Genomic DNA, 48,206 nt, shown 5'->3' with positions numbered 1-48,206 from the left:
AGTCCGGTACAATACCGGACTCAGACCTTAAGAGCTGCCTGATGAAATAAAATGTCTAACTTTATGGGGTCACTTCATATCACGGGTGGTTTTTATTTTTCACAGAAGTTTTCGTGTTATAAAAATACAAAAAAGAATACTAAAATACCATATCAATTGAAGAGGTAATGTTACGAAAAATATTATAGTTAAATGTAATCGCTCTGAGTAACTCTGTTAATAATCATTTTTTTAGACATGTGGAGAAAAAGAGAAGCTAGAGATGATGGAAATGATGATGGAGAAATTTATAAGTTATTTTATGATTGGAGCTGCTACAGCCGCACACCAAGTGGAAGGTAATAATGTAAACAGTGATTTTTGGACAATGGAGCATATGGTAGGCACGATGTACAAAGACTTCAAATTGCCTAGGTGGAACCGAAATAATCAGTTGGACGACAAATTTTCCGCTTGGACTTGGTGTATCAAAATTCTCAGAATAGGAAATAAACTTACATCATACTCTTCCAATTTATCTAGTATCGCAAAAGTATCTAACGTATTAGTGTGGTAGACCTGAAATATTTAATTCAACTTCAGAGATAAGTCTTTGCATTGCAGGTCTGCCCTTCTTTAATTGTCATATGATACAAATTTACAATCTGAGAAACAAATATAAAATATTTAAATGAAAACGTATTCTATAATAAAGATATATTAATAGATAAAAAAACCTATCACAAATGATCGCCACTTAAAGGAGGAGCTTATGGAAAGAGATATTAAACATATTATTTCCCAATTGACTTTGGAAGAGAAAGCAAGCCTGTGTTCAGGAGTAAGTGCCTGGAATACAATAGCCATGCCAGATCATGGTATTCCGTCCATAATGTTGACTGATGGACCACATGGTCTCAGAAAACAGACTGGTGCCGAGGATCATATGGGATTGAATGAAAGTGCACCAGCAACCTGTTTCCCTACTGCAGCAGGTCTTGCTAGTTCCTGGAATAAAGAGCTTATTGAAAAGGTAGGGGTTGCACTTGGAGAAGAGTGTCAGGCTGAAGGGGTACAGATTCTCCTTGGACCTGGTACCAATATTAAGAGGTCACCTCTTTGCGGAAGAAACTTTGAATATTTTTCGGAGGATCCCTATTTATCTTCTGAGCTTACAAAAAAGCAAATCAATGGAGTTCAAAGCCAAGGGGTTGGTACTTCTCTTAAACACTTTGCGGCAAATAATCAGGAAACCAATAGATTCAATATAGACGTTGTTATCGATGAGAGGACTTTAAGGGAGATATATCTTGCAAGCTTTGAAGGAGCCATTGTTGAAGCACAACCATGGACTGTCATGGCTGCTTATAACAAGATTAATGGTCAATTTTGTTCAGAAAATAAAAAGCTGTTAACTGAGGTTCTTAGAGATGAATGGGGATTCGAAGGTTTTGTTGTATCTGATTGGGGTGCTGTAAGTGAAAGAGATACTGCGCTGTCCGCGGGTATGGATCTGGAGATGCCTACAAGCAATGGAGTAGGGAGTAAGAAAATCATTAATGCTATAAGAAATGGTTCATTGTCTATAGAAACTTTGGATGCCACGGTTGAAAGAATCTTGAGAATCACTTTTATGGCTTTTGACAACAAGAAAGAGAATGCAACCTATGATAGAAACGTTCACCATGAACTAGCCAGGGAAGTCGCGGTGGAGAGTATGGTACTCTTAAAAAATGAAGATAATGTTCTTCCACTTGAGAAGAAGGGTAAAATTGCCTTGATTGGCGCTTTTGCAAAAAGTCCAAGATATCAAGGAGCCGGAAGCTCTAGGGTTAACCCTACAAAATTTGATATTCCATATGATGAAATAAAAAATGCTGCCAAGGATGCCCAGTTACTGTACGCTGAAGGTTATTCCTTAAACTGTGATGAAATCAACAATGAAATGATAACGGGTGCAAAAAATGCTGCAAGTGAATCAGATGTAGCCATTTTGTTTGTTGGATTGCCTGAAAAATATGATGCTGAAGGAGTCGACAGAAAGCACTTAAGACTTCCTGATAATCAAAATGCTTTAATTGAAGCAATAACAGAAGTTCAAAGTAATACAATTATTGTCCTGTTAAACGGATCTGCAGTTGAAATGCCGTGGGTAAATAAAGTAAAGGGAATACTTGAAGCCTATTTGGGTGGACAAGCTATGGGCAGTGCAGTTACAGATCTTCTGTTTGGTGATAGAAACCCATCAGGGAAGCTGGCAGAAACGTTTCCTGCAAAACTAAGCCATACTCCATCTTTCATCAATTTCCCTGGAGGAAAAGATAAAGTAGAGTACCGAGAAGGCTTATTTGTTGGATACAGATATCATGACAAAGTGGACATAAAACCGCTTTTCCCGTTTGGACATGGGCTTTCCTATACAACCTTCGAGTATTCGGATATTCATCTGGATAAAAAGGAAATAATGGATACAGACCAAGTGACAGTAACTGTAAAAGTAAAAAATACAGGCAACCGATTTGGAAAAGAAATCGTGCAACTATATGTAAAAGATGTAGATAGTAGTGTCGTTAGACCTGTTAAGGAATTAAAAGGTTTTGAAAAAATTGCCCTCGAACCTGGTGAAGAAAAACGAGTAACTTTTACATTAGGAAAAAGAGCATTCGCTTTTTATCAGGTTGAATTAAAGGATTGGTATGTAGAAAGTGGCGATTTTGAAATTCTTGTAGGGAAGTCGTCTCAAGAAATTGTATTAACCGATACGATACGGGTAAAATCAACAGTTCCTTTAAAGAAAAAATACACATTGGACTCGACACTTGGTGACATTAGGGAAGAGCCGGCTGGTGCTCACTTAGTTTCACAGCTTATAACAGGAATGGGATTCGGAGAGTCAGGTTCCGATGCACCATTTGGAATGGATATGGATTCACTTTTACACAGCATTAAACTTAGAATTGTTGAAGCTCATGGAGGATTTCCAAAAGAGAAGTTGGAAGAGCTACTAGAAACTTTGAATGCAGGCTAGGATTTAAGATAGATAGTTATCCCGGCAAATCTATCGTTTTGTCGGGATTGTATATCGGGAATTTTATATTTTATCGTTAAATAGTAAAATTTTATAGTAGTAGAAAAGAGGAAGATGAAATGAAAAAGTTTAGCGACGATTTTTTGTTTGGTGCTGCTACAGCTGCCCACCAAGTAGAAGGAAATAATACGAATAGTGATTTCTGGGTATTAGAAAATATTCCAGGGTCAACTTTCAAAGAGCCTTCTTTAGATGCGGTTGACCATTATCATAGATTCAGAGAAGATATAAAACTGTTGGTCGATGCAGGTCTGAATACTTATCGATTTACAATTGAATGGGCAAGAATTGAGCCGTCTAAAGGTAACTATAATCAAAAGGAGATAGACCATTATCTAGAAGTTTTGAATTACTGTCATGACCTGGGGGTTACTCCAATTGTAACGTTACATCATTTTTCGTCACCAAAATGGTTAATCTCAGAGGGTGGATGGGAAAGTGAAACAACTGTTGAATATTTTGGAGGATATTGTAAATTCGTAGTTACCGAGCTTGGCCACTTGATTCCATATATTTGCACGATTAATGAAGCTAATATGGGTATTCAGATAAAGAGAGTTATGGAAGATATGATGAGTCAAATGGTGGGTGAGGCCAAGCAAGAAAATGGAGATGTTCAAGTAGGTCTCAATATGGATATGCAAAAGAGGATGGAAGAATATTACCGATCAGCAGGAGGAGCATTCGGAATTGATCCTCGGAATGTACAAACGTTTCTAGCACCACGTACTAAAAATGGTGATAGGATTATTATGAAAAGTCATGAAAAAGCGAGACAGCTAATAAAAGCGGTGAATCCAACTATCAAAGTTGGGATTACGATGTCCCTGTACGACTATCAGACATTACCTGGTGGAGAGGAACATGTAAAAAAGTTGCAAGATGAAGATTTTCTTCACTATCTTCCATATATCGAAGAGGATGATTTCTTTGGGGTACAAAATTATACACGAAAAGTCTATGGACCAAATGGTAAAGTAGACCTTGATGAAAAAACTAGATTAACGAATATGGGTTATGAATATTATCCAGAGGCTTTGGCTGGAGTTTTGCGGTTTGTTTCCAAGTATTGTAACAAACCAATTATTGTCACAGAGAATGGGGTCTCTACTAGTAACGACAAAGAAAGAGTGGAGTTCATCGAAAGGGCTTTAACAGGTGTTCACCAATGTGTGGAAGATGGAATTCCTGTAATTGGATATACACACTGGTCATTATTAGATAACTTTGAATGGCAGTTGGGCTATACGCAAACTTTTGGATTAATCGCTGTTGACCGAACGACACAAACAAGATATCCCAAAGAAAGTCTGAAAACATTAGGGAATATCAAAAGAGATGGAGTTAGTGGATGAAACAAAACCATTGATTATAAAATAATTCAAAATTAAGAAGAAACTTTGCTAAGAAGTAAAAAATAGATGATTTTTAAATGGAGGTTATTATGGGGGAAATGGGGAAAATTGATGGGAAAGTTGTTCTGATTACAGGGGGGGCAAGAGGTATGGGGGCTGCTCATGCCAGAGCTTTTGCTGAAGAAGGGGCAAAAGTTGCAATTACCGATATTTTAGTTGAAGAAGGCGAAAAATTGTCTGCTGAGCTTGGAAAACAAGTGAAGTTTTATAAGCATGATGTTTCTATCAGTGCAGAATGGGAAGCAATAGTAGCTGATATTGAAGCAACATTTGGTCCTATAAATGTTTTAGTTAATAATGCAGGAATTTCTATAATGAAACCGATCTTAGAAATGTCGGAAGAAGAGTACCGAAGAGTAATTGATATTAACCAATTATCAGTATTTTTAGGTATGAAAACAGTGTTACCTTCGATGTTAAAAACGAAGGATGGTTCAATTATTAATATTTCTTCTTTAGCAGGATTTAGGGGCACAAGTCATGGATCAGTTGCTTATTCTGCTTCAAAATTTGCTATTCGTGGTATGACAAAAGCAGTTGCACTTGAAATGGCTTCAGAAGGAATTAGAGTAAATACCATTCATCCAGGACTAATATTAACCCCTATGACAGTGCAAGCAGGTGCAGAAGAGGTTGTTAATCTATTAAGTAAAGACATCCCCATGCAACGTGGAGCACAACCTGAAGAAGTAACAAAGCTGGTATTATTCTTAGCAAGTTCGGATTCTAGTTTCTCAACTGGTTCTGAATTTGTTTTAGATGGTGGACAGCTAGCAAAGCTTTAGTAGTGTAGGACAATAACTTTGCTTGACAGATAAAACACAGCGCCGGTGAACGACGCTGTGTTTTTTTAAAACATTCCATTATATTGGTTGCTAGAAATTCCTGAAATAATTACCACAAAGACTTGCGATAAGCTTGTGGTGTAATGTTGTATTCACTTTTAAAAGATTTTTGAAAGTGACTTTGATCTGCGAAGCAGAGGTAGTTACTAATTTCATTAATACTTTTATTGGAAAATGCTAGTAAATCTTTCGCCTCTTCTAATTTAGATTTCCTAATAAATTTACTTAGTTCAAATCCCAGTTCCTTTTTTACTTTTCGAGACAGGGCAGGGCGGCTATATCCCACATAATCTGCTACATCGGAAACATTAATATTTTTATTTGTATTTTCTCTAACATATTGAATAACGCGATGAAGAATGTTGTCAGCAGTGGCTGGAACAATAGAGTTTGCTACACGGTTAGCAAAGTCGAATTGAACTTGAGCTAATAGAGACTGGATTGCCTCTGTACTAGTTAAACGTTCTACTTGTTGTATATAAATATCTGATAGTTGGTACGCAAGACTTGGAGAAACACCACCTCTCATAGAGGCTCTGCACACTAAGGTAACTGCAACTATGAACATGTTTTTCCACTGCCTTACATTATTATTGGCAATTACACCTACTTTTGTATGCTTCGAACGATCTTTAAATTTCCGTAGTCCTTCTACATTTCCCGTCTCTATAAAACGTGTCAATGCTGCTTCAATCGCGTAATTGTTCAAAAGAGTGCTGTCCTCTTTTGCTTCATAAAAAGTCTCAACGTATTTCTGATTAATTTCCATATCTAACTGATAATCTACTGTAGTTTCTATGTCTTTACGCGAAAGTTTTGAATTGTTTACGGTGTAATTAATGAATAAAAGGATGTTAAAGAAAATATCGAGATTCTGAGTAGGGATTTTGTGGAAAAACTCAGAGAATGCTTCTGTATTGGAATTCTCAATGTTGAATTCTTTCCGCATAGCTAATAAAGAATCTTCCGAATAAGGAAAATCATTGATTGGTCCGATGATGATGTAGGAACCTTGTCTATCTAATTTGATACATCCGTAATAGGAGTGAAAATTTGTCAAAGTGTAAGTTACTTTATTATCCGGTTCTAGTAACCTAGAGAGATATGTGGACAGTGGGAATGTTTCCTTTTCTTGAACGGGATAGCAGTCTGTTATCTCATCATTTTCATACAAGTATATTGGAATATATAAGGAAGGATATAGATATTCCAAAAACTCATTTATGTTTTTCATCATGGTAAGATCCTTTCTTTTGAATATGTTACAATTATACAATTCACAATACGAATATTCAATAATTAAATGAAAGCGATTGCTAAACTAAGGGTGTATCAAAAGTTGATATTCAGTATTTCACACAATAGGGAATATTGGATAGATGGAGGAGCTATATGAAAAGAAATATAAAAGAAATTATTTCTAATATGACTTTAGAAGAAAAAGCGAGTTTATGTTCTGGTTTAGATTTTTGGCATACAAAAGGAATTGAGAGATTGGGGATTCCATCCATCATGGTTACGGATGGACCGCATGGTCTTAGAAAACAAAACGAAGGTGCAGATCATTTGGGGATTTTTGACAGTGTTCCAGCGACTTGTTTCCCGTCTGCGGTAGGGTTAGCAAGTTCATGGAATAAAGAACTAGTTAATAAAGTTGGAGTTGCGTTGGGTGAAGAATGCCAGGCGGAAAATGTTGGAGTGCTTTTAGGACCTGGAGCGAATATTAAACGGTCTCCGCTTTGTGGAAGAAACTTCGAATACTTTTCTGAAGATCCTTATCTTTCTTCCGAAATGGCAGCAAGCCATATTAACGGTGTACAAAGTCAAGGAGTGGGGACATCTCTAAAGCATTTTGCTGCGAATAATCAGGAAACAAGAAGAATGTCTAGTGATTCCATCGTGGATGAACGGACATTGCATGAAATTTATCTAGCAAGCTTTGAAGGTGTTGTTAAGAAAGCGCAACCATGGACAGTGATGTCAGCTTACAACAAAGTGAACGGCGAATATGCTTCAGAAAATGAATATTTACTAAATGATATTTTAAAGGATGAGTGGGGATTCGAAGGCTTTGTAGTATCTGACTGGGGAGCTGTTAATGAGCGAGTAGATAGCCTCTCAGCTGGATTGGAACTTGAAATGCCATCTAGTAATGGAAATGGTGAAAGAAAAATTATCGAAGCCATAAAAAACGGAATGTTATCGGAAGATAAATTGGATAAAGCTGTGGAAAGGTTTTTAAAAGTTATCTTTAAAGTTGTGGATCATAAAAAAGAAAACGCTCACTATGAAAAGGATATTCATCATAATCTAGCAAGAGAAGTCGCAAGAGAAAGCATGGTATTACTAAAGAATGAGGATCAAATACTTCCATTAAAGAAAGAAGGAACTGTTGCTGTTATAGGTGAGTTCGCTCAAAAACCTAGATACCAAGGTGGAGGGAGTTCACATGTTAACCCAACAAAGCTTGAAAATATATTAGAAGAAATAGACACAGTAAGTGGTGACGAGACAAATATAGTGTTTGCTAAGGGTTATAACATTGACAGTGACGACACGAATGAAGTCCTAATAAATGAAGCCAAAGAAGTAGCAAAAGGTGCAGCAAAAGTTGTTCTATTTGTTGGACTTCCGGATCGTTATGAGTCAGAAGGATATGACCGTGAACATTTACAGATACCAGCAAATCAAACACATTTAATTGAAGCTATCTCAGAAGTTAACCCTAATATTGTCGTCGTATTAAGTAATGGTGCACCGGTTGAAATGCCATGGATCAATATAGTAAAAGGGTTATTGGAAGCGTATCTAGGTGGACAGGCACTAGGTGGAGCTATTGCCGATCTCTTATTTGGGAACACGAATCCAAGTGGCAAATTAGCCGAAACTTTCCCCAAACAAGTTAGTGACAATCCATCCTACTTAAACTTTCCTGGTGAAGGAGATAAAGTAGAGTACAAGGAAGGAATTTACGTTGGTTATCGTTACTATGACAAGAAAAATACGGAACCTTTATTTCCGTTTGGATTTGGCTTAAGTTATACAACCTTTGAATATAGCAATCTAACAATAAACAAGAAGGAAATGAAAGATTCTGAAACGGTGACGGTTTCTGTAAATGTCAGAAATACTGGAGAAATGGCAGGAAAAGAAGTTGTACAGCTTTATGTTAGGGATATCCAAAGTAGCGTAACTAGACCTGAAAAAGAGCTGAAAGGTTTTGTTAAAGTCGAATTGCAACCGGGTGAAGCAAAAACGGTCACAATGGAGTTGGACAAACGAGCCTTTGCTTACTATAACGTAGATTTGAAAGATTGGCATGTGGAAACAGGAGACTTTGAAATATTAATTGGTAGTTCATCTAAAGATATTGTTCTTAAGGAAACGATCACTGTATATTCCACTGCTGTAGTTAAGAAAAGGGTTCATCGTAATACAACAATCGGAGATTTGTTATCAGATCCAATTCTTGGCCCCGCAACCGAGCAACTTCTTGCAAAAATGAAAACAGGTAGATCAGGAACGAGTACTAATTTACCCGAAGGCGAACAATCGGAAATGATGGAAGCGATGATGAAATATATGCCGATGAGGGCACTAGTTAATTTTGGCCAAGGTGCATTTACGGAAGAAATGATGATGATGATTATCCAGCAATTAAATGATGTGCTAGATAAAGATGTCGTGGAAATACCTTAATAGCTTAATTACACTTGCCTCGGTTCAGATTTTTGAATCGAAGGGCAATATAAAAAGATAAAATTTAATTATATAAAAGGAGGTTAAAGGTTATGGAAGACAAAATTCTTGTATCTACTAACCAAGAAGGAAAAACCAAAAAGATAGGAATACGAGAAATACCGAGAAAAAGGCTAATAGGTGATGGATTTGGACAGTTTGGTTTGAATTTATTTGGTGGATTAAGTATGGTGCTATTGTATTTTTACACAGATGTAGCAGGGATAGCTGCTGGATTAGCTGGTACTCTCATCATGATATCTCGTGTTTTTGATGGATTTACAGATTTATTTATGGGTAGCCTAGTAGACCGTACACAATCAAAATATGGTAAAGCGCGACCGTGGCTACTATGGTTAGCGATTCCGACCGCAATAGTATCTATATTATTATTTTATACTCCTGATATAGGAACTACAGGGAAAATAATCTATATTCTTATAACTAACATTTTGTTTTTTTCAGTTGGTTTAACTGGGCTTGTGGTTGCCTTTGCTAGTTTAATGGCTTTGACAACAAGAAATCCATATGACCGATCATTAATGGGGATCTTCCGTGGAATATTTGGTTTGCTAGGTGGAATGATAATGTCCATTGGGTTCATTCCAATAGTTAATTCTATGGGGAACGACCAGAGTGCATGGTTAACTTTAGTGATTATTGTTGCATCTGTAGCTGGTTTAGCAGTCTTGATTGGATTCAAATCGTCAAAAGAACAAATCTCCTCTAAGGAAAAAGTTGAAAAAGAGAAACAAGTACCACTTAAACAAAAAATCAAAGCTTTGTTTTCAAATAAATATTTGATGATGTTACTTGGAGTTCAAATTCTAGTATCAACAGCTGGTATACTAAGCGGGGCTGCAGGCATCTATTATGCACAATACATCTGGGGAAATGTTAGTCTAGTTGGTATTATAGGAGCTGCTGGATTTTTACCAATGGTTGTGGGATTTATTATTCTAACTCCTTTAGTAAAACGTTTTGGAAAGAGAAACATGTTTATTGCAGGTTCAATCGTAACAATCATTGGTTGTTTAATCAGATTAATTGATGTTTACAGTCTTCCAATTGGTATTACAGGAATAATTATCGCGGGATTTGGAATGGTTCCTACGTTAACTTTATTAGGGCCGATGGTAAGTGACACAATTGAGTACGGTGAGTGGAAAAAAGGACTAAGAATGGAAGGATTAGTAAACGGTGGTGTTAGCTTTACTAGTAAACTAGGTAGTGGAATAGCAACAGCAGGAGTTGGTTGGTTACTAGCATTAGGAGGTTATGTAGCAGGTGCAGCAACTCAATCAGAGCTTGCCATACAAATGATTTTAGCTACTAATATTTACATCCCTCTTTTAATATCTGTACTGATTGTTGTCTTACTTAAATTTTACAAGCTTGATAAGGAATATGCTCAAATTGTTTCTGATTTAGAGTCAAGTCAAGGTAGATATTAATATTCGTTCAATTTATTCATATAAGCACTGAAACGATTAAGTAGTAAATAAAGATAAACTCAATGCACCTGCATTTTTAGACTCTATAAAAGAGAGTTTCTAATGCAGGTGCTACAGTAGTATTTAGGGAATGGAGTTGTTAACATGGCAATATTTTATTCAAAAATAGATAACACAAACTATACGGTCTATAAAAATCAGAACGGACCGCTGATTAGCACTAAAAGTGTTCCTGTTATTGAAGTAGATGGATATGTTTTTAAAGATTTGGAGGGAATCGGGGAACTTCTTCCTTATGAAGATTGGCGTCTTGATCATAAAACCCGTGCAGAGGATTTGGCAAACCGGATGACAATGGAAGAAAAGATTGGTTTGATGCTGCATACTTCACATCAACAAATTCCAACCTTACCCCGTTCCACAAAGTACCCTCACACATATAATGGACAGCCATTTATGGAAAGTGGATCAGAACCCTGGGAGTTGACGGATCAACAGATCAAGATGTTAGAAAATGAACATGTGAGACACTTACTTGCTGCTAAATATAAAGACGTGGAAACTGCCGTGAAATGGAATAATAGTCTGCAAGAACTTGCTGAGAAACTTCCGCACGGTATACCTGTCAATATTTCTAGTGACCCGCGTCATGGAGTAGGAGAGGGAGATCATGAGTATAAAACGACAGGCTTAAATATCTCACAATGGCCAGAGGGGATTGGCCTGGCTGCAACCTTTTCTCCAGAAATCTGTAAGACTTTTACTACGATCGCATCAAAAGAATATAGAGCCTTAGGAATTTCCACAGCGCTTGGTCCGCAGATTGACTTGGCCACGGATCCAAGATGGATGAGAGGAATGGACACTTTTGGGGGTCATACAGCACTCGCTACAGACCTAGCGAAAGCTTATTGTGATGGAATGCAGACGACAGAAGGTTCCGAAGATGGATGGGGGAAGAACAGCGTAATAGCCATGGCGAAGCACTGGCCAGGTGGTGGTACTGGTGAAGGTGGTCGTGATGCTCATTATGCTTTCGGTAAGTATGCAGTCTATCCTGGAGGGAATTTTAAAGAGCATCTTAAACCATTTTTAGAAGGTGCAATGGACCTAGATGGTAATACCGAGAAATGCGCTGCTATAATGCCGTATTATAGCATTTCGTGGGAACAGGATAAAAAAGTGGGAGAGAATGTTGGGAATGCTTATAGCGAGTATATAATGAAAGATCTGCTTCGAGAGAAGTATGGTTACGAAGGTGTTGTATGTACAGATTGGGGCATAGATCAAGACATGACTCCAGAGATCGGTGCTTTTTTTCCAGGTGGGAAGTCTCATGGTGTAGAGCATCTCAGTATTCCAGAACGGTTTTTAAAACTAATCATGAATGGTGTGAATCAGTTCGGAGACGTAGATACGGCTGAACCCGTATTAGAGGCTTATAAAATAGGGTGTAAAAAGCATGGTCAAGAAGTAATGGATCAATTGCTACGTAATTCGGCAGTAAAGATTCTTACGAATATGTTCCGTGTTGGTCTTTTTGAAAATCCATATTTAGATTTAGATGAGAGTCTATCCGTTTTAGGTAGTGAAGAATACGTTAAAGCAGGCTATGAAGCACAGGTAGCTTCTGTTGTAATGTTGAAGAATAAGAATGAAGTACTTCCATTGAGAAATAAGGTTAAGGTTTATGTACCCGATAGAAAGATTAATGAATTCTACAACTTTAATAGAATCAAGAATACCACCCAAGAAATTCAGCCAATAAAAGAGGAACTTTTGGCTCAATACTTTGAACCTGTTAAAAATCCAGAAGAAGCGGATGTTGCAATCGTTTTTGTAGATAGTCCAATTGGAAATGGCGGCTATAATGGTGGTTATAATCCTGAAAATCATTACAGTTATGAAAATAACGGTGGCTACGAGCCTATTAGTTTACAGTACCGCCCTTATACCGCTGTCAGTGCAAGAACAGAAAGTATAGCTGGAGGAGACCCAAGGGAAGAGACAACTAATAGAAGTTATCTTGGAAGGACTTCTTTAACTGCTAATGAGTCAGATCTTGATAATGTTATCAATACAAAGAAAAAGATGGGCGAGAAGCCAGTAATTGTCTGCATACGTTTAAAACAGCCTGCCGTTCTTTCGGAATTAGAGCCTTTTGCTGACGCTATATTAGTAGATTTTGGGGTGCAAAAAAAGGCAGTCTTGGACATCATTGCTGGGGAATATGAACCTACAGGTTTACTACCTATACTGCTTCCAAAGGATATGGAGACAGTCGAACAACATTGTGAAGATTTACCTTTTGATATGGAAGCTTATAAGGATACGGAAGGAAACACATATAACTTTGGTTTCGGTATGAGCTATTCCGGAAAAATTAGTGATGAGAGAACACAGAAATATAAACTCTAATATTAATAAAAATGTTTATACAATTTTGCCTATGCACCAGCTTTATCCCTAATCGTGTTAGAAGCTTAAAATGTTGGTGCATTATTGTTAAGTGGGGTAACGATTCTGGAATCTAATAATGAAAGTCGGAGGACTTTTTAATGAAAAAGTTTAATAGTAATTTTATGATTGGCGCTGCTACAGCGGCCCACCAAGTAGAAGGAAATAATATAAACAGTGATTGCTGGGTACTGGAAAATATTCCTGGATCCACGTATAAAGAGCCATCTCTTGATGCTGTTGACCACTATAACAATTATAAAGAGGATATAAATTTATTAATAAATGCTGGACTTAATGCGTACAGATTCACAATCGAATGGGCAAGAATTGAGCCTGAAAAAGGTAAGTTTGATAAAAAAGAGATTGAACATTATAGAAATGTCTTAAACTTTTGTCACGAGAACGGTGTGACTCCTATTGTAACCTTACACCATTTCTCCTCTCCCAAATGGTTAATAACAGAGGGCGGCTGGGAAAGTGAATCAACAATTGAATACTTTGGCAATTATAGTATGCATGTTGTTTCTGAGTTGGGTGAATTAATTCCATATATTTGTACGATTAATGAAGCAAATATGGGAGTTCAGATAAAAAGAGTCATGGAAGATATGAAGAGTCAAATGGCGGGTGAGGCCAAGCAGGAAAATGGAGATGTTCAAGTCGGTCTCAATATGGAAATGCAAAAGAGGATGGAAGACTATTACCGAACAGCTGGAGAAACATTTGGGATTGATCCAAGAAATGTTCATACCTTCTTAGCGCCGCGTACAGAACATGGCGATCGAATTATTATGAAATCTCATGAAAAAGCAAGAAAGGTGATTAAGGAGACGAATCCTAAAATCAAAGTCGGAGTTACGATGTCGTTGTATGATTATCAGACATTACCTGGTGGAGAGGAATATGTAAAAGTCTTGCAAAGTGAAGATTTTCTAAACTATTTGCCTTATATCCAAGAGGATGATTTCTTTGGAGTGCAAAATTATACCCGGAAAGTGTATGGACCCAATGGGAAAGTAGAGCAGAATGAAGATACTAGATTAACCGATATGGGTTACGAATTTTATCCAGAGGCATTAGCTGGGGTATTAAGATTTGTGCATGAACATTGGGATAAGCCGATTATTGTTACAGAAAACGGTGTTGCCACAACTAATGATGAGGAAAGAAGAGAGTTTATTCAACGTGCATTAAATGGGGTTTATGAGTGTATACAAGAAGGAATTGAAGTGATTGGTTACACGCACTGGTCATTACTAGATAATTTTGAATGGCAGCTTGGATACGAGAAAAAATTTGGATTAATAGCTGTTGATCGGACCACTCAAACCAGATATCCAAAAGAAAGTTTGACAACTTTAGGGAATATAAAAAAAATCGGATTGACCTAGGAGGTATTCACTTTATGACAAATATGGATTCTAGACACGGAAAAGATGAAAAGCTTTTAGTCTTACCTTATACAAAAGGTTATGACATTAATGAAATCGATGGATTGTTTTATATGTTAAACCGTGACTTTACGGGGTGCGCGATTATTACATTTTCAAAGCCTATAAAGGAAGATGTTCTCGGAAATATAACTGTAGCTGAAGTAAAGATAGAAAAGTATCATACCCTTGATCTTCGTCACTTCGGAGGTGGTCAGTTAATTGGAATTCCAGTACGTGGTATTATGACCGAATATGATAAAAGCTATTCAGTTAAAGTGGAAGGCTTTGTTGATGAAGATGGAAATATGATGGAGTCTCAAGAAATTGAGATAAAAACCTTACCTAAAAAATTTCCAGTTCCAGGTTATGAGGAACATGATAAAGTTGCTTTAGAAGCAGCGAGAGAAGGTATTGTGCTGCTAAAGAATGAAAACCAATTACTTCCGTTACAAAAAGATGAAGTGTTAAATATATTTGGCAAAGGACTTTGGGAATTTCGCATTAGTGCGACTGGTGCAGGGAAAATAAACCCTCGATATAGTGTAGGCTTAATTGAAGCCATTGAAAACTATAGTAATTTCACTCTTAATCCGGATTTGAAATCACTTTATTCTACTTACAAGAATGAAATACCATCAGAAGATACTTTAAAGAATGCTATTAATCACTCAGACACTGCCCTTATAACGATTACTAGGGGTTCTGGAGAAAATTTTGACAATAACCCAGCTAAAGGTGAATTTTATCTGTCAGATGAAGAAGAGGCTCTAATTAAAACGGTGACAGGTACATTTTCAAAAACAATTGCGATTATTAACTCAGGATATCCAATTGATGTTTCTTGGGTAGAAAAGTACAACATTACGGCAGTGCTGAACTGTGGGTTTGTTGGCATGCTGGGGGGGCAAGCTCTAATTGAGATTTTAGATGGGAGAGTTAATCCATCTGCTAAACTTCCAGATACTTGGAGCGTTGATTACCACGATATCCCTACTAGTAAAAACTTTTACCATGCAATAAATGGTAATCCGTTGTTAGGTACGGAATCTTCTAATTTTATTGATACGGTTTATGAGGAAGGCATTTATGTAGGATACCGATATTTTGAAACGTTTGGTAAAGCAGTGGCATATCCTTTTGGATATGGGCTTAGCTATACATCCTTTAATCTACTTGTAACAAACTTTGGACATGTAGAAGGAAAGACAAAACTTTCTGTTGTGGTAAAGAACACAGGTGCAGTTCAAGGTAAGGAAGTAGTACAAGTTTATGCAAGTGAACCAGAGTTAAAGTTAGAGAAGCCTTCTAAGAAACTAGTAGCGTTTGCAAAGACGAACCAATTAAATCCTGGTGAGAGTCAAACGCTCTATTTTGAAATAGAAGAGAAACGTTTAACTTCTTATGACGAAGAGTCGGCTTCATGGATTATGGAAGAGGGTACTTATGAATTTTATGTAGGTAATTCCGTAAGAAGTTTGCAGAAGGTTGGTAGTTTTGAGCTGCAGGAGAGTAAAACGATTGAAAAGGTCGAAAACCGCATGTGTCCACCAGTTGAGATTCGTACCTTGTCTAAAAAGGATCCGAAGGGAACGTATCCTTCAGGTGAATTCTCAGGTATAAAACAAGGTGTGGATCAACTGGAACCAAAAGCGAAACGTACTAGAAATAAGGAAGCTAACCCAATTGGAGCCGAAGTACCTAGTGAACTAATAAAATATTCAGAAGTAGAAAAGAACCCAGAATTGCTAGAAAGTTTTGTAAAACAGCTATCCGTAGAAGAAATGGCTAGATTATCCGTATGCGCTAGCCATGGATGGGGAATGCATCAAAAAGGAGAAGCAGGGCGTGTCTTCCTATTAGATAAATATGGTATGAAAGATTACGTTGTGGCAGATGGTAATAGCGGAGTCAATGTTAACAAGCCTAATATTGGTATGCCATCCAGTGCAGTAGTTTGTGCTTCTTTTAATCAAAACTTAGCCTACGAGGTTGGAAGAGTGATTGCAGAGGAAGCAAAGGAAAATGATATTCATATGATTCTAGCCCCAGGTATGAATATTCATAGAGATCCATTAAATGGAAGGCACCCGGAGTATTTTTCAGAAGATCCATATCTTGCTGGAATTATGGCGGGACACCAAAGTAAAGGGTTAGAGGAAAATGGTGTATCAAGCTGCTTAAAGCACACAGTTGCAAACAATTGTGAATCATCCCGTAAACGAAATCAGAGCTTAATGACTGAACGCACACTACGTGAAATCTATTTAAAGGCTTTTGAAATTGCAATGGAAGTACACAAACCGGATTCGATTATGACTGGCTATAATGCAGTAAATGGTGTATTTACTGCGGAAGATGAAGAAATGATTCAAGGAGTATTCCGTGGTGAATTTGGTTTTGAGGGCTTTGTGATGACGGATTGGAATTCCTATGATACGGCAGATGTTGTGGAATCAGTACAAGCAGGTAACAGTTGGATGACACCAGGCTCTTTAGATGACACTTACGTCACTCCAATAATCGAAGGTGTGAAAGAAGGCAAAATTGATAAAGCACGTTTAGAAAGGAATATATTCTATCTACTTCGTGCGATGTTAAAGCGGACAAAGCAAGGGGAATGATCGAGGTCTGGTAGCAATTCTTGTGATCCAGACACACTGGATCAATATAAGCTTCCCTCTCAGGCTGAAGAGTTGACCTATTTCATTCGTCCTTTAGTCATGGTATACACGATATGTTTGCACTGTCTAGTGAAATTCCGAAATAGGATTAATTACGAATGATTCGAAAATAGCTTAAGAAGTCCAGATTTGAAGGCAAAATTTGAGTGCTATAAGCACCGCTTAGGAGTGTTAAAGAGAATGAAAGAAATAGTAGTAGTTTGTACAATGGGTATTTCTACAGCTTTTATCGTGAGAGATATGTTGAAAAGTGCAGAAACAAAGAAGGTAGATATCAATATCAGACCATTAGCAATGGAAAATTTGTATGAAACAGTAGAATCTAATTCAGTAGATTTAGTTATATTAACGTCTCCACTAGCTTCACGGTTTAATGAAGTAAAAGAAAAATTAGCTGGTCAAGTTCCGGTTCTGATGGTTAGTGGGGAACATTATGTCAAGGTTAATGGGGAAGCTATCTTGGAAGAAGTATTAGAATACTTGAAGTAAATCCAATTTAAAATAACCAACGCTGCCGAAGGTGTTGAGTTATTGGTAAATGTTCCAAAGTGCTAGCATCCAAATTGTATTGATTAGATTTTATAAAAGTGCTCGGGTGTCACGGTATGACGAAAATGAGCCAAGCTGGAATGAACAGGGACATCCTTTATGTTTGGAGTGCCGATGAAGTTGCGCCATGCCTGATTCTTAGGGTCCTTCAGCTGCCTACAAAGTACTCTAAAAGACGTTATTTCCGGACGTGTAAAGTACAAGTAATGCATACGGAAATAGGTTCTAGAATCACTCGGTGGACGACCACCATCTTTATATAGTGGAAAATGCACCTCGCAAATTGGTATTTTTGGTTGTTCCAGAACTGCTATTTTACCATTTTTAGCAGAGGTGCATTTTATTTTTTGAGGTATGCATTTGTAATGCCAATAATTTAATTTGGCTAATCACCTCTAACAAAAATTATATTACTATTTAGGAGTGAATAAAAAATGCTAGGAACTTGGAATGCCATTGTTAATACACCTTTTACAACAATGAAATTAATTTTTACTGTTGAAAAGGAAGATTCATATCGATTTACTATACAAGAGCCAAAGCAATTTGACATATTCAATTCAATTAATGTGGAAGATAACAGTCTTAGGGCAACAGGGGAATTTGAGGTTATGTTACAGGAAACTACTGCTGAGATAAACCTCACCTTTTCAGAAGCATCATTTAGGGGTTCTTTGAATTTTTATCCTTTTGGAGAAATATCAATAGAAGGTGAAAAGGGAGAAGGAATTTCATTAAGAGACCATTTAAATAACGAATTGAAAAAATATAGAAAGACAGAACCTGTGCTAGAAAGAAGTAATCAAGAAATACAAGAGGAAGTCAATAAGCTAGTTGCAGAAATGTCGATTACAGAAAAAATAGGTCAAATGAGTCAATGTACTGCATCTACTTTTTCTTTTGGTGAACATTCAGGGACAGTACCTCCTGAGCAGTTAGTTAAAGAAGGTAGAACAGGTTCAATCCTGGGTGCATTCGATATTAACAAGGTTTTTGAATTGCAAAAAATTGCAGTAGAAGATTCAAGGTTAGGAATTCCTTTGTTATTTAACGCTGATGTCATTCATGGTCATCAAACCATTTTCCCTGTCCCCTTAGGATGGTCGTGCAGTTGGGATCTAGAAAGAATTAGAAAAGCTTGTGAAATTGCAGCAAAGGAAGCCACTGCATCTGGTCTTACTTACAATCACGGACCGATGGTTGATGTCACAAGGGATCCTAGATGGGGAAGGGTAGTAGAAGGTGGAGGCGAGGATCCTTATTTGGGATCACTGATTGCGGAAGCCCAAGTAAAAGGTTTTCAAGGAGATAGTCTACTGAGCAAGACTTCTATCCTTGCATGTTTGAAGCACTTTATTGCCTATGGTGCTGGAGAAGGTGGAAGAGATTATAATACAGTAGACATTTCAGAAGGAACATTAAGAAATGTCTATCTTCCTCCTTTTAAAGCGGGGATAGAGGCTGGGGCTGCCTCAGTTATGAATAGTTTTAACATATACCAAGGTATCCCAGTAGCAGGAAATAAGCCTCTATTAAAAGGTTTGTTAAGGGAGGAACTTGGTTTTGAAGGAATATTAATCTCGGACCATGGATCCATTAAAGAAATTGAAACACACGGCGTAGCAAAAAATGAAAAAGAGGCTGCTAAAATGGCCTTGGATGCATCAATGGATATCGAAATGGTTACGGCTTCCTATTTAAATAATCTACCTACCTTACTTGAGGAGGGCAAAGTAGAAGAAGCTCAATTAGATGAAGCGGTAAAAAGAATTCTAACTTTTAAATATAAAATTGGAATTATGGATGACCCTTTTCGCTATATACAACCTGATAAAGAAGAGGAATATCACTTCTCACAGGAGCACCGGAATGAGAGTAAAGAATTAGCAAAGAGGTCTATTGTCCTTCTGAAAAATGAGGGAGTGCTTCCTCTCCAAAAAGACAAAAGGAAAATTGCGGTTATTGGCCCTTTTGCAAATAGCAAAGACTTATTGGGACCTTGGCAATTCTCCCAATACTGGGATAAAACAGTCACTTTATTCGAAGGAATAAAAGAAAAAGTCAGTGATCAGAACATTATTTATGAAGAAGGATGTAAGGTATATAGTGAAATTAATGGTGGAATCGATCAAGCTCTTCGTAAAGCCGAACAGGCTGACTACATCATATTGGCTTTAGGTGAAGACAGCAATATGTCAGGAGAGGCAGCATCCAGAATGGATTTAGAGCTTCCGGAAGTACAACGAAAGTTAGCGGAAGAAATCGTCAAACTAGGAAAACCTACCATACTTGTCTTAACCAATGGTCGCCCACTAGTTCTGGAATGGTTTGAGAAAAATGTTGATACAATTTTAGAAACTTGGTTCTTAGGATCAGAAGCCGGTCATGCCATTGCTGATGTGTTATTTGGAGATTACAATCCATCTGGAAAGATAACCATGAGTTTCCCATACAAAGTTGGGCAGGTTCCTGTTTACTATAATCACTTTAATACAGGGAGACCGCTAACAAAGGCTAATCAAGATAGTAAGTTTGTTTCCAAATACTTTGATGGTCCAAATGAACCTCTTTATCCTTTTGGTTATGGCTTAAGTTACACAACGTTTTCATATTCTAAAATTGAGTTAGACAAGAATCAAATTTCTAAGAATGATGAAATCAAAGTTAGTATTACCGTGACCAATACTGGAAAAAGAACAGGGGAAGAAACAGTCCAATTATATATTCAGGATTTAGTTGGAAGCGTTGTTCGACCCGTTAAGGAACTTAAGGGATTTAGAAAGGTGTATTTAAAACCTGGTGAATCTAAAAAGATTACCTTCACCATTACAGAAGAACAATTAAAATATTATACCGCTGATATGAGTTATAGAGCTGAAATTGGTGAATTTAAAGTTTATATTGGTTCTAATTCTAGAGACTTAGAAGAGGCGACTTTTCATTTAGTAGAATGATCTATCTTTAATTGAAGAAGGTGTAAGAGCCAGGCCGTTGGAGTCGGTTCTACTTCACACTACTACAAAGCACATTTGAAATGTTTTAACATAGCAAAAGTTGATATAGATGATATCTTGTCTGTACAGTAATCGATCTTAAGTAAGTAAAGGACTTATATGAATAGGGGAGGAATTCAAGTGATTCAAGAATCGTATAAATTATGGAAAGATGATGAATATACTTATCGAGTTCATGGGAATTTTATTCCTAATATTGTTAGCTACATTCATGACGAAGATAATGAGTTGCGACCAGCTATGGTTATAGTACCTGGTGGTGGTTATCATTTCGTATCGCATTCAGAAGGTGAGATTGTCGCAAAAGAATTTTACGAGAAAGGATACAACTCATTTGTTGTCACTTACACCACAACCCTATCTGGGGAGGACATACCTTTAAAATTTCAGCCATTAAAGGATTTGTCTAAGGCTGTTATGTATATTCGAAAAAGAGCAGAACAATTTCGGATACAACCAAATCAATTGACCTTATGTGGTTTTTCAGCCGGTGGACATCTCTGTGGAAGTCTTGCGGTCCATTACGATGCAAAGGAATTAGTTCATAAAGGTGAGTACGAAGGAATTAGTAATCGTCCTGACGCAGTAATCTTATCCTATCCAGTCATTTCTTCTGAAAGCCATGTACATCAAGGATCATTTAAAGCACTTTTAGGACCAGATGCAACCATTGAAGAGTTATCGTATATGTCTATAGAGAAACATGTTAAAAGTGATACACCACCATCATTCATCTGGCACACAGCAACAGATGAAGTTGTTCCGGTAGAAAATAGTTACTTGTATGCAAATGCATGTAAGGAAGCGCGAGTCCCATTTGAACACCATGTGTTCGGAAATGGAAATCATGGATTGTCACTGGCTAACGAGGATTGGGCGACTGGAAATTATGGCGGAGAGTACACGATGGAACAGTTTTTTGAAAGCTTACAGATCGCTATTGACCATGATACGGAGTTATCCCCTCCATTTAGTCAGTTGAGAAATCTTCCTGAAGGAGTAAGTATTAAAGATGCATTGCTGCAAGGAATGAATAGCCAGCTAGATAAACGAGTGGATAAAGGAATTGCACTATGGCCTGAATTGGCACATAACTGGCTACATAAGCTGTTTAATTTATAAGTGAAGGAATTCTCTATAATTTTTTGACAGATAATGGTTATCGAGAAGGCGAGTCTCTTACCGATAATACTCATACACGTTGGGTTGAGGAAAAACTTGGTATCAATATTGAGTCGCTATGGGAAGCATCTGTAGCTGATGGAAGCTTTGCTGAGAAATTAAAACTAGCAGTTGCGAGTAAGCAAGAATTACCCGACTTCATTTGGGTTATGGACGAGCAGTTGATTACGATGTTAATAGAATCTGGTTTGGTACTTGAGTCAGGAGAAGCATTCGATAAGTATGCTTCAGATACGTATAAAGCAGCACTTGCAGAAGCTCCTGAGGCTTGGCATCCGTACATGGCGGATGGTAAAAAGTATGGTGTTCCGAATCTCGCTGAAAACCAGACATCCCAACCGGTATTATGGATTCGACAAGATTGGCTAGATAAATTAGGATTACAGGCACCTACTACCCTCCAAGAGCTTGAGGTTGTGATGGAGGCTTTTGCAACTCAGGATCCTGATGGGAATGGTAAAAATGATACGATTCCACTTGGAATTTCTGGTTCTCCAAACTTTATTGGCAGTCCTATTCCTGAGACTTCTTGGGTCTTTGGAATGTTTGGAGCAATTCCAGAAATATGGTCTCCTGGGAATGATGGAAAGCTTGAATACGGATCTGTTCAACCAGAAATTAAAGATGCCTTAGCTAGATTAAGAGATTGGAAAGCAAAAGGATATTTAAATGAAGTTGCACTTTCTAACTTTAATGAATTTGCAAAAGAAATTACTTCAGGAAATATAGGAATGTTTGCAGGTCCGAACTGGTCAATTAACTATCCACTTTCTATACTATTGCAGACGAATCCAGATGCAAGATATATGCCATATGCACTACCAGTAGGAACAGATGGGAAAGGTATGCATGTTATGGATATCAATACTCTTGGGGCAGTTTTCTTTAATAAAGATATTTCAGAAGAAAAATTACAAGCATTCTTCCATTATCAAAATACCATGTATTCTATATACGATAGTGAAGATCCATATCTCTTTAAAGACTTCCAAGAAGGCTATGATTATGTCCTGAAAGATGGAAACCCAGTTTCTCCTGAAAATCAGCTTCAAACCCAAAAATATATGTTAACGGGAAGCTCACCAACTTATCTATCTAAAAAAACAGAAGCTTTAGTAAAAGGTGCAAAGGGTGAGGAATTGTCAAATCAAGAAAAAGCAGCTTTAAATTCTTCTGGGTCCTTAGTTGATATTACGGATACATCAAACCCCCTTAATCAAATATTAAATATGGCGACTGTTGTAGCTGTGGAACAAGAGAATGTAGGAGTAACTGATTATTTCACCGGTCCTCCAACAAAAACAATGTCACGAAGATGGGAAATGCTAAATAGATCTCAAATGGAAACTTACACAGACATTATTTATGGCAAAAAGCCAATTGAAGCATTTGACGAATTTGTAGAGAATTGGTATTCGAGTGGTGGAGAAGATATTACTAAAGAAGTAAATGAATGGTATGATTCTGTAAAATAAATGATTTTTCCATCATTCCATTTTCTGAAAGTTGTAAAATTAGATGCGCACGGATCAATAGGAAAAACAGGGATTATTAAAATCGAATCCCTGTTTTTTATTATCCTTTTTAGTTACTTTTCTAGTTATTGCTATATTTATTGTTGTTGATAGATTATCTTTTTTTTGATTGATTGTTATTTTAGTTGCAAAAAAATATTAATAGATTAAGGAATCTAATGAATTTTTGTATAGGGTGTATAAAAAATGAGGGGGCGGAGTATGTCATTTTCAGAAAATACTAGAATAAGTGATTTGTTAAAAAGTGAAGCAGCAAAGGCAGTTTTGGAAAAATACTTTCCTGGTTTCACTACAGCCAACAGTCTAGATAGAGCCCAAGGATTTACACTTAAGGTAATATCGAAATTTCCCCAGTCAAATATGACATCAGACCAAGTGAAAGCATGTGTGGAGGAACTAGCAAAAATAGATGAACCAGGAATCGAGACCATTACGATTAGAAAAGACCAATTACAAAAGAAATGGTTTTAAAGATGCCTTGAAATGGGGAATAATCGGTCCTGGTAAGATTTCAAGACTATTGGCGGAAGCGATTGAGGGGACTGAGGGTTCGGAGCTTTATGCTGTTGCATCAACGTCCTTGGATCGAGCAAAAGCCTTTGCGGAAGACTTTCCTGTTCAAAAGGTATATGGGTCATATGAGGAGTTGGCCGAGGACCCTGCAGTAGACGTAGTATATATCGCAAATCTCAAATCACAGCACGTTGAAACAGCAAAATTGGTACTAAATAAAGGGCTTGCTGTGTTATGTGAAAAGCCACTTACGATCAATGCAAAACAAGCAGAAGAATTAATTACCATTGCACGCAATAAGAATGCTTTTCTGATGGAAGCCATGTGGATGAGATATAACCCAAATATTATCAAACTAAAAGAATTGATAAATGAAGGCAGAATAGGTCAGGTGAAAAAAATAGAAGCTGACTTTTCATTTGTTAGTGAGCCTGATTCAACTCTCAGATTGCCAGAGTTCGGAGGAGGAGCACTACTGGATCTAGGGATTTATCCAATCTCCTTTGCAAATTTTATAGTGGGTAGATTCCCGGATACAATCACATCAAAAAGTGAGCTGACATCAACAGGAGTTGATGGTGTGGATACAGTCACATTCCAATGGCAATCGGGGGAAGAGGCAGAGTTGAGCTGTGGAATTGATCGCTTTGGAGACATGACAGCCAAAGTGACTGGGACCGATGGTTATATCGAAGTATATCCACCTTTTCATAGTGCACAAGTGATTCGTCTTCATAATTCCCAAGGGGTAAAGGAAATTACCTACCCTTATAGGATTAACGGATATGAATATGAGGTAGAAGAGGTGATGCGTTGCCTGGATTCAGGTTTACTAGAAAGTCCTATTATGGCACTTAACGAAACATTGGAAACGATGAAGCTTATGGATGGACTACTTTCAAAATGGGGAGTAGTTTATCCAGGCGAATAAGTTTTTGTCAGGAAATCCTTATTAACTATAACTATAGGATATAGTTGCTTTATTTTTCATTACTAATACTAATGGTATTATTTTTATCGTAAAAATTATAAGCAAATTAGAATGGTTATTATATGATACGAATTTACAATCCGGGTAACAAATATAAAATAATAAAATGAAAACGTATACTATAATAATTTAATAGAATAAAGAAACCTTTTTACAAAGGATGGACACTTAAAGGGAGGAGCTTAAGAAAAGAGATATTAAACATGTTATTTCCCAATTGACTTTGGAAGAGAAAGTAAGACTGTGTTCAGGAGTAAGTGCCTGGAATACAATAGCCATGCCAGATCATGGTATCCCGTCCATAATGTTGACTGATGGACCACATGGACTCAGAAAACAGACAGGTGCCGAGGATCATATGGGATTGAATGAAAGTGCACCAGCAACCTGTTTCCCTACTGCAGTAGGTCTTGCTAGTTCCTGGAATAAAGAGCTTATTGAAAAGGTAGGGGTTGCACTTGGCTACTTGAGGTAATTCCATTTTCAAAACAATTTTATCTAATAGAAACAAGGTCAATCCTCAAAAATATTGGAGAGGTGGCTGGCGAAGAGACTGCCCAAGTCTATATCAAGCCAGCCACCTCTAGTGTATTCAGAGTCAATAAAGAATTAAAGGGATTTGCTAAAGTGAATTGTTAAAGCATTATTATCGTGCAGACGTACATCATATCGGAGAAAGAGAATTCCATCACCTACTCGGTTATACACCAGTAAGCCCATTCTGGGATCGAAAAAATCACAAATGGGAAAATTAGTAACAAAATGTTAGATCGGTTCCTTAAGTTGATAAATCTTTGGTAAGTGAATAAATCTATTTATAATCGTAAGTTATGCATAAGTTAGAAACAGCTCATCAATAGTATTTTTATACTAATCTTCTATTATATTAAATTTAACACTAAGGTTCTTCTAATATAGAGGATATTGCCTAGTTCTTAGAATAAAAGATGCAAGAGGAGGGGGGAGAAATAAATGCTACGAACAAAGATTGTGGTACAGCTTAACAGGGGTCTGAGGGCCCGAAGTGCTTCCGAGTTTGTGAGAATAGCGACTTTGTTTACAAGTGACATCAATATAATCAAAAAAGGGAGATTGTTGGATGGTAAAAGTATTATGGGGTTGATGTGCCAGTCGATTAGAGAGGGAGAAGAAATCATTCTAATAGCAGATGGAATTGATGAAATAGAGGCAAGTCATTGCCTGAGCCAGTATTTATTAAATAATAAATAAACAAAGTAAACTAATCAAATCATATGACGGTATAATCTGTTATTAATTTAGTAAGGGGAAATAATAGTGAAAATAGCCTTTATTGCTCATGATAACAAAAAAGAGGACATAGTTAGATTTGTAACAGCATATGAGCCTGTGTTTATTAATCATGAATTATTCTCGACAGGAACTACAGGGAAAAAAATAATGGAACATACGAACTTGCAAATCCATAGGTTTAAATCTGGCCCTTTAGGTGGAGATCAAGAAATTGGCTCATTAATAGCAAAAAATCTAATGGATATTGTATTCTTTTTTCGAGACCCTTTAACTCCTCAACCGCATGAACCAGATATAACTGCTCTAATTCGTCTGTGCGATGTATATTCAATTCCTTTAGCTACGAATATGGGGACTGCAGAAATATTGGTACATGGTTTAAGCAGAGGTGATTTACATTGGAGAAATATTATACATGAAAAACAACAATGTAGTCTTTAGTAAAAGTAGAATGATTAATCATTTTAACTTAGTAGTTTAATGCCTAATTTGGCTTTTTGATTATCTAACCTTTGTATTATTTTCAGGTATAAAGTTACTGTATTATTAAACGCTAACGAGTAAACGAAACCAGAATCAGTAAAAACGCCTAAACCCTTGATAGTTAGGGATTTAGACGTTTTTTTATGATATTGGAAACTAACGAAAAGTGTTATTAACACGGTAAGACCCTTTAAACATAAGCTAAACAATCTCTGCTTCTTTTGCAATAACAATAAGTTTTTTTATTTAATCATAACCGAAAACAACTCCTCCATTCCACTTACCTTCTTTAGCCCTTTGTGTCATTTCTAGCTTCAAATTTTCAGAAAGAGTATTTCGGTTCCACCTAGGCAATTTGTATTAGTGTGGTAGACCTGGAGTATTTCATTCAACTTCAGAGATAAGTCTTTGCATTGCAGGTCTGCCCTTCTTTAATTGTCATATGATACAAATTTACAATCCGAGTAACAAATATAAAATATTTAAATGATAACGTATTCTATACTATAAATATATTAATAGATATTGGTTTGTTCCAATGCATGAAAACAAATCGCAAAACTCCAGCCAAAGCCTCTGGATAATATTCATTACCGATATTTTAGTTGAAATGGCGAAAAATTGTCTTCTGAGCTTGGCGAACAAGTGAAGTTTTATAAGCATGATGTTTCTATCAGTGCAGAATGGGAAGCGATAGTAGTCGATATTGAAGCAACATTTGGTTGGTACTTAATAAAAGTTAATAAATAGGTATTAATTTGAGGTACAAATTGTCACTTCCTTTTCTAAGATTTTTGAGTGTGTGATAACCTCAGAGGGGCAATTTTTTGCTTATAAAGCCCTCCATTATAAGATTTAATAGCCTATTTCATATAAAGTTTGACATTACGCTTTTTGATAGGGGAGAAAACCATGAAAACTATGTACATTTGTCAGCTACCAAATGAAGTAGCCCTTGATATTTACAATCATATTCACAATAAGCTATTTGAATTGGGTTTTAGAAATAGAGATTTACATGAGTTTGTAGAAAATGCTATGAGCGGAAGAATATGTGATTTAGAGAATATGATTGATATTAATAAATATTTAGTTGATCAAGTTCGGGGGGATAAAGTTGAGAAAATTAATTGGTGTTGATCTAGGTGGAACAACTGTGAAATTGGCTATATTGACTTTACACGGTGAGGTTCAACAAAAATGGAGCATAGAAACAGATATACAGAATGACGGGAAGAATATAGTGCCGAATATTATTGAATCGATTAATCACCGCTTAGACTTATACGGGTTATCCTCTCATGATTTTTTAGGGATTGGTATGGGGTCTCCAGGAGCAGTTAATTATAGGGAAGGGACTGTCATTGGCGCATACAATTTGGGGTGGAAAACTTTACAGCCAGTAAAAGAATTGATAGAAGCTGGAACGGGCATTCCTTTCTTTATTGATAATGATGCAAATGTTGCCGCGTTGGGGGAACATTGGAAGGGAGCAGGTGAAGGTGGTAACAATGTTGTCTTTATTACACTTGGTACAGGTGTTGGTGGCGGTGTTATTTTAGAAGGAAACTTAATTCATGGTGCAGGAGCAGCAGGAGAAATTGGACACATGATTGTCGAGCCCAATGGCTATTTATGTACATGTGGCAATCGAGGTTGTTTAGAAACAGTTGCTAGTGCAACTGGTGTGGTTCGCTTAGTAAGGGAATTATCTGGAAAATATGCTGGTCAATCAAAATTGAAATGGCTAATTGATGATGGCCAGGAAGTAACAGCTAAAACGGTGTTTGACCAAGCAAAAGCAGGTGATAAACTGGCTCTTATTGTAGTAGATAAATTTTACTTATATTTAGGATATGCTTGTGGCACTATAGCTAACATTGTAAATCCTAATGCCATTGTGATCGGTGGTGGAGTGTCTGCTGCTGGAGAATTCTTACTAAAAGGTGTAGAGAAACAATTTCTAAAAAACACATTTCCACAAATAAGAATAAGTACAAAAATAAAATTAGCGAAGTTAGGAAATGATGCAGGAGTAATCGGTGCGGCATCATTGGTAAAAGCACAGAAATGAGAATAGCTGTAGATATAGATTTTCCAAGTAATAAGAAAATATGTGAAAAACATGTTGTGAATAATATAGGTCCTTTTTAAATTTTAATGATTATAATGCGCACACAAGACTTTGAACATCCCGTGGGCATTTTTTTAAAAAGGTATTTCGGACAGCATATGTCAGGCATTAATGATATTGGAGGTTAATAATATGAAATCTATACAACCTAGTGAAAGACGATTGAAACTTAATGTACTACGTAATTCAAAAATTTTCACAAAACTAATAGCCATCATAGTGATTTCTTCACTTTCACTAGTGATTGTTGGATATATTGGAATTTCAGCAATTTTTAAAATATCTGAAGGGGAAAAAGTAATTTATGAAGAACAATTTATCCCTAACAATTTATTTGCTGAACTGAGAAGTCAAAACTTAGAGATTAATTCAAAAATTCTTGAAATACTTCATTCAAAAAATAAGCAAACAAAAGATCAAATACTTCAAGAAATCGAGGCAATCTCTAAAGAAAATGAGGCCATTTCAAAACAAATTTCTAAAATGAATATTGCAGCAAATGTACAAGAAAAAAATAAGGAGTTAATAAAACTAGACAGTCAGTTGGTTGGTATTGCTTCTAATATGATAATGCTTGTTTATCAAAATAAAAATGAGGATGCTTATAATGTATATATTGATAAAATAAAGCCTATTAGAGACCAATATTCACAAACTTTGGCAGATATTCAACTATTAAACTCAAGTAATGCTAAAGCTATTTATGAAGGTGATAAAGTAATAGTCAATAGTGTATATAGATTGCAAATTATCATATTTATAGTAGCCCAAATCTTAACAGTATTAATCGGGATTCTAATCTCAAGAATGATTGTGAATCCAATTAAACAAATGCAATCTTTATTAGCCAAAGCAGAGAATGGCGACTTCACAGTGCAGGGTACGTATGTTTCAAAAGACGAATTGGGTATGCTTACATCTTCCTTTAATAATATGATTCGTGCGGTTCGAAATATCATACAAACAGTAAGCAGCACATCGCACCAAATAGCAGCATCGTCAGAACAACTAAAATCTAGTGCTGAGGAAAACACCAACGCTAGTCAACACATCTCTTATACAGTTCAAGTACTCACGGATGGCGCCCAAAACCAAGTAAGTGGTGTAGATAGTACTAATGATACTATTTTGGAAATGACAAAATCTACTGAAAGTATTTCTGAAAATGCAGACAAAGTATTAACAAACACTCAGTTAACTGAGGAAATGTCAATTCAAGGGAAGCAATCCATTGAAAAAGTAAGTAGCCAAATGGAATCTATTAATAAAACTGTATATTTATTGTCTGAGGCTTTTAGTAGTTTGAAGGGGCGTTTATATGAAATAGGTAATATTACAGGTGTAATCACGGGAATTGCGGACCAAACCAATTTATTAGCATTAAATGCAGCCATAGAAGCTGCACGAGCAGGAGAGCAAGGGAAAGGTTTTGCGGTTGTGGCTGATGAAGTGAGAAAATTGGCTGAACAATCAGCTCAGTCTGCTAAAGCCATTTCAACTTTAATTAACTTCATTCAATCTGATACTGAACAGACAATGGAAACAGTTACGTACGCTACTTCAGAAGTAAAAGAGGGCTTAATTGTCGTACAGGAGGCTGGAAGCATCTTTAATAATATAGAGGAATCAATACGAGGAGTTGTCTTACAAATTAATGATGTGACTAACTCGGTAAGATATCTTATAAAAGGAATAAATGATATTTCTTGTTCTATTAGTGGTGTCAAACAAATAGCAGAAGAGACAGCATCCAGTTCACAATCCGTTTCAGCTGCAACAGAGGAACAATTTGCCTCTATGCAAGAAATAGCCATCTCAACCAAAGCCTTGGTAGAGAATGCTGAATTATTACAAGCGCTAATACAAAAATTCAAAATATCTTAAGTTCTTTAGAACATAGAAATATTGATTATTGATAAATATAAAATAAAGATCGTACATCTGGAATTTATCCGTTTGTACGATCTTTATTTTAATGCTTCTGTTAAAGGATCAGCGAAAATATTACTTATAGCAGTTTCAAGTTTAGTAGTCTTCATCATTGGTATTTCTATTTATTAGGCTAGAAAAAATCCGACTAAAAAGAAAAATAAATTATGACAACTCTGTCATGAAGAATTTCTTTGGGATTATGAAATCTGAGCTCCTCTACATAGAGGAATTTGAGCGTGTGGAACATTTTAAAATAGAATTACAAAAATAAATCAATTACTATAATACCAAACGGATTAAGGCAAAATTAAAAATGAGTCCAGTACAATACCGAACTCATTTTACCCACGCTGCCTAATGAAATAACAGTGTCTAACATTTAGGGGTCACTTCATAGTTTCCATACCTCTTTTTCTTAGCGTGTCTATATAAAGATTATTATTCGCCTATTATTAATATAATTAGTATGCAGTCCAGCCTGCATCAGCTGCAATTACTTGTCCGTTTATAAAGCTTGATTCATCAGAACCTAAGAAAACGGCAAGTTGCGCAACTTCGTCAGGTTTTCCCGTACGTGGCATTGTACCTTGACCAGTTTGTTGACGACCATACCCAAATTCGGAGATATTGGACATAGATGAACCAATGTTAGTCACGACACCTCCAGGGGCGATACCATTACAACGTATACCAGATAGCGCATACATATAAGCAGTGTTTTTCGTTAATCCAGAAACCGCGTGTTTAGAGGCTGTATATGCTGCCCCTGCACGTGCACCACGTAAACCACCTGCTGAAATATTATTTACGATTACACCATGACCTTGTATTAAGAAGATGTTAGTAGCGATACGCATGGCGCGCATTACACCCGTAGTGTTAACTGCAAATACGCGATCCCACCTTTCGTCCGAAATATCTCCAACGGGTTCCATACCGTCCATAATACCTGCATTGTTAACTAAAATATCTAACTTACCAAAATTTTCCGTGGTTTCAGCGAATAATTGTTCTAAGTCTGCTAGTTCAGCAACGTTCGTACGGTTAGCGATTGCGACACCACCGTTGCCGTTAATGAACTTAACTACCGCTTGAGCACCTTCAAAATTATAGTCAGAAACAACTACTCTTGCTCCTTCTTTAGCGTAAAGTTCTGCGATTGCTTTCCCCATCCCTGAAGCTGCACCTGTTACAATGGCTACTTTATCTTTTAATCTCATAGGAAAAAACCCCCTTTGATATTGTACGTATGTACGTTTATAACTAAAATAATAGTATTAATCTGTAAACGTATTCAATAAGCAAAAAAATAAAAAATGTATGATATTATACAAAAAAGTAGATAGTGTTCGATAAAGGAGAGTCCTAATTGAATAAAAATGATTTGCGAGTTCTAAAAACAAAACAAAATATACATTTAGCGTTAACAAACCTATTAAACAAGAAACCATTAAATGATATAAAAGTAACTGAGCTATGTAAGGAAGCAAGTATTAATCGAGGTACATTTTACTTCCATTATCAAGAAGTGGGAGATGTCTTTAAGGAGTTTTTTGAAGAAATTATGTTAGATTTAAAAAACTCTTCCGATGAACCTTATCGTAATAATGCTATTATTACAATTGAAAATTTGGACCCCAAAACCGTTCGGATTTTTCATCATATTAAAAAATATGAGGATTTTTATAAGGTTATTTTATCTAAAGAAGTATCTACAGAGTATTATTACATGTTATTCGATGCTATCCGTTCCATCTGTATTGAAGATAAACATACAGCCCACCCTGGAAAACCAAATAGATATCTATATTCCTATTCAGCAAATGCTATTATTGGACTAATCATTGAGTGGTATCGTCATGATTTTCAAGAATCCGCTGATGAAATGAATGTGCACCTTATCAATGTCCTTACTATAAAAAATAGGGACTCGAGCTCATTTCAGCCACTGCTAAAGGGCAAGAATCTCAACTGAAATGAGGGATTGTACATAAAGTAAAGGCAGACATAATATAAAGAAACATGTCCTAAGTGATACCCTGTAGCTTTTAATCTTATAGAATTCTGGGAAAACACCTTCTTGGATGTTTAATCCGGATTAGAAATACCCGTTTTTGAAAAAATGAACTAGGTAGCGGAACTTCATCTAAATGTGACGGAGATATTTTAGCAGTAGATAAAGATCCAGGGTTTAATAGTCAGATGGCGTTAAAAAGTCAACAATTGGTACATGAATTACATACAAAGCTAGATATTGCATTCGAGTATCGGAACTAGGGTAGTATTCTAGTTTGTGAAAATGATATGGAATTGGAAGCAGCACAGAAATGGGTAAACCTAAGCCCTGGTTGTTCTGGTCAACGACACCTTTATCTAATTCGACGTTCCTATTATTTAATGTACCTGGTTCATTTGAAATGAGTGCTCAAATTGTATCTCTTCATTTACAAATTGTTGTGAGTTGCTATTTCGTTATATAAGCCCTCTCTATATTCAAGTGGTGTTACTCCATATCGTTTCTTAAACTGAGTATAGAAGGAAGTTCTATTTTCGAATCCAAGATGCTTAATAATTGTTGCTATACTTAGCTTGGAGTTCAGTAACAGACTGGTCGCTTCTCGAAGACAAACGTTTCTAGAATATTCAGAGATGGACTGATTGGTGTGTTTCTTAAAAATCTGATTAATGTAATTTCCGTTGTAATGAAGTACTTCAGCAATCTCCTGACGAGTTACTTTACCTTTTTTTTCATTAATATAACGTAATGTCTCCTCAAAAAGATTATTTCCAGAAACCGATTCAAGCTCTACATAGGAGTGTCCGTATAGAGTGGGAAGTTGAAGTTGATGAAAAAAACGGTGGACTAAACCACGAACGATGGATTGGTATCCAGCAGAACTGTTTACCATCTCTTTGATTATAAGATAGATTATTTCCTCCATACCTGTAGTTACTACCTGGATAGGAACCACTATGGGAGAAAAATCAATAAAGTTGCTTTTGTGTCCTTCACTATTGTTTAGATTTTTTTGGAAGAAACTATATAAATTGCCTGTTGCATTAGGAACTTCTTCTTTTAGAAAGGTATTCAGATATTCTTTAGAAATTAAAAAATAAACTACTGTGAAGTTCCCGGAATAACTCTCCTCGTGTCTAATGTTCAAGTTGATGAGACAAGCATCACCTCGATTGTATCGATAATGAACTCCTTCAATAAAAATATCCAATTGTCCATCTAAAACAAATAGTAATTCAAAATAGTTGTGCTTGTGGATTTTACTTAAGTGGAATAGCTGGGAATAATCCACATTGTGAGTAAAGCTTTCTGCAAAATCGATATAGCTAAAGGAATAGCTCTCATTCTCTACATAATTAATTAGTACTAGACCAAATAAGGACTGAAGGACATAAATGTCATGTTCTCCGCTCTTGTGTTTGTCTAAAAAGCTTTCATTAAAACTTTCTTTTAAGTTATGGACTTGATTACTACTTTTAATATCAATATGCAGACTATCTGCAAATTCTAAAATTTGAGCTTTGTAACTAGTACTCATAGTTTACCTCCTTTATATGCGAAAATGATACAACTTGAATTACTAAGTATATAGTTAAGATATTGTATTAGAAGTGGTAAAAGCTAAAATAGATTTATCACCTTTGAATTTTATCATACACGTAGAGCCTGAACAATAAAGGGTGAATAAACAACAAGTTTTTTTATACATTGGTTTAAAAATGATACAGATGAAAAGTTTAAAAGAGGTGTTTAGAATGAAAATAGACTTTAACGACAATTGGACTTTTTATAAGGAAGGTGAAGAGAAAAATCAAAAATATGTTAATCTTCCGCATGATGCAATGTTTACTGAAGAACGATATTTAGAGTGCAACAATGGTGGTAGAACTGCATATTTTCCAGGTGGGAAATACGTTTATGAGAAGGAATTTACCATTCCAGTACTGTCTACTGACAAGTATATTGCAATCCTTTTTGAAGGCGTTTACATGCGGTCGGTTGTATATATCAATGGATATAAAGTCGCTAGGAATTCCTATGGTTATACAGAATTTGAAGTTCCTATATCTGAACATATTGTCGGAGGTACCAATTATATTAAGGTTACCGTGGATAACAGCTTAACCCCAAATAGTAGATGGTATTCAGGTAGTGGAATTTACAGGCCAGTAAGTTTAATTATAAAGGATAAAAATTATATCCGAGATGTGCAAATTAAAACTAAGCAGATATCTCCAGCAGTTATAGAGGTTAAAGCTGCCTATGCAGAGAATGCTGTTGTTACTATTTTTGACGGGGAAGAGGAGGTTTTGAGAGGAACGCTTGGGGTTATAGATTTTCCTAATGCAAAGCTTTGGAGTGATACGTCCCCAAACTTGTACAAGGCTGTTATTGAAACACAGTCAGATAAAGTTGAGGTCAAATTTGGTGTAAGGTCACTAGATTGGAGTCCGACCACTGGATTATTAGTTAACGGAGTGGAAACAAATCTTCGGGGATGTTGTATCCACCATGACAATGGCATATTAGGTGCTTGTGGCTTTAAAGATGCAGAAGAGCGTAAAATTCGAATTATCAAAGAATCCGGATATAATGCAATCCGTTCGGCGCATAACCCTTGTTCGAGAGCAATGCTGGACGCTTGTGATAAATACGGAATCTATGTAATGGATGAAGCATTTGACGGTTGGTACACACCAAAATCTTATCATGATTATGGTCGTGACTTCATGGATAATTATAAGCAGGATTTGGTAGCGATGGTTAAAAAGGATATGAATCACCCTTCCGTTATTATGTATTCAATAGGGAATGAGGTTACAGAACCAGCAGAGCAACGAGGCATAGACCTAACTAAGGAAATGGTCGATATTATGCATGGACTAGATGAGTCTAGACCTGTTACTTGTGGTGTAAATATGTTTGTTATTTTGAAGGACATGGGACATAAAGATGATGGACCTTATAAACGAGAACCATTACCTGATTCTACGAGCAAGAAAAAGAAAAAGAAAAAAGAAAGCGGTTCAACTTTATACAATTTAATGGTTTCTAGGATTGGTCCAATCATGAGTGCCCAGGTCAAAAGTAAAAAAGCGGACGACAGTATAAAGGATATGGCTTCACACTTAGATATTGTAGGCTTTAACTATGCTGAATCACGTTATGACATCGATGGAAAACTTCACCCTGAAAGGATCATTGTTGGAAGTGAGACAATGGCAAGTCGTACTTGGTATAACTGGCCAAGGGTTAAAAAGTATAAATATCTGATTGGAGATTTTGTGTGGGCTGGTTTTGATTACATTGGTGAGACGGAACCCAATCTTGGTTATTGGGAATATTTAGGGGAAGGAGGGTTACAACTCTTTTATGGCGGTGGAACGATTGATGCAACTGGCAATCGGGATGCGGAAAACTATTATCAACAAGTTATTTTTGGTACGTACGATAAGCCGTACATTGGTGTTCGACCGGTTAATAGAAGTGGTGAAAAAATTAAGATGGCACCATGGCGTATGACCAATGCCCTGGACTCATGGAGCTGGAATGGTTATGAAGGCAAAAAGAGTGTAGTAGAAGTATATGCAGATGCAGCAAGTGTTGAATTACGCTTGAACGGAAAGCGGATAGGTAGAAAAAAAGTAAAAAAGTATATGGCTATTTTTAATTGCAAGTACCATTCGGGAAAATTGGAAGCGATATCTTTTGATAAAACTGGAAAAGAGTTGAAACGTAGTGAACTTGTTACTGCTCAACAAAATTCAATATTAACAGTAGATATAGAAAATAGAGAATTGATTGCTGATGGTCAGAGTTTATCTTTCCTTTCCATTGCAATAACAGATGAAGACGGCGTGGTGAAACCAGCTGAGGACACGAAAGTGATGGTGAATGTGGAGGGTTCTGCGGCAAATTTACTTGCACTGGGATCTAGTAATCCAAAAACGGTAAATCTGTTTGATAAAGAGGAACACACCACTTATCGTGGAAGAGCATTAGCAGTTATTCGTGCAGGATATGAACCTGGTGAAGTTAAGGTGACCGTTTCTGCAGAAGGATTTGAAAGTAAGACAATTAGAATTAATGTCACAGAAAACTCTTTGGAAAAGAAACCAACATTGATAACTTAAATTACCCAAACTTTGAAAGGGATGTGAGCTTTTTTTGATAGTTAAAAAATGCTCACATTTAAGTAAAGAGGAAAATAGAATTGTAAATTCAACAAGAAGACTAGGAATAGATCGATCATCGGTATGAGGCTATCACTATTAAGATCAAGTAAACAATTCAATGCTAGATGTAGATTGTAGTGTTTTCTCTATTTACAACAAAATGAAGAATGGAGTGAAACCAAATGGGTGTAAATGCGGTTCATGAGAGAAATGATCAAGTGGCTGGAAAACCTGAAAAACTACCTAGAGGATTTTCGTTAGCATGGTCAACAAGAGGAATCTCTATATCAGTAAACTTTATAATTTTAGGTTACTTAACATTTTATTTAACTGATGTGGTTGGAATGGGGGCTGGTTTGGTAGGTGGACTTTTGCTTGCTTCGAAAATATTTGATGGAGTGACAGACTTGTTAGTGGGTTTCATTATTGACAAAACTAAGACAAAGTATGGTAAGGCAAGGCCATATGAATTACTCATTGTTCCATTGTGGATTGCTACAGTTCTATTGTTCTCAGTACCAGATATGGAAGTAGTTTGGCAAGCTACTTATGTTTTTGTTCTTTTCTCTTTAATTAATTCTGTATTCGCAACATTTTTATCTAATACGGATTCTGTTTATTTAGGCAGAGCTGTTTCAAATGAAATCAACCGTTCTAAGGTTTTGGCGATTGCAGGATTGGTAATCATGGTTGTAGCCATTTCAATAAATATTATCTTTCCGCAAATTATGAAAATGTGGGGTGAGACTAATTTTGGTTGGACGAAAATTACATTACTATTCGCAGTACCACTAGGTTTAATTGGTTTAATTAGGTTTTTTGTTGTAAAAGAAAAATTGGAGGATCCTAGTAAGATACAAAAATATGGACTAAAAGAAAGTTTACTTGTATTAAAACAAAACAAGTACATTTTTCTATTCTCGTTAGCAGCATTCTTTGTGCATATTGTTAATGGTCTATCAGTTAATATTACAGCTTACTATTTTGAATACATCGTTGGAGATTTAGGGAAAATGTCAATATTTTTTATGACATCGATAGTAACACCTTTCTTATTACTATTATTTCCGTCTTTTATTAAAAAATTAGGTTCTATTAATGTTGCGAGAGTAGCTATAATTATTGGATTGGTTGGAAGCGTTGTCAAGTTATTTGCTGGTTCAAATATGGTGTTGTTAATAATTGGTAGCTTAGTATCAGGTATAGGAACAATCCCAATTACTATGATGGTAGCAATATATGTAATTGATTGTATGGATTATGGTGAATGGAAGACAGGTAAACGTGTTGAAGGTGTTACAAATTCTATTTATAACTTTTCTACTAAAATAGCTAATGGTGTCGCAGTTGGAGGTTTAGGTTTAATATTATCAGTAGTTGGATATAGTGGTAAGTTAGATGTGCAGCCTGACTTAGCAAATGGCGCAATCATAGCATTATTTTCATGGATTCCAGCAATCTTATTTGCTATAGCATTCCTTATCTTACATTTTTACGACTTAGATAGTAAAATGGGCAAAATTAAAGCTGATTTGAAGGCTCGTCATTCATAAATTGCATAAGGCGAATAATTGGTAAAAGGATACAGAGTCAATCATTCATTTATGATAACAAACAAGTTAATAAAAACACTTAAAAATAAGATATTCAAAACTTAATAGCTGTGTCACATTACTATTGTCTTAGGATCACCAATTACCTTATAAGCAATCAACATATGGATGGTTAAAGGCAGTTACGACTAACTAAATCTTAAGGGGAAGACAATAGAATGAACAAAAAAGTTGAAAAACTATTGAATGATCAGGGTGGAAACTATATTCTTCCATTCTTTTAGAAACTATGCTTATTATTCATGGGTTAACCGACTAGAGAAAGTAGAGGTACTTCCTTGTGAGGAAGGCACAAAACTTTTCGTTGAATTACGACCAAGAAAGAGCTTAATTATTTTATTCGATGAACTGGGTGAAGAGTATCTGTCTGAACCACTTAAATTAGAGGGTATTGAACTGATGATTCAAGAGAATTGGACTAGCAGTATATGTAGAAGTATTGATTATCCAAATTTTAAAGAGGCTAAAAACATTATACTTCCCGACAATCTTGCAGAAGAAAAGCCTGATTTCTCAGGGTTAGTAAGATATGAAAACACCATCGAATTAAACGGAACTTAAAAAATACTACTTGAGATTACGGATGCAGAAGAAGGAGTAGAAGTAGAAGTATTTTTCAATGGTGAAAGTGTTGGAATACAGATTGTACCGCCGTATTTGTTTGACCTTGCAAGTCTTGTCAATCAGGGGGGAAATCAAATTGTGATTGAGGTTGCTACAGCACTAGAAAGGGAAAATTTGAATAATCAACAATCAAAGATAATGATAGAAAGCAAGAAATTGAATTGTCCGGCATTACAGGATTGGTAAAGCTTTATCAAATAGAAGAGTGAGAAAATTAAACCAACTCACATACTAGTCCTTGGTATGGATACTTATTATAAAGATTAAAGAATTGGATGTGACAACATATGATAAAATTTAATAATGATTTTTTAATAGGTGCAGCAACAGCAGCCCATCAGGTTGAAGGCAATAACAAAAATAGTGATTTTTGGGCGATGGAGAACATGCCTGGATCTACATATAAAGAGCCTTCACTTGATGCGATGGATCATTACAATCGATTCAAGGAGGATATTCAAATATTAGCAGATGCAGGTTGTAATGCTTACAGGTTCTCTATTGAGTGGGCGAGAATAGAGCCCGAAAAGGGCAGCTTTGACAAACAGGAAATCGAACATTACCAAGAAGTTTTAGAATTTTGTCATGAAAAGAATATTACACCAATTGTTACGTTGCATCATTTTTCATCCCCTTTTTGGTTAATAAAAGAGGGCGGTTGGGAAAGTGAAACGACGATTGAATACTTTGGTCGTTATGCAAAACTTGTTGCGGAGGAATTAGGAAGTCTAATTCCATATATATGTACCATCAATGAAGCAAATATGGGGAAGCAAATCCAAAAAATAATGGAAAGCATGAAAGGGTTAAAAGGTGATGGTGCCAAAGACGGAGATGTACAAGTTGGGTTGAACATGAAAGAGAGAATGGAGAAATACTATCATTCTTTGGGAGAGCTCTTTGCAATGGACCCAAGAGAAGTTCAGCCCTTTCTGGGTCCTAGATCAGATCACGGCGAATGGATTGTAATGAAATGTCACGAAAAAGCAAGAAGCGTTATAAAAGATGTGAATGAAGATATTAAAGTTGGTATTACTTTCTCTTTGTATGATCATCAAGCACTACCAGGTGGCGAAGAGCATGCAAGGAAAGAACAAGAAGAAGATTTTCTAGATTACTTACCATATATTAACGAGGATGACTTTTTGGGTGTTCAAAATTATTCCCGCAAAATTCATGGTTCCAATGGTGCTGTCAAACCAGATGAGAATACAAGGGTAACAAAAATGGGGTATGAGTTCTATCCTGAAGCATTAGGGAACGTTTTAGAATTTGTTGCTAAACATTGGAGTAAACCGATAATTGTGACGGAAAATGGTATTTCAACAGACAATGATGAGGAAAGAGTAGAGTATATTCAAAAGGCTCTTTCTGGCGTTTATCGTTGCGTAGAGAATGGCATCCCTGTTATTGGCTATACACACTGGTCCTTACTAGACAATTTTGAATGGCAATTAGGATATGCACAAACATTTGGCTTAATCGCCGTTGACCGTAGTACTCAAAAAAGGTTTCCAAAGCCAAGTCTTTCCTATCTAGGCAATTTCAAAAAGTCTAATCTATAACATTAATCTAACAAGATTTGAGATATGGGTTGACCAAAATTTAAAATGTTAAAATTGTATAAAATTTTTATCGCAAAAATATCATTATCTCAAACTGGTAGAATCCATGACTAAAACGAATAATAGTTTAATCGTGAACATTTCTTCATTAGCGGGACTAAATGGAGTTGCACATAGTAAAACATATTGTTCCTTTTATGGGAGATCAAATACTTTCTGAAATCACAGAAAGGGAAATAATCTTATTTCATCAACATTTAGATGAAAAGAATCTATCTGACTCCACTATTGTTCAAATCTTAAAAACGTTATCGATAGTATTTCAAGCAGCAGTTAAAGGGGGACTTATTAAGGAAAATCCTATGAGGAATATTAGCTTCAAACAGTATCCAAAGGTGCATACACCGATTCTATGGAGTCAGGAAGAGAGAGGCAGGTTTCTTGTATTAGCTAATCTTGAACAGGAAACGATTTAAGAGTTTGCTCTTTCTACAGGTGTTCGGCTACCGGAGATGTTGGCTCTAACTTGGTCGGATATTGATCTAAAGGAGAAACACATCTCCATATCAAAATGTGTGTCAATTAGTGGTGAAAGAAATGATAAGGTAGAAGGGTTAAAAAGTGGCCCGAAGAATATACCGATTCAACATCATGTACTAGAAAAATTACTAAGATACAAAAAAATACAGGAGGAAAACAAGGAGAAATAACAATTATCACCATGAACTAGATCTAGTTTTTCCACAAAAAAATGGTGATTATCAAACTCCATCGATGGTAGAGAGAAGGTTAAGCCAACTGACGGAAAAAGCAAATGTGCCCAAAATTAGGTTTTATGATCTTCGCCGAATGTACATTATCACCTTGATGCAAAGTGGAATCAGTGTAGATACCATGAAAAACCTTTTTGGTTTTCGTACAATTGACTCAACGCTTCGTTTCATACGTCCATACTTTTCGTTCATAGATACGAAAACTATTGAGGAAATAGAATATAAAGCTATGAGCATTATTTATATATAATGACCACCCTATTCCAAAAGATCCAGAAGAACTGGCAGCGGGATTGCATACGCAATCTTTCTGCCTTTTTTATTTGCTCAAAAAGATGTCAAAGTCAAAAGGAATTAACGCTATACAGGTGATGTTCTTATAAATTTTATAGCACGTGTTCATACTGTTGAAGACCACGTGCTTACCTATTATCAGGAGGTAAGTGAAATGCCAATGATGAAAGACAATGGTTTAAAAGGAGCAAAGAAAAAAATACATCGTACGTTACGATGGGGAACCGAATCCTTTGACAGGAAAAAGGAAACAACTTCAGAAGTCCTTTAAGACACAGAAGGAGGCAAAGGAGTTTACTGCTTTGGTTACAATACATTCAAAAGAACCAATGTACCCGTATCTACCAATGAATCCGATAACCCAAAAACAAGAACATCTACAAATTTCTTTTCAAGGATTTGCGAGAAACTGGTTCGAGGTAGATTATTACCAACAAGTATGACCAAACACCTTCAAAAACCAGACGGTTCTATCTAGAAAAACACCTTATTCCTTTTTTTAAGGATAAGCAGCTCTCTTTAATTACTGACGAAGATATCAAAAAATTTACGGTAAACTTAAGCGAGAGGGGTATGCACAGAAAACAATCAGTACCATTCATAAATTTCTATCCATTTTATTATATTCCGCCTTTAAAAAAGGAGGAGAAAATCCTATGTTGGCATTAGAGAAGAATGAGAAACCAAAAGATACGATCCGTACGGCGAATTCTTGGACTTTCCAGGAAGTGAATCAATTTCTGAAGTTGGCAGAGCACGAAGGAAAAGATGTGATGTATGATTCACCCTTTCGACTGGATTACGTCAGGGAGAGGTGTTTGCTCTACCTTGGTACAATGTGGACTTGGTGGGGAAAACGGTGACTGTCACAAGAAGTGTCTCTTATGATGAAAATGGCATTCCTGAACTGATGCCGAAAGGATCTTAAAGCAATCGAACGTTATCCATCCCTGACAACCTTGTAGAAAAACAGTTGAAACACAAAGAGATACAAGAAGCTTTGAAAAAGAGAATCGGTTCTCACTATGAGCATGAACTAGATTTAGTCTTTCCTGTTCAACAAGGAGGGTTCCAGAATCCATCTAATATTCGTAGGCAGCTATATGGATTGATGAAAAAAGCAGGTGTTCGCCGGATCAGCTTTCACGATTTAAGACGCACGCACGCGAGTATGTTGATTCGAAGTGGAGCACAGCACAAACTGGTTCAAGGTCGCTTAGGTCATGCAGATGTCGAAACTACGTTTAAATATTATGTTCATTTGTGGACGAATGCCGATCAAGAGACGATTAGAAATTTGGAACGGAACGAAACAAACACAAAAATTCATGAGTAATGGTGAAAAAAGGTTGTGAAGTTTTGTGAAGTTTATCAAAAACGAGGCAATATCATCTAAATGAAGACATGAAAAAATCCCTTGTGTATCAAGGGATTTGGACCTATGGAGCATAACGGGATCGAACCGATGACCTCTACGCTGCCAGCGTAGCGCTCTCCCAGCTGAGCTAATGCCCCGAATATCTAAAACGATATAAAAGTATTATACTACATAGTAGCATTTTTACAATACCTGAAAAATCATTTTCTTTACACAAACTATATTTAGCGGAATAACTAATAAACGCTAGTATTCAGAGGGCAGGTTTGAAAGATATGGAACTATACAAATATGCTTCTGAACCTTTCGAAGGAAGTTTTGAATACTAACTTATAAGCCATTTATGGCTATTTAGGAAATTTCCCCCTTTTCTTTATCTTACTTTCATGTATAATAAATGTGAACTGAATAGCAATAACTAGGGGAGTCCAATAGTTTGGGCTGAGAGAGAGACACGTTTAAGTTTCTTGACCCTTTGGACCTGATCTGGATCATACCAGCGTGGGGAAGTTAACGATAATCTATTGTTTAGATTATACTTCTACATATTAAGCCGGGTCCTTCCAATTTTGGACCCGGCTTTTATTGTGTTTTCTACATCCCTCCCCGTGTTTTATTCTCTAGATCTCGTCCTTTCAAAATTAGGAAAAGGGAGAGATTTACCATGTCGTCAACTTCATTAAATGAAACAAGCATTTCCATTATGTCGAGCTTTTCGGGTAGTAAAAAGGTGTATGTGCAAGGTTCGAGGAATGACATTCAAGTCCCTATGAGAGAAATTGCTCTAAGTCCAACTACTGGTACAGTTGGGGAAGAAGATAATCTACCTGTTCGAGTATATGATTCAAGCGGTCCTTATACTGACAGTCAACACTTCGTTGATATTACGAAAGGGTTGCCTACTATTAGACAGAACTGGATCAGAGAAAGAGAAGATGTGGAAGAATATGAAGGAAGAGATATCAAACCTGAAGATAATGGTTTTAAGGATGAGAATGATCCAAGGGCTAATCATAAGGTGTTTCCAGGATTAAAACGAAAACCACTTCGAGCAAAGAAAGGTCATAATGTAACTCAGCTTCACTATGCAAAGAAGGGAATCATTACTCCTGAAATGGAGTTTATCGCCATAAGGGAAAATATGAAACCAGAATTTGTTCGTGATGAAGTTGCAAAAGGAAGAGCAATTATCCCATCAAATATTAATCACCCTGAAATGGAGCCTATGATCATCGGACGTAATTTTCATGTGAAGATTAATGCCAATATCGGAAACTCAGCTGTATCTTCTTCCATTGAAGAAGAAGTTGAAAAAATGACATGGGCGACACGCTGGGGTGCAGATACGATTATGGATTTATCAACAGGGAAAAATATTCACACTACAAGAGAATGGATTATCCGTAATGCTGCTGTTCCAGTAGGCACTGTCCCTATTTATCAAGCGCTTGAAAAAGTAAACGGGATTGCTGAAGACCTTACATGGGAGGTATACCGCGATACTTTGATCGAGCAAGCAGAGCAAGGAGTAGATTACTTTACGATTCACGCAGGTGTTTTATTAAGATACGTTCCTTTAACGGCGAAAAGATTAACGGGAATTGTTTCTAGGGGCGGTTCCATCATGGCTCAATGGTGTTTGTACCATCACCAGGAAAACTTCCTTTACACACATTTTGAGGAAATATGTGAAATTATGAAAGCATATGATGTAGCGTTCTCGCTTGGTGACGGCTTACGTCCAGGTTCTATTGCTGATGCGAATGATGAGGCACAGTTTGCAGAACTAGAGACATTAGGAGAACTCACTCAGATTGCATGGAAACATGATGTGCAAGTAATGGTAGAAGGACCAGGGCATGTACCGATGCATCTTATAAAAGAGAATATGGATAAACAATTAGAGTTGTGTAAAGAAGCACCTTTCTATACGCTAGGACCTTTAACAACTGATATCGCTCCAGGATATGACCATATTACTTCTGCTATAGGTGCTGCGATGATTGGTTGGTATGGTACAGCTATGCTTTGCTATGTTACTCCTAAGGAACATTTAGGCTTACCTAATCGAGATGATGTTAGAGAAGGGGTTATCACATATAAAATTGCGGCCCATGCGGCTGATTTAGCAAAAGGTCATCCTGGGGCACAAAAGAGGGACGATGCTTTATCAAAAGCAAGATTTGAATTCCGTTGGAGAGATCAATTTAATTTATCTTTGGATCCAGAACGTGCCTTAGAGTACCATGATGAAACCTTACCAGCAGAGGGAGCAAAAACAGCTCATTTTTGTTCTATGTGTGGACCGAAATTCTGTAGCATGAGAATCTCACATGATATACGTAATTACGCAAAGGATAACAAGCTTGATACGAATGAAGCAATTGTGAAGGGTATGAAGGAAAAAGCTGACGAGTTTAAACAAACAGGTGGAAACATCTATCAATAAAATATGCAAATAATTATTATAGAAGGAAGTCGTTCTAATTGACTTCCTTCTATTATTTTCTCTATTAAATTTAATTGTATGGAAAATCGTTTTTTGTGTGTTATATTTCATATAATATATTGACGTGAATGAATGGAGCTCGGATGGAATACGTATAAATGATATACGCATCGTTTCCTTTTCTTTTACCAAAAATATATCTACATAATTAAGGGGGATAATATATGAAAGAACTATTTATAGAATTTACTCGTTACGATGTTCTTTTTAAATTATCTTTTGCTGCTGTTGCTGGGATTGTCATCGGATTGGAACGAGAACTAAAAGGGAAGCCACTAGGATTGAAAACTTGTCTGATTATTTCTGTCATGGCTTGCTTGTTAACGACTGTGTCATATGAGTCCGCCTTTTTATATGCTAAAGAGTACTCAAGACCAATGGATCCGGGTAGAATTCCCTCGTATATCATTAGTGGTATTGGCTTTTTGGGAGCAGGGGTAATAATGAGGAGAGGCAATGAAGCAATTTCAGGTCTCACCACCGCGTCATTGGTTCTTGCATCTGCTGGAATTGGAATTACGATTGGTGCTGGTTTTTACATAGAGGCTCTCGCTGGTATATCATTCTTAATTTTCGGTATTAAAGTCATCCCGTTTTTATTTGATAAGATGGGGCCGAAAAAGTTAAAAGAGAAAGAAATTAAGGTGAAATTATTTTTAGAGAAATCAACTAACTTAACAGAGATGATTAAAGAAATTAAAGGTAGAAAATTAGGGGTAAAACACTTAAAAGTTAAAGAAGAGACAGATGATATTTTGATTAGTTGCTTAGTCACAACCTATAAAGGTATTTACACAACCGATATTTATTACGAGTTGAAATCAATTAATGGTGTCAACCAAGTTGAAGTCGAAAGCGTTGAGTAGATAGTGTGATACCTGGGAGGAATTTAAGGAGAAACAAATGAATCGTACAATAGTAAACCCGTATTTTGCATTAATCGTTGGTGTGATTGCTGTATCAGCTTCAGCCATTTTCGTAAAGTTTTCTGCTGCTCCTTCGGGGGTTATCGCATTCTACCGACTACTTTTCTCTGTTTTGTTTATGCTTCCGGTCTTTTTATTGAAGTATGTAAAGGAATTGACGCTTATTTCGGTAAAGGATTGGTTATATGCTACTCTTGCGGGAGTGTTTTTAGCCTTTCACTTTATATTATGGTTTGAATCATTAAACTACACATCTGTGGCAAGTTCTACAGTACTTGTCACTCTTCAGCCATTGTTTGCATTTGTCGGTACTTTTTTGTTTTTTAAGGAACGCTTTACATTAAAAGCCATACTTTGTGCGGTAGCAGCGATAGTAGGGAGTGTGATCATTAGCTGGGGAGATTTTCAATTAAGTGGAACGGCTTTATTTGGGGATATTCTTGCATTACTGGCATGTGCACTTGTTACTGCGTATTTAATGTTTGGGCAATCAGTAAGAAAGAGAATTTCTCTAGTTACTTATACGTTTGTTGTATATAGTATAAGCTCAATTGTATTATTGCTTTATGTACTTATTGCCGGAGAATCTTTATATCCATATCCGAAAAATGAGTGGTGGAACTTTATTTTATTAGCACTTATCCCTACCTTATTAGGCCATTCCTTATTCAATTGGGCAATCAAGTGGATTAGTACCTCAATTATCTCGATGGCTATCTTATTTGAGCCGGTGGGAGCAACAATCCTTGCTTATTATCTTTTATCAGAAAAAGTGTTATTTACTCAGTTATTAGGGGGAAGCATTGTTATAGTGGGTATCTCCTTGTTTTTATTAAATGAGAGAAGTGGAAAACAGAAGAAGGTAAAAAAAGATGCATTAAAAGAAATCGTATAAAGTAAGAAGGAGAACCTTTGAAGGTTCTCCTTTTTTAGAGTGTGTAGGTAAATCCAGAAAAGATAAAAGCTGATACTAGTGTAAAGATAAATGTACCACCGTATACTTTGCCTTCGCTATTTACGATTCGAATTCCCTCCCAGTACGCATAGTAAAATAAGAAGATGGCCATAAATAGTGAAAGGTATAAGGAGAATGATTCTAATAGCATGTGTTACTCCTTTCTATTATTTTATATAGTATTTATATGCTAGCAAACCAAATCTATTACTCCTCTTAAGGGATTCTACTTTTAAAAGAAAAAACTTTTTTAAAATTATATTGAAATCGCATCTTATTCATGATATATTATTTCTTGTCCTCACGAGGAAGCAACGATTTGAAAAAATAAAAAGTAAAAAAGTTGTTGACTTAAAAATGGACGATGTGATATATTAAGGAAGTCGCTTTTGAGCGATAACCTAAGAAATTGTTCTTTGAAAACTAAACAAATCATACGTCAACAAAAAAGATTAGTGTTGAAATATACACTAGCCAACGTTTTAACTTTAAGAGCTAATCTTACTCTTTATTGGAGAGTTTGATCCTGGCTCAGGACGAACGCTGGCGGCGTGCCTAATACATGCAAGTCGAGCGGATCTTTGGGAGCTTGCTCCCAAAGGTTAGCGGCGGACGGGTGAGTAACACGTGGGCAACCTGCCTATGAGACTGGGATAACTCCGGGAAACCGGGGCTAATA

Annotated in this window: 39 protein-coding genes, 1 tRNA gene, 1 rRNA gene, 4 pseudogenes and 1 riboswitch; of the genes and pseudogenes, 39 read left to right on the top strand and 6 right to left on the bottom strand. The window is 36.4% G+C overall.

All coding sequences use genetic code 11. From position 1 onward, the window contains the following. The first annotated feature begins 271 nt into the window (after positions 1-271). The 4 genes from ACRX5O_RS23675 (at position 272) to ACRX5O_RS23660 (ending at position 5,267) form a co-directional block, all read left to right on the top strand. The gene (locus ACRX5O_RS23675; RefSeq protein ID WP_433908197.1) at positions 272-556 is read left to right on the top strand and encodes a hypothetical protein; all 285 of its coding nucleotides are present in this window, start codon (positions 272-274) and stop codon (positions 554-556) included. A gap of 195 nt (positions 557-751) precedes the next feature. Continuing rightward, entirely contained in the window at positions 752-3,007 is a 2,256-nt protein-coding gene (locus ACRX5O_RS23670; RefSeq protein WP_433908196.1) for a glycoside hydrolase family 3 C-terminal domain-containing protein, read from the top strand. 119 nt (positions 3,008-3,126) lie between these two features. Continuing rightward, entirely contained in the window at positions 3,127-4,422 is a 1,296-nt protein-coding gene (locus ACRX5O_RS23665; protein WP_433908195.1) for a glycoside hydrolase family 1 protein, read from the top strand. A 98-nt stretch (positions 4,423-4,520) separates the two neighbouring features. Next, the gene (locus ACRX5O_RS23660) at positions 4,521-5,267 is read left to right on the top strand and encodes an SDR family NAD(P)-dependent oxidoreductase (RefSeq protein ID WP_433908199.1); all 747 of its coding nucleotides are present in this window, start codon (positions 4,521-4,523) and stop codon (positions 5,265-5,267) included. A gap of 109 nt (positions 5,268-5,376) precedes the next feature. Here ACRX5O_RS23660 and ACRX5O_RS23655 read toward each other — a convergent pair whose 3' ends face one another. Then, the gene (locus ACRX5O_RS23655) at positions 5,377-6,564 is read right to left on the bottom strand and encodes a helix-turn-helix domain-containing protein (protein WP_433908194.1); all 1,188 of its coding nucleotides are present in this window, start codon (positions 6,562-6,564) and stop codon (positions 5,377-5,379) included. 155 nt (positions 6,565-6,719) lie between these two features. Between ACRX5O_RS23655 and ACRX5O_RS23650 the strand changes: the two genes are divergently transcribed. The 6 genes from ACRX5O_RS23650 to ACRX5O_RS23625 all read left to right on the top strand — a co-directional run bounded on the left by ACRX5O_RS23650 (position 6,720) and on the right by ACRX5O_RS23625 (position 17,582). Next, positions 6,720-9,026, top strand: coding sequence for a glycoside hydrolase family 3 C-terminal domain-containing protein (locus ACRX5O_RS23650; protein ID WP_433908193.1), 2,307 nt, complete (start codon positions 6,720-6,722; stop codon positions 9,024-9,026). Between the two features lie 92 nt (positions 9,027-9,118). Further along, positions 9,119-10,519 (top strand): MFS transporter, encoded by a 1,401-nt coding sequence (locus tag ACRX5O_RS23645; RefSeq protein ID WP_433908192.1) that lies wholly within the window; start codon positions 9,119-9,121, stop codon positions 10,517-10,519. 144 nt (positions 10,520-10,663) lie between these two features. Continuing rightward, positions 10,664-12,937 carry a glycoside hydrolase family 3 protein gene (locus ACRX5O_RS23640; protein WP_433908191.1) on the top strand — a complete coding sequence of 758 codons (2,274 nt, stop codon included), beginning with the start codon at positions 10,664-10,666 and terminating at the stop codon, positions 12,935-12,937. 140 nt (positions 12,938-13,077) lie between these two features. Then, complete coding sequence (locus ACRX5O_RS23635) at positions 13,078-14,370, top strand: glycoside hydrolase family 1 protein (RefSeq protein WP_433908190.1); 1,293 nt, start codon at positions 13,078-13,080, stop codon at positions 14,368-14,370. A 14-nt stretch (positions 14,371-14,384) separates the two neighbouring features. Continuing rightward, on the top strand, positions 14,385-17,033 hold the full coding sequence (locus tag ACRX5O_RS23630; protein WP_433908189.1) for a beta-glucosidase: 2,649 nt from the start codon (positions 14,385-14,387) through the stop codon (positions 17,031-17,033). Positions 17,034-17,222: 189 nt separating this feature from the next. Then, positions 17,223-17,582: a PTS sugar transporter subunit IIB gene (locus tag ACRX5O_RS23625; protein WP_433908188.1), complete on the top strand. Its 360-nt coding sequence runs from the start codon at positions 17,223-17,225 to the stop codon at positions 17,580-17,582. An 83-nt stretch (positions 17,583-17,665) separates the two neighbouring features. On the opposite strand, the gene ACRX5O_RS23620 is transcribed toward ACRX5O_RS23625, so the two are convergent. After that, positions 17,666-17,917 carry a transposase gene (locus ACRX5O_RS23620; RefSeq protein WP_433908187.1) on the bottom strand — a complete coding sequence of 84 codons (252 nt, stop codon included), beginning with the start codon at positions 17,915-17,917 and terminating at the stop codon, positions 17,666-17,668. Positions 17,918-18,076: 159 nt separating this feature from the next. Here ACRX5O_RS23620 and bglX point away from each other — a divergent pair, with 159 nt between their 5' ends. The 14 genes and pseudogenes from bglX to ACRX5O_RS23550 all read left to right on the top strand — a co-directional run. After that, on the top strand, positions 18,077-20,596 hold the full coding sequence (gene bglX / locus ACRX5O_RS23615; protein ID WP_433908186.1) for a beta-glucosidase BglX: 2,520 nt from the start codon (positions 18,077-18,079) through the stop codon (positions 20,594-20,596). Positions 20,597-20,776: 180 nt separating this feature from the next. Beyond that, a complete protein-coding gene (locus ACRX5O_RS23610; RefSeq protein ID WP_433908185.1) occupies positions 20,777-21,778 on the top strand; it encodes an alpha/beta hydrolase in 1,002 nt (333 codons plus the stop codon). A 23-nt stretch (positions 21,779-21,801) separates the two neighbouring features. Continuing rightward, positions 21,802-23,313: an extracellular solute-binding protein gene (locus ACRX5O_RS23605; protein ID WP_433908184.1), complete on the top strand. Its 1,512-nt coding sequence runs from the start codon at positions 21,802-21,804 to the stop codon at positions 23,311-23,313. Positions 23,314-23,574: 261 nt separating this feature from the next. Next, positions 23,575-23,844 carry a hypothetical protein gene (locus tag ACRX5O_RS23600; protein ID WP_433908183.1) on the top strand — a complete coding sequence of 90 codons (270 nt, stop codon included), beginning with the start codon at positions 23,575-23,577 and terminating at the stop codon, positions 23,842-23,844. Continuing rightward, complete coding sequence (locus ACRX5O_RS23595) at positions 23,783-24,817, top strand: Gfo/Idh/MocA family protein (protein WP_433908182.1); 1,035 nt, start codon at positions 23,783-23,785, stop codon at positions 24,815-24,817. Before ACRX5O_RS23600 ends, ACRX5O_RS23595 begins: the two co-directional genes overlap by 62 nt. 256 nt (positions 24,818-25,073) lie before the next feature. Further along, positions 25,074-25,340 (top strand): annotated as a pseudogene (locus tag ACRX5O_RS23590) (glycosyl hydrolase); the annotation flags it as partial. A 74-nt stretch (positions 25,341-25,414) separates the two neighbouring features. After that, complete coding sequence (locus tag ACRX5O_RS23585; RefSeq protein ID WP_433908181.1) at positions 25,415-25,516, top strand: fibronectin type III-like domain-contianing protein; 102 nt, start codon at positions 25,415-25,417, stop codon at positions 25,514-25,516. 333 nt (positions 25,517-25,849) lie between these two features. Further along, positions 25,850-26,107: an HPr family phosphocarrier protein gene (locus ACRX5O_RS23580; RefSeq protein WP_433908180.1), complete on the top strand. Its 258-nt coding sequence runs from the start codon at positions 25,850-25,852 to the stop codon at positions 26,105-26,107. 66 nt (positions 26,108-26,173) lie between these two features. After that, positions 26,174-26,590, top strand: coding sequence for a methylglyoxal synthase (gene mgsA / locus ACRX5O_RS23575; protein WP_433908179.1), 417 nt, complete (start codon positions 26,174-26,176; stop codon positions 26,588-26,590). A gap of 663 nt (positions 26,591-27,253) precedes the next feature. Continuing rightward, positions 27,254-27,382: a hypothetical protein gene (locus tag ACRX5O_RS23570; protein ID WP_433908178.1), complete on the top strand. Its 129-nt coding sequence runs from the start codon at positions 27,254-27,256 to the stop codon at positions 27,380-27,382. Between the two features lie 162 nt (positions 27,383-27,544). After that, the gene (locus ACRX5O_RS23565) at positions 27,545-27,772 is read left to right on the top strand and encodes a hypothetical protein (RefSeq protein WP_433908177.1); all 228 of its coding nucleotides are present in this window, start codon (positions 27,545-27,547) and stop codon (positions 27,770-27,772) included. Beyond that, positions 27,750-28,706 (top strand): ROK family glucokinase, encoded by a 957-nt coding sequence (locus ACRX5O_RS23560; RefSeq protein WP_433908176.1) that lies wholly within the window; start codon positions 27,750-27,752, stop codon positions 28,704-28,706. Before ACRX5O_RS23565 ends, ACRX5O_RS23560 begins: the two co-directional genes overlap by 23 nt. Before the next feature lie 192 nt (positions 28,707-28,898). Then, positions 28,899-30,650 carry a methyl-accepting chemotaxis protein gene (locus tag ACRX5O_RS23555; RefSeq protein WP_433908175.1) on the top strand — a complete coding sequence of 584 codons (1,752 nt, stop codon included), beginning with the start codon at positions 28,899-28,901 and terminating at the stop codon, positions 30,648-30,650. A gap of 193 nt (positions 30,651-30,843) precedes the next feature. Continuing rightward, positions 30,844-31,056, top strand: a pseudogene (locus ACRX5O_RS23550) (IS3 family transposase); the annotation flags it as partial. A gap of 103 nt (positions 31,057-31,159) precedes the next feature. Here the strand turns inward: ACRX5O_RS23550 and ACRX5O_RS23545 are convergent. Continuing rightward, positions 31,160-31,918 carry an SDR family oxidoreductase gene (locus ACRX5O_RS23545; protein WP_433908174.1) on the bottom strand — a complete coding sequence of 253 codons (759 nt, stop codon included), beginning with the start codon at positions 31,916-31,918 and terminating at the stop codon, positions 31,160-31,162. A 149-nt stretch (positions 31,919-32,067) separates the two neighbouring features. Here ACRX5O_RS23545 and ACRX5O_RS23540 point away from each other — a divergent pair, with 149 nt between their 5' ends. Then, complete coding sequence (locus ACRX5O_RS23540) at positions 32,068-32,673, top strand: TetR/AcrR family transcriptional regulator (protein WP_433908173.1); 606 nt, start codon at positions 32,068-32,070, stop codon at positions 32,671-32,673. A 143-nt stretch (positions 32,674-32,816) separates the two neighbouring features. Then, positions 32,817-33,035, top strand: a pseudogene (locus ACRX5O_RS23535) (NAD(P)/FAD-dependent oxidoreductase); the annotation flags it as partial. A gap of 107 nt (positions 33,036-33,142) precedes the next feature. Here the strand turns inward: ACRX5O_RS23535 and ACRX5O_RS23530 are convergent. Further along, entirely contained in the window at positions 33,143-34,252 is a 1,110-nt protein-coding gene (locus tag ACRX5O_RS23530) for a helix-turn-helix domain-containing protein (RefSeq protein ID WP_433908172.1), read from the bottom strand. A gap of 217 nt (positions 34,253-34,469) precedes the next feature. On the opposite strand from ACRX5O_RS23530, the gene ACRX5O_RS23525 reads away from it, so the two are divergent. The 9 genes and pseudogenes from ACRX5O_RS23525 (at position 34,470) to ACRX5O_RS23485 (ending at position 43,095) form a co-directional block, all read left to right on the top strand. Beyond that, positions 34,470-36,848: a glycoside hydrolase family 2 TIM barrel-domain containing protein gene (locus ACRX5O_RS23525; RefSeq protein ID WP_433908171.1), complete on the top strand. Its 2,379-nt coding sequence runs from the start codon at positions 34,470-34,472 to the stop codon at positions 36,846-36,848. Between the two features lie 224 nt (positions 36,849-37,072). Next, complete coding sequence (locus ACRX5O_RS23520; protein WP_433908170.1) at positions 37,073-38,443, top strand: MFS transporter; 1,371 nt, start codon at positions 37,073-37,075, stop codon at positions 38,441-38,443. Positions 38,444-38,698: 255 nt separating this feature from the next. Continuing rightward, on the top strand, positions 38,699-39,064 hold the full coding sequence (locus tag ACRX5O_RS23515) for a hypothetical protein (RefSeq protein WP_433908169.1): 366 nt from the start codon (positions 38,699-38,701) through the stop codon (positions 39,062-39,064). A 350-nt stretch (positions 39,065-39,414) separates the two neighbouring features. Further along, positions 39,415-40,692 (top strand): glycoside hydrolase family 1 protein, encoded by a 1,278-nt coding sequence (locus ACRX5O_RS23510; RefSeq protein WP_433908168.1) that lies wholly within the window; start codon positions 39,415-39,417, stop codon positions 40,690-40,692. Positions 40,693-40,853: 161 nt separating this feature from the next. Continuing rightward, positions 40,854-41,168, top strand: a complete 315-nt coding sequence (locus tag ACRX5O_RS23505) for a phage integrase SAM-like domain-containing protein (protein ID WP_433908167.1) — start codon at positions 40,854-40,856, stop codon at positions 41,166-41,168. A gap of 244 nt (positions 41,169-41,412) precedes the next feature. Next, positions 41,413-41,715 (top strand): annotated as a pseudogene (locus ACRX5O_RS23500) (tyrosine-type recombinase/integrase); the annotation flags it as partial. A gap of 277 nt (positions 41,716-41,992) precedes the next feature. Beyond that, positions 41,993-42,202: an Arm DNA-binding domain-containing protein gene (locus tag ACRX5O_RS23495; protein ID WP_433908166.1), complete on the top strand. Its 210-nt coding sequence runs from the start codon at positions 41,993-41,995 to the stop codon at positions 42,200-42,202. Continuing rightward, positions 42,183-42,428, top strand: a complete 246-nt coding sequence (locus ACRX5O_RS23490; RefSeq protein ID WP_433908198.1) for a tyrosine-type recombinase/integrase — start codon at positions 42,183-42,185, stop codon at positions 42,426-42,428. Before ACRX5O_RS23495 ends, ACRX5O_RS23490 begins: the two co-directional genes overlap by 20 nt. A gap of 304 nt (positions 42,429-42,732) precedes the next feature. Next, on the top strand, positions 42,733-43,095 hold the full coding sequence (locus tag ACRX5O_RS23485; RefSeq protein WP_433908165.1) for a tyrosine-type recombinase/integrase: 363 nt from the start codon (positions 42,733-42,735) through the stop codon (positions 43,093-43,095). Between the two features lie 106 nt (positions 43,096-43,201). On the opposite strand, the gene ACRX5O_RS23480 is transcribed toward ACRX5O_RS23485, so the two are convergent. Continuing rightward, positions 43,202-43,274: transfer RNA gene (locus ACRX5O_RS23480), tRNA-Ala, on the bottom strand. 273 nt (positions 43,275-43,547) lie between these two features. Beyond that, positions 43,548-43,662, top strand: a riboswitch (TPP riboswitch). Between the two features lie 139 nt (positions 43,663-43,801). Here ACRX5O_RS23480 and thiC point away from each other — a divergent pair. From thiC to ACRX5O_RS23465, 3 genes are all read left to right on the top strand, one after another. Beyond that, entirely contained in the window at positions 43,802-45,586 is a 1,785-nt protein-coding gene (gene thiC, locus ACRX5O_RS23475) for a phosphomethylpyrimidine synthase ThiC (protein WP_433908164.1), read from the top strand. Between the two features lie 224 nt (positions 45,587-45,810). Beyond that, positions 45,811-46,512 carry an MgtC/SapB family protein gene (locus tag ACRX5O_RS23470; protein WP_160549927.1) on the top strand — a complete coding sequence of 234 codons (702 nt, stop codon included), beginning with the start codon at positions 45,811-45,813 and terminating at the stop codon, positions 46,510-46,512. A gap of 37 nt (positions 46,513-46,549) precedes the next feature. Further along, a complete protein-coding gene (locus tag ACRX5O_RS23465; RefSeq protein WP_433908163.1) occupies positions 46,550-47,467 on the top strand; it encodes a DMT family transporter in 918 nt (305 codons plus the stop codon). A gap of 34 nt (positions 47,468-47,501) precedes the next feature. On the opposite strand, the gene ACRX5O_RS23460 is transcribed toward ACRX5O_RS23465, so the two are convergent. Then, positions 47,502-47,678 carry a hypothetical protein gene (locus tag ACRX5O_RS23460; protein ID WP_433908162.1) on the bottom strand — a complete coding sequence of 59 codons (177 nt, stop codon included), beginning with the start codon at positions 47,676-47,678 and terminating at the stop codon, positions 47,502-47,504. 357 nt (positions 47,679-48,035) lie between these two features. On the opposite strand from ACRX5O_RS23460, the gene ACRX5O_RS23455 reads away from it, so the two are divergent. After that, positions 48,036-48,206: ribosomal RNA gene (locus ACRX5O_RS23455) — 16S ribosomal RNA — on the top strand; the annotation flags it as partial.

It is taken from the genome of Robertmurraya mesotrionivorans (genome assembly GCF_050971805.1).
Lineage (GTDB): Bacteria > Bacillota > Bacilli > Bacillales > Cytobacillaceae > Robertmurraya_A.
The sequence above is the reverse complement of the archived record's forward strand: the minus strand, read 5'-3'. Positions and strand labels throughout refer to the sequence as shown.

Bases quoted from the DNA above. Each gene is read 5' to 3' on its own strand.
- ACRX5O_RS23675 (WP_433908197.1), top strand. From the start codon at position 272: ATGATGATGGAGAAATTTATAAGTTATTTTATGATTGGAGCTGCTACA.
- ACRX5O_RS23670 (WP_433908196.1), top strand. From the start codon at position 752: ATGGAAAGAGATATTAAACATATTATTTCCCAATTGACTTTGGAAGAG.
- ACRX5O_RS23665 (WP_433908195.1), top strand. From the start codon at position 3,127: ATGAAAAAGTTTAGCGACGATTTTTTGTTTGGTGCTGCTACAGCTGCC.
- ACRX5O_RS23660 (WP_433908199.1), top strand. From the start codon at position 4,521: ATGGGGAAAATTGATGGGAAAGTTGTTCTGATTACAGGGGGGGCAAGA.
- ACRX5O_RS23655 (WP_433908194.1), bottom strand. From the start codon at position 6,564: ATGATGAAAAACATAAATGAGTTTTTGGAATATCTATATCCTTCCTTA.
- ACRX5O_RS23650 (WP_433908193.1), top strand. From the start codon at position 6,720: ATGAAAAGAAATATAAAAGAAATTATTTCTAATATGACTTTAGAAGAA.
- ACRX5O_RS23645 (WP_433908192.1), top strand. From the start codon at position 9,119: ATGGAAGACAAAATTCTTGTATCTACTAACCAAGAAGGAAAAACCAAA.
- ACRX5O_RS23640 (WP_433908191.1), top strand. From the start codon at position 10,664: ATGGCAATATTTTATTCAAAAATAGATAACACAAACTATACGGTCTAT.
- ACRX5O_RS23635 (WP_433908190.1), top strand. From the start codon at position 13,078: ATGAAAAAGTTTAATAGTAATTTTATGATTGGCGCTGCTACAGCGGCC.
- ACRX5O_RS23630 (WP_433908189.1), top strand. From the start codon at position 14,385: ATGACAAATATGGATTCTAGACACGGAAAAGATGAAAAGCTTTTAGTC.
- bglX (WP_433908186.1), top strand. From the start codon at position 18,077: ATGCTAGGAACTTGGAATGCCATTGTTAATACACCTTTTACAACAATG.
- ACRX5O_RS23600 (WP_433908183.1), top strand. From the start codon at position 23,575: ATGTCATTTTCAGAAAATACTAGAATAAGTGATTTGTTAAAAAGTGAA.
- ACRX5O_RS23595 (WP_433908182.1), top strand. From the start codon at position 23,783: ATGAACCAGGAATCGAGACCATTACGATTAGAAAAGACCAATTACAAA.
- ACRX5O_RS23580 (WP_433908180.1), top strand. From the start codon at position 25,850: ATGCTACGAACAAAGATTGTGGTACAGCTTAACAGGGGTCTGAGGGCC.
- ACRX5O_RS23565 (WP_433908177.1), top strand. From the start codon at position 27,545: ATGAAAACTATGTACATTTGTCAGCTACCAAATGAAGTAGCCCTTGAT.
- ACRX5O_RS23555 (WP_433908175.1), top strand. From the start codon at position 28,899: ATGAAATCTATACAACCTAGTGAAAGACGATTGAAACTTAATGTACTA.
- ACRX5O_RS23545 (WP_433908174.1), bottom strand. From the start codon at position 31,918: ATGAGATTAAAAGATAAAGTAGCCATTGTAACAGGTGCAGCTTCAGGG.
- ACRX5O_RS23530 (WP_433908172.1), bottom strand. From the start codon at position 34,252: ATGAGTACTAGTTACAAAGCTCAAATTTTAGAATTTGCAGATAGTCTG.
- ACRX5O_RS23525 (WP_433908171.1), top strand. From the start codon at position 34,470: ATGAAAATAGACTTTAACGACAATTGGACTTTTTATAAGGAAGGTGAA.
- ACRX5O_RS23520 (WP_433908170.1), top strand. From the start codon at position 37,073: ATGGGTGTAAATGCGGTTCATGAGAGAAATGATCAAGTGGCTGGAAAA.
- ACRX5O_RS23510 (WP_433908168.1), top strand. From the start codon at position 39,415: ATGATAAAATTTAATAATGATTTTTTAATAGGTGCAGCAACAGCAGCC.
- ACRX5O_RS23505 (WP_433908167.1), top strand. From the start codon at position 40,854: ATGGAGTTGCACATAGTAAAACATATTGTTCCTTTTATGGGAGATCAA.
- thiC (WP_433908164.1), top strand. From the start codon at position 43,802: ATGTCGTCAACTTCATTAAATGAAACAAGCATTTCCATTATGTCGAGC.
- ACRX5O_RS23470 (WP_160549927.1), top strand. From the start codon at position 45,811: ATGAAAGAACTATTTATAGAATTTACTCGTTACGATGTTCTTTTTAAA.
- ACRX5O_RS23465 (WP_433908163.1), top strand. From the start codon at position 46,550: ATGAATCGTACAATAGTAAACCCGTATTTTGCATTAATCGTTGGTGTG.
- ACRX5O_RS23460 (WP_433908162.1), bottom strand. From the start codon at position 47,678: ATGCTATTAGAATCATTCTCCTTATACCTTTCACTATTTATGGCCATC.